Below are 56,019 nucleotides of genomic sequence, written 5' to 3' on the forward strand. Positions count from 1 at the left end.
CGGCTGGGGCTGGTGCCGGGCGGGGAGCGGCTTCCGCCCGAGCGGGAGCTGGCGGAGCGGATGGGGATCAGCCGGGTCACCCTGCGCGAGGTGCTGAAGGTGCTGCAGGACCAGGGTCTGGTCGAGGCCCGGCGCGGCCGGTACGGCGGAACGTTCGTGCTCCCCCGCCCCGACACCCCCGTCGGCGGCACCGAGGACGAGCTGCGCCGGCGCGTGGTGGGCGTGGACATCGAGGACGTCCTGCGGTTCCGCGAGGTCCTGGAGGTGGGCGCGGCCGGGCTGTGCGCCTCCCAGGGGCTGACCGAGGAGGGGGCGGAGCGGCTGCTCGGCGCGCTGACCGCCACCCATGACGCACCGCTGCCCGACTACCGCCGCCAGGACACCCTCTTCCACCTCACCCTGTGCGAGCTCGCCGGATCCGCCACCCTCACGGCCCAGTACGCCGCCGTCCGGGCCACCGTGAACGACCTGCTGGACTGCATCCCGCTGCTGGTGCGCAACCTGGAGCACTCGCAGCAGCAGCACTCCGCGCTCGTCGAGGCGGTGCTCGAGCGGAACGCCGACGCGGCGCGCGAGGTGATGCGCGAGCACTGCTGCGGAACGGCGGCGCTGCTGCGGGGCTTCCTCGCCTAGCCGGCGGGGCCGGTGCGGGGGTGGCCCGTGAGGCTTTCGTAACCCTTGTTTAACGCAGGGGTCTTGCGCTCTCCACTCCGCTACGGCAAAGGTACGCCCCACAACCATTGCCCTAGGCAGGAGCGCACATGGCCGACGACACCGAGGCACGGCTCGCAGCCGTACCCGAACCCACCACGTCCCCCGACGGCGGCGACGGCTATCTGGAACGCCGCACGCTCCGCCGCGGCAGCGCCGGCTGGCTGCTGCTGACCGGCCTCGGCGTCGCGTACGTCGTCTCCGGCGACTTCTCCGGCTGGAACGTCGGCCTCGCCCAGGGCGGCTTCGGCGGGCTCGCCATCGCCACCGCCCTGATGGGCGCGATGTACGCCTGCCTCGTCTTCTCCCTCGCGGAACTGTCCGCGATCCTGCCGACGGCCGGCGGCGGCTACGGCTTCGCCCGCCGGGCGCTCGGCACCTGGGGCGGCTTCCTCACCGGCACCGCGATCCTCATCGAGTACATCCTGGCCCCGGCCGCCATCGCCATCTTCATCGGCGACTACGTCGAATCCCTCGACCTCTTCGGCCTCACCTCGGGCTGGCCCGTCTACCTCGCCTGCTTCGCGATCTTCATCGGCATCCACCTGTGGGGCGTCGGCGAGGCGCTGCGCTTCTCCCTCGTCGTCACCGCGATCGCCGTGATCGCGCTGATCGTCTTCGCACTGGGCGCCTTCACCGGGTTCGACCCCTCGAACCTCGACGACATCGCCGTGGACACCACCGCCGCCGGCTCCAGTTCCTGGCTGCCGCTCGGCGTCCTCGGCATCTGGGCCGCGTTCCCCTTCGGCATGTGGTTCTTCCTCGGCGTCGAGGGCGTACCCCTGGCCGCCGAGGAGGCCAAGGACCCGGTGCGCTCCATGCCGCGGGCCCTGTCGATCTCCATGGGCATACTCGTCCTGCTCGCACTGGTCACCTTCCTCGCCTCGACCGGTGCGCGCGGCGCCGACGCCATCAAGGACGCCGGGAACCCGCTGGTCGTCGCCCTCGAAGGCAACCCGGGCCTGTCCTGGCTGAAGACCTTCGTCAACTACGCGGGCCTGGCCGGGCTCGTCGCGTCGTTCTTCTCCCTCATCTACGCCGGCTCGCGCCAGCTGTTCGCCCTCTCCCGCGCCGGCTACCTGCCGCGCTTCCTGTCCCTGACCTCGAAGCGCAAGGCCCCGTACCTCGGCCTGCTCATCCCCGGCGCGATCGGCTTCGCGCTCGCCGCGGCCACCGGGAACGGCCCGCGCATGCTCAACATCGCGGTGTTCGGCGCGACCATCTCGTACGCGCTGATGGCCCTCTCCCACATCGTGCTCCGCAGGCGGGAGCCGGGCCTGGAGCGCCCGTACCGCACGCCGGGCGGCATCGCGACCTCCTCGGTGGCCTTCGTCCTCGCCCTGTCGGCGCTCGTCGCCACCTTCCTGGTGGACAAGGACGCGGCGTTCATCGCACTGGGTGTGTACGCCGTCGCCCTCGCCTACTTCGCGCTCTACAGTCGGCACCACCTGGTGGCCTCCGCGCCGGAGGAGGAGTTCGCGGCGCTGGCGGAGGCCGAGGCCGAACTCACCCGAGACTGACCGTCGTTCATCGTCCCCTGGAGGTAGCAACAGTGGCCAGGCCGCTCATCGGCATCACGACCTACGTGGAGGAATCCACCCGCTACGGGGTGTGGGACGTCCCGACGTCCCTCGTGCCCACCGGGTACTACGAACTCGTCCAGGCGGCGGGCGGCGCGGCCGTGCTGCTCCCGCCGGACGAACCCGGATCGGCGGCAGAGGTGCTGAGCCGGCTGGACGGCCTGGTCGTCGCGGGCGGCCCCGACGTGGACCCGGTCCGCTACGGGGCGGAACGCGACCCGCGTACGGGGGCCGCCGCGACGCAGCGGGACGAGTGGGAACTCGCCCTGATCGAGGCGGCCTTGGCGGCGGGCATGCCGGTACTGGGCATCTGCCGGGGCATGCAGGCGCTGAACGTGGCCCTGGGCGGCACGCTGGTCCAGCACATCGACGGCCATGCGGTGGCTCCGGGCGTCATGTCCTGGCACCCGGTCCGGCCGGTCCCGGACACGCGGTACGCGGCGCTGGTGCCGGAGGAGGCGGAGGTCCCGACCTACCACCACCAGGCCGTCGACCGCCTGGGCCGCGGCCTGATCGCCTCGGCGCACGCGGTCGACGGCACGGTGGAGGCCATCGAACTCCCCGACCCCGCGCACTGGGTCCTGGGCGTCCAATGGCACCCGGAACGGGACAAGGACACCCGCGTGATGTCCGCCCTGATCGAAGCCGCCGCCCTCACCCCGGCGGTCCTGGCCTAGAAGACGCCACCCCCCACCCGCGGGCACGGGCCCGCGGGTGGGGGGACGGGGCCGCGTAGAGTACGGGGAGGCAGCCGTACGGAACGGGGGGCGGAGCCGCCGGATGAGTGCGTCTACACCGCAGACCGCGGTCCTGGTCGAGCCCGCGGCCGAATCCGGACCGGGCCGCCGAGGGTCCGCGCGGGGCATCGCCGCCGCGCTGTGCGCCCTGGTGGGAGTGGGACTGGTCGGCGGGGCCGGCATCAGCGGCTGGGTCGAACAGCGCGCCGCCCACAGCCCCCTGGCCCCCGACGCCGCCTACCGCAAGGCCGGCTCGCTCTGGCGTGCGACCCCCGTGGACACCCTGTTCCCGCCCGTCCTGGACGGGGCGGAGAGCGGCCCCGGCGGGGCCGACCGCACGTGGACCCGGGTCGCGCTCGCCCCCGACGCCGACTGCGGGCCCGCGCTCGCCCCCGACTGGCAGGAGGCCCTCGCCGCCACCGGCTGCACCCGGGTGCTCCGCGCCACCTACACCGACGCCACCCGCAGTTCCCTCGTCACCGTCGGCATGGTCTTCACCCCCGCCGACGCCCCGGCGATGGCGGCCCTGCGGGGACGGCTGCCCGCCCCGCCCGGCTACGGCTTCGCCGACAGCCAGCGCGCCGCATGGACCGCGTCCGTGCCGTCCGAGGCCCCCGTCGTCGTCTACACCGTCTCCGCCTTCACCGACGGCCGCACGCTCGACGCCCCCCGCCCCGCCGCGGACACGATGCGCAAGGACGCCACGGGAGCCGTCGCCCAGGCCGGCCTCGGCCACGCGGCCAAGGCCGTCGCCGACCGGATGGAACGGGCCGTACGCACCCTCGCCGCGCCGCCCGCCCCCGCCGGAACCGCCCGGTGAACCGGTCCCGGGCCGGCTCCGCCCTCGTACTCGGCGCCCTCCTCGTCGCCGCCGCCGCGCCCCCGGCAGCCGCCGACGCCATCCGCGACCGCCAGTGGGGCCTCACGGCCCTGCGCGCCGAGGAGGCCTGGGGCACCACCCGGGGCAACGGGGTCACCGTCGCCGTCCTCGACACCGGGGTCGACGCCACCCATCCCGACCTGGCCGGCCAGGTCCTCGACGGCACCGACCTGATCGGCATGGGCGCCGGCCGCGGCGACCGCGCCTGGGCCCGGCACGGCACCGCCATGGCCGGGATCATCGCCGGGCACGGTCACGGCGCCAACCGCCGCCAGGGCGTCCTCGGCATCGCCCCGCAGGCCAAGATCCTCCCGATCCGCGTGATCCTCGAAGAGGGCGACCCCGGCCGGGCCAAGGCCCGCGAGAACAAGGGCGGCGCCCTCGCCGAGGGCATCCGCTGGGCCGCCGACCACGGCGCGAACGTGATCAACCTCTCCCTCGGCGACGACAGCGACTCCGCGCACCACGAGGCCGCCGAGGACGAGGCCGTCCAGTACGCCCTCGCCAAGGGCGTGGTCGTCGTCGCCTCGGCGGGCAACGGCGGCCGCCAGGGCGACCACGCCTCCTACCCGGCCGCCTACCCCGGGGTCATCGCCGTCACCGCGGTCGACCGCGACGGGAAGAAGGCCGCCTTCTCCACCCGCAACTGGTACGCCACCGTCAGCGCGCCCGGCGTCGACGTCGTCATCGCAGACCCCGACCGCGCCTACTACGAAGGCTGGGGCACCAGCGCCGCCGCGGCCTTCGTCTCCGGCGTCGCGGCCCTCGTCAAGGCCGCGCACCCGGACCTGTCCCCGGCCCAGGTCAAGAAGCTCCTGGAGGACACCGCCTCCGACGCCCCGCCCGGCGGCCGGGACGACTCCCGCGGCCACGGACTGGTGGATCCCGCCGCCGCCCTCCAGGTCGCCGACACGGTGCGCGCCGAGCCGCCGCTCCCCGCGCCCGTCGCGGCCGGGCGGACGTACTTCGGCCCGGGCCCCGAGCCGGTCCGTGCGGCCGGGCGCGGCGCCCGCCTCGGCGCCCCGGCGGCCGCGGCCGCCGGGCTGGCGCTGCTCGTCCTGGCCGCCGTGCTGGCCCGGCGCCCGCGGGGCCCGCGGAGGGATCGGGATAGGGTCGGGTAACTGTGGCGAACAAAAACATTCCCGACCCCGGCTTCTCCGACGACGACGGCTCCGCCGACCCCCGGCTGAGCGCGGCCCTGGCCGCCTGGTCCGAGGACCGGGCGAAGGAGCCGGAGGTGCTGGCCGCCCTCAAGGGCGCCCGCCTGCTGGTCCCGGTCGTCGCCGTACTCGGCGAGGTGGAGACCGACCCGGAGACCGGGCTCAAGCGGGAGAAGACCAGCGACATGGCCGTCCCGACCCTGCGGGCGGGGGACCGGCGGGCGCTGCCCGCGTTCACCTCGATCGCCGCGCTGGCGCTGTGGGACCCGGCGGCCCGGCCGGTGGCCGTCCCGCTGCACCAGGCGCTGGCGGCCGCCGCGCACGAGAAGGCCGACACCGTGGTCCTGGACTTGGCCGGCCCCGTCACCTACCAGCTCACCGGCCCTGCGCTGCTCGCGCTGGCCGAGGGCCGCACCGACGCCGGCCCGCTGGCCGACCCCGCGGTGCGGGAGGCCGTACGGGCCGCCGTGTCCGCCGAGCAGGCCGTGCTCCGCGCCCACCTGGGCCCGGGCGGGGCCGACAGCGACGGCACCCTGGCGATCGTCCTGGCCCCCGGTGCGCAGGCGCACGCCGCGGCCCGCCGGGTCGCCGAGGCCCTGGCCGCCGACGAGACCCTGCGGGCCCGCCTGGTGCGCGGGCTGGACCTGGCCCTGCTCCCGCAGGAGGCCCCGGTCCCGCCCGGCGAGCCGCTCTTCACCCGCTGAGCGGCCAAAGGCGGAAAGGGTCCGGACGCGCGAAGGGCCGGGGCATCGCCCCGGCCCTTCCCCGTACGCTGGGGCGGCTCAGCCGAAGACCGGGCCCGTGAACTTCTCGCCCGGGCCCTGGCCCGGCTCGTCCGGCACGATCGAGGCCTCGCGGAAGGCGAGCTGCAGCGACTTCAGGCCGTCGCGCAGCGGAGCCGCGTGGAAGGAGCTGATCTCGGTGGCGCTCGCCGTGACCAGGCCGGCCAGGGCCGTGATCAGCTTGCGGGCCTCGTCGAGGTCCTTGTGCTCGGAGTCCGGCTTGTCCAGGCCCAGGTTGACCGCCGCGGCGCTCAGCAGGTGCACGGCCACCGTGGTGATCACCTCGACGGCGGGCACGTCCGCGATGTCGCGGGTCATGGCGTCGTAGTCGGGAGCGTCCGGCGTGCTGCCGGCCTCGGTGGCGGGGGCGGGGGTCGCGTCAGTCATGCCTCACACGATAAGCCGGGACGAGCGGCCTGCCGACCGGGCCCCGTGCGGACACCGTGCCGACACCCGGGAGACACCGGAGGGGCGGCCTCCGGGTGAGCGGACCCGGCGCGGAATGCTATATTGGGCTGACGACCGGCCGGAGACGCATGTCCCCGGCCCACAAGTGGAGGCTCCGCTCTCCCACCCGACCACCCTCCGGGGCGGCGGGTCACCGGTCAGGTGGCATCCATCGTTCCGTACGGACGATGGAAAGCTGCCCGAGTCTGCGCCCCGCGATCGCACGCGGCGGTGCTCCGGTTGTTTTGGAGCCCCTGCCTGTGCCCGGCGGGGCATTTTTCATTCTCCGCCGCGGTTGGTCTGACGACATTAGACGTCAGCGGCTGTCTGCCAGGCAGCCGTGTGGTGCTACCGAGGAGGATCCATCAGCACCGAGCCCCGCATCAACGATCGGATTCGTGTCCCTGAGGTGCGACTCGTCGGTCCCAGCGGCGAACAGGTGGGCATCGTCCCGCTTGCGAAGGCGCTTGAGCTCGCGCAGGAGTACGACCTGGACCTGGTCGAGGTCGCGGCGTCTGCACGCCCGCCGGTCTGCAAGCTCATGGACTACGGCAAGTTCAAGTACGAGTCGGCCATGAAGGCCCGTGAGGCGCGCAAGAACCAGGCGCACACGGTCATCAAGGAAATGAAGCTCCGGCCGAAGATCGACCCGCACGACTATGACACCAAGAAGGGTCACGTCGTTCGGTTCCTCAAGCAGGGCGACAAGGTCAAGATCACGATCATGTTCCGTGGTCGCGAGCAGTCCCGGCCGGAACTCGGCTACCGACTGCTGCAGCGTCTCGCTTCGGACGTCGAGGACCTCGGGTTCATCGAGTCGAACCCGAAGCAGGACGGCCGCAACATGATCATGGTCCTCGGTCCGCACAAGAAGAAGACCGAGGCGATGGCCGAAGCCCGCGAGGCGCAGGCCGCCCGTAAGGCCGAGCGCCAGGGTGTCGCCGCCGACGAGGCTCCTTCCGAGGAAGCCCCCGTCGAGGAAGGCACCGAGGTCGCCTCTGCCGAGGCCACCGAGGATGCCTCTCCCGAGGCACCGGCCGAGGCCTGATTCCGAGGCAGCCTGTCTCGGATCACCGACACAACATGACGCTCCCAGGCGCCGGTCCTTCAACCGGACCGGCGGGAGCGCCACCGACGAGGAGATAACGGCGCTATGCCGAAGAACAAGACGCACAGCGGTACCAAGAAGCGCTTCAAGATCACCGGCTCCGGCAAGGTGCTCCGTGAGCGCGCCGGTAAGCGCCACCTGCTCGAGCACAAGTCGTCCCGTGTCACCCGCCGCCTCACCGGCACCGCGGAGATGGCCCCCGGCGACGCCGCGAAGATCAAGAAGCTTCTCGGCAAGTGACGTTCTCCGCTCCCCCTGCCGGGAGCGGACGTCAAGACCGGGACCCCATCGAATTCGGGCCGTGTGAAGACACCCACGGCCCCGCTACAAGGAGTTAAAAAGTGGCACGCGTCAAGCGGGCAGTAAACGCCCACAAGAAGCGCCGGGCGATCCTCGAGGCGGCCTCCGGCTACCGCGGTCAGCGTTCGCGCCTGTACCGCAAGGCCAAGGAGCAGGTCACCCACTCGCTGGTCTACAACTTCAACGACCGCAAGAAGCGCAAGGGCGACTTCCGTCAGCTGTGGATCCAGCGCATCAACGCCGCTGCCCGCCAGAACGGCATGACGTACAACCGCCTCATCCAGGGTCTGAAGGCCGCCAACATCGAGGTGGACCGCAAGATCCTCGCGGAGCTGGCCGTCAACGACGCCAACGCTTTCGCCGCGCTCGTCGAGGTTGCGCAGAAGGCGCTTCCGGCCGACGTGAACGCCCCGAAGGCCGCTGCCGCCGCCTAAGCAGCGCGCAGCAAGCCCTTCACAGGCTTCAGCCCGGACCCGCAGGCCCTGTGCCTGCGGGTCCGGTGCGTTGTAGCCGATCCACCTGTTTCGACCCGCAGTACGTACGGAAGCGAGCCGACCGCCATGGGTACCCCCGCCCCCGCCGAGCTGATCTCCCCCCGATCCCCGCGGGTGGCCGCCGCCAGGCGACTGGCGCGCCGCAACTTCCGCACCAAGGAGCGCCGGTTCATCGCCGAGGGCCCGCAGGCCGTCCGCGAGGCCGTCGAGCACCGGGGCTCGGGCGGCGCGTCGACCCTGATCGAGCTGTTCGCGACCGTCGAGGCCGCCGAGCGCTACGCCGAGATCATCGACGCCGCGCTGGCCGCCGGCGCACGCGTCCACTACGCCTCCGACGAGGTGCTCGCCGAGGTCTCGCAGACCGTCACCCCGCAGGGGCTCGTCGGCGTCTGCCACTTCCTCGACTCGCCGTTCGAGGACGTCCTGAAGGCCGAGCCCAAGCTGGTCGCCGTCCTCGCCCACGTCCGCGACCCCGGGAACGCCGGCACGGTGCTGCGCTGCGCGGACGCCGCCGGAGCGGACGCGGTCGTCCTGACCGACGCCTCCGTGGACCTGTACAACCCGAAGTCCGTCCGGGCCTCCGTGGGCTCCCTCTTCCACCTGCCGGTGGCGGTCGGCGTCCCCGTCGAGCAGGCCGTCGCGGGGCTCCGGGCGGCCGGCGTGCGGATCCTCGCCGCCGACGGGGCCGGCGAGGACGACCTGGACGCCGAGCTCGACGCGGGCACCATGGGCGGTCCCTCGGCCTGGGTCTTCGGCAACGAGGCGTGGGGCCTGCCCGAGGAGACCCGGGCGCTCGCGGACGCCGTCGTACGCGTCCCGATCCACGGAAAGGCCGAGAGCCTGAACCTCGCCACGGCCGCCGCGGTGTGCCTCTACGCATCCGCGCGTGCACAGCGGGCTCCCGGAGGGTGCCGCTCCGTGACCCCCAGCTAGTAATGTGGCGGCCCGGGGGCCCACTGCGCTACTCGGAGATGTGGGGTACGGGGACATGACCGTCGGTACGAACAGCTCGCCCGGGGCCGTGAAGGCGTCCGGGACGCCGTCCCTGGCGGCCGTGCCCCCGCAGGCCGCGGGCCGCGCCGGACCTGCCGCGCCCGAACCCGGCGACCCCTGCGAGTTCGCGCAGCTCGGGGTCGACCCCGACGACCTGCCCGACGGGCTCGTCGTCGCCGACCACGCCGGCCGGGTGATCTGCTTCAACTCCGCCGCCGCCCGGATCACCGCCCTGGCCCCCGACGAGGCGCTCGGCGCACGCATCGACCGGGCGCTGCCGCTCGAGGACCTCGACGGCCGCCGCTGGTGGACGCTGACCGACCCGTACGGGGGCCTCGCCACCCGGCGCGGCCAGCCCGAGCGCAACCTCCTGCTCCCCGGCGGCCGCGAGGTGCTGGTCTCCGCCCGGTACGTACGCACCCACCCCACCGGCCCGCTGCGCCGCCTCGTCGTCACCCTGCGCGGCACCGAGGCCCGCCGCCGCACCGAGCGCAGCCACGCCGAGCTGATCGCCACCGTCGCGCACGAGCTGCGCTCGCCGCTGACCTCCGTCAAGGGGTTCACCGCGACGCTGCTCGCCAAGTGGGAGCGGTTCACCGACGACCAGAAGCGCCTGATGCTGGAGACCGTCGACGCCGACGCCAACCGCGTCACCCGGCTGATCGCCGAGCTCCTCGACATCTCCCGCATCGACTCGGGCCGCCTGGAGGTCCGGCGCCAGCCGGTGGACATCGCCACCGCCGTCGGCCGTCACGTCCAGGCGCTCACCGCGAACGGCCAGGCACCCGACCGGTTCCTCGTACGGGTCAGCCGCTCGCTCCCGGATCTGTGGGCAGATCCGGACAAGATCGACCAGATCCTCGGCAACCTCCTCGAAAATGCGGTGCGGCACGGCGAGGGAACGGTCACCATCGACGTATCGCCGACCAGCATGACGAACGCTGCGGGCAAGACCGAGAAGGGAACCGCCGTCACCGTGACCGACGAGGGCCCGGGGATCCCCGAGGAGTCGATGGGCCGTGTCTTCACCCGCTTCTGGCGGGGGAGCAAGCGCGGCGGCACCGGCCTGGGCCTGTACATCGTCAAGGGCATCGTCGAGGCCCACGGCGGCACCATCGCGGTCGGCCGCGGCCCCGGCGGCGGCGCCGAGTTCCGATTTATCCTGCCCGTGGGCGCGCCGGCCTACCTCACGCAGTAACCCTGCGGAGCGTCTCGCCAGGCGGCCCACGGGCTCCTTCACCCCCAGCGACCTTTAGACTCGTCCTTTGGCACCTTTGGGCCCATGTCCGAATCGGTCGATCGAACTGTCGAGCAGATCGCGCGGGGCTCCACCAGCCAGCCATCGGAAGTACGGGAAGAGATGTCGGCACCGAACAAGTCGTACGACCCTGTCGAGGTCGAGGCACTGAAACCGGAAGAGATCGAGCGCATGCGGGACGAGGCGCTCGCCGCCTTCGCGTCCGCCGGCGACCTCGACGCGCTGCGTGAGGCGAAGACCGCGCACATGGGCGACCGCTCGCCCCTGGCGCTCGCCAACCGCGAGATCGGCGCCCTGCCGCCGCAGGCCAAGGCCGAGGCGGGCAAGCGCGTGGGCCAGGCCCGCGGCGCCGTGAACAAGGCCTTCGGGGCCCGCACGGTCGAGCTCGAAGCGGAGCGCGACGAGCGGGTGCTGGTCGAGGAGGCGGTGGACGTCACGCTGCCGTACGACCGCGTCCCGTCCGGCGCCCGGCACCCCCTGACCACGCTGATGGACCGCATCGCGGACGTCTTCACGGCCATGGGCTACGAGGTGGCCGAGGGCCCCGAGGTCGAGGCGGAGTGGTTCAACTTCGACGCCCTCAACTTCACGCCCGACCACCCGGCGCGCCAGATGCAGGACACCTTCTTCGTCCAGGGGCCCGAGGGCACCGAGGGCGACGAGTCCGGCGTCGTGCTGCGCACCCACACCTCCCCGGTGCAGGCGCGCTCGCTGCTCGACCGGGAACCGCCCGTGTACGTGGTGTGCCCGGGCCGGGTGTTCCGCACCGACGAGCTCGACGCGACGCACACCCCGGTCTTCCACCAGGTCGAGCTGCTCGCCGTCGACGAGGGCCTGACCATGGCCGACCTCAAGGGCACCCTGGACCACATGGTCCAGGCGCTCTTCGGCAAGGACATGACCACCCGGCTGCGCCCGAACTTCTTCCCGTTCACCGAGCCGTCCGCCGAGATGGACATGCAGTGCTACGTGTGCCGCGGCGAGTCGGTGGGCAACCCCGACCGCCCGTGCCGCACCTGCTCCAGCGAGGGCTGGATCGAGCTCGGCGGCTGCGGAATGGTCAACCCCAAGGTACTCATCGCCTGCGGTGTGGACCCCGAGAAGTACAGCGGGTTCGCCTTCGGGTTCGGCATCGAGCGGATGCTGATGTTCCGCCACAACGTCGAAGACATGCGAGACATGGTCGAGGGTGACGTCCGGTTCACCCGGCCGTTCGGGATGGAGATCTGATGCGGGTCCCGCTTTCTTGGCTGCGGGAATACGTCGACCTGCCTGCGGGCACGACCGGTCGTGACGTACAGGCCAAGCTCGTAGACGCAGGCCTCGAGGTCGAGAGGGTCGAGCAGCTCGGCGCCGGCCTCAAGGGCCCCCTCGTCGTCGGCCAGGTGCTGACCATCGAGGAGCTCGAGGGCTTCCGCAAGCCGATCCGTTTCTGCACGGTCGACGTCGGCCGGGCCAACGGCACCGGCGAGCCGCAGGAGATCGTCTGCGGCGCCCGGAACTTCTCCGTCGGCGACAAGGTCGTCGTGGTCCTGCCCGGCGCCGTCCTGCCCGGCGACTTCGCGATCGCCTCGCGCAAGACGTACGGCCGCACCTCGCACGGCATGATCTGCTCCGGCGACGAGCTGGGCATGGGCGACGACGGCACCCACGGCATCATCGTGCTCCCCCCGGAGCACGAGGTCGGCACCGACGCGATCGAGCTGCTCCAGCTCGTCGACGAGGTCCTCGACATCGCCGTCACCCCGGACCGCGGCTACTGCCTGTCGATGCGCGGTGTGGCCCGTGAGACCGCCACCGCGTACGGCCTGCCGCTGCGCGACCCGGCGCTGCTCGACGTGCCCGCGCCGAACTCGTACGGCTACCTGGTCAAGATCGACGACCCGGCCGGCTGCGACCGCTTCACCGCCCGTACGGTGACCGGCCTCGACCCCGAGGCGAAGTCCCCGATCTGGCTGACGCGGCGCCTGCAGAAGGCCGGCATGCGCCCGATCTCGCTCGCCGTCGACGTCACCAACTACGTGATGCTCGAGCTCGGCCAGCCGCTGCACGCCTACGACCGCTCCCGCCTGGACGGCGCCATCGGCGTGCGCCGGGCCGAGCAGGGCGAGAAGTTCACCACCCTCGACGGGGTCAAGCGCACGCTCGACGCCGAGGACCTGGTGATCACCGACAACAGCGGGCCGATCGGCCTCGCCGGCGTCATGGGCGGTGCCAACACCGAGATCGCAGACTCCGTGACCGACCCCGAGACGGGCGCCGTCTCGGGCACCACGGACGTCGTCATCGAGGCGGCGCACTTCGACGCCCTCACGATCTCCCGCAGCGCCCGCCGCCACAAGCTCGCCTCCGAGGCCTCCAAGCGCTTCGAGCGCGGCGTCGACCCGCAGGCGGCCTCCGCGGCCGCGCAGCGGACCGTCGACCTGCTCGTGCTGCTCGCGGGCGGCACCGCCGAGGCAGGCGTCACCGAGCTCACCGCCCCGGGGGCCCCGCGCACCATCGCGATGCGCGCGGACCACCCGGACCGCGTCGCGGGCATGGACTACGGCCGCGAGACCGTCGTCCGCCGCCTCCAGGAGGTCGGCTGCGACGTCTACGGCCAGGACGAGCTCGTCGTCACCGTCCCGTCGTGGCGGCCCGACCTCGCCGAGCCCAACGACCTCGCCGAAGAGGTCATCCGGCTCGAGGGCTACGGGAACCTCCCGTCGACCCTGCCGCAGCTGCCCTCCGGCCGCGGCCTGACCGCCCGGCAGCAGCTGCACCGCCGGGTCGGCCGCGCCCTGGCCGGCGCGGGCTACGTCGAGGCGCTCAGCTACCCGTTCGTCGGCGAGGGCGTCTTCGACCAGCTCCAGCTGCCCGCGCACGACGCGGCCCGCCAGGTCGTCAAGCTGGTCAACCCGATCTCCGACGAGGAGCCGGCGCTGCGCACCACGCTGCTGCCGGGCCTGCTGGGCGCACTGCGCCGCAACGACAGCCGGGGCAGCCACGACCTCGCCCTCTTCGAGACGGGCTCGGTCTTCCGGGCCGGCCCGCAGCCGGGTGTCGCCGTACGGCTGCCCGTCGACCGGCGTCCCACGGCCGAGGAGATCGCCACGCTGAACGCCGCCCTGCCGGCCCAGCCGCGGTACGCCGCGGTCGTGCTGGCCGGTGCGCGCGAGCAGGCCGGCTGGTGGGGCAAGGGCCGCCCGGCCGACTGGGCGGACGCGGTCCAGGCCGCGCGCTCGCTGGCCGTCGAGGCCGGCGTGGAGCTCGTCGTGCGCCAGGGCCAGTACGGGCCGTGGCACCCGGGCCGGTGCGCCGAACTGCTCGTCACCCTGGACGGGGTGGAGACGGTCATCGGCCACGCCGGTGAGCTGCACCCGCGCGTCGTCAAGGCGATGGGCCTGCCGGCCCGCACCAGTGCCATGGAGCTCAACCTGGACCGCCTCGCGGCGGCCGGCGGCGGCGCCGTGCAGGCGCCCCGGATCTCCACCTTCCCGGTGGCGACCCAGGACGTCGCGCTGATCGTGGACGCGTCGGTCCCGGCCGCCACGGTCGAGGCCGCGCTGCGCAAGGGCGCGGGCGAACTGCTGGAGTCCCTGCGGCTGTTCGACGTGTTCACGGGTGAGCAGGTCGGCGAGGGCAAGAAGTCCCTGGCGTACGCGCTGCGCTTCCGCGCGGCCGACCGCACGCTGACGGCCGAGGAGTCCACGGCCGCCCGCGACGCGGCGGTGGCGCTGGCCACCGAGCGCACGGGCGCGGTGCTGCGCGGGGCGTAACCGCTGCGTGGCGTGAGGCCCGAGGGGGCGTATCCGGTGGTCCGGGTACGCCCCCTCCGCCTTTGCCGGGGGGCGCGGAGACCCTGATCACTCATTCGGGTGAGAACGCCGGTGACCCGTGTCCACGGCTGTGGGCGGTCGACACAATCGTTGCGGCCGAGGGGAGGCCGGAACGATGATCACGTGTGGGGAGATGCCCCAGGTGCGTCGGGTGTGCGTCCTCGCATGGGGCGGCGCCGCGGTGTCCTGGGAGCTGTCCACCTCGGGGCGGCTCGGGGCGAGCCTGGCCAGCTGCGCGGCGTTCCTGTTACTGGCCACCGGGTGTGCACTGCACATCCGGCGCGGGCTGATGGCCGAGCTGCGGCGCTCGCAGGAGATCGCCGGCGCGGCGCAGCGGGCGCTGCTGCGGCCGCTGCCGGGGCGGATCGACGGCCTGACGCTGTCGGCGGCGCAGCTGTCGGCGAGCCGGGGCGCGGCGGTGGGCGGCGACCTGTACGAGGCCGTGCCGACGGCGTACGGGGTCCGGGTGGTCATCGGAGACGCACGGGGGCACGGGCTGCCGGCGCTGGGCGCGGCTTCGGCGGTGCTCGGGGCGTTCCGGGAGGCTGCGTACGACGAGGCGGGGCTGGGCGGCGTGCTGGTGCGGATGGAACGGGCCCTGGCCCGGCACGTCCTGGCCCAGGACGCTGCGGAGGAATTCGTGACGGTGCTGCTCCTCCAGATCGCGGAGGACGGCTCCGTACTCGCCCTGAACTGCGGCCACCCGTGGCCGTACCTCCTGCGCCCGTCGCAGCCACTGGAGTCCTGCGGGGCCGTTCCCCGCCCCGCCCCTTCGCCGCCCGCCGGGGCGCAGGCGCGGGGTCCGGGGCGGAGCCCCGGTTCGGGAAGGGGCGGGGTGCGGAAAGGCCCCGCGCAGCGGGGCTTGGACGTACGGACCCTCGACGGGGGTGAGACGCTGCCGCCGCTCGGGGTGGTGCCGGTACCCGACGGGCTGGTCGGGGACGACTGCGGGCAACTGTGGCCCGGCGACGTGCTGTTCCTGCACACCGACGGCGCCGAAGACGCCCGCGACCGCGACGGTCGCTTCTTCCCCCTGCGCAGCGTGCTCGCAGAGCAGCCTGCGGACACTCCCGCGCGGCTGGTCGCGGGCGTGCACGCCGCACTGCTGCACCACACCGGCGGGCAACTCACGGACGACGTCGCTCTGCTGGTGCTGCGCAGCGACCGCGGCTGCTGAGCCGAAGGGAACCGCACACCGGGCCCGGTGGGAGGGCCCGGCGCGCGTTCCACGGCCCCCTGCCGGGGCCCGGCGACCAACCGGGCGCCGGCGGAGCCGGAGCGCGCCGCCCGCCTGCCATGGAGTGTCGGGCAGACAGCAGGGCGGGCGGCGCGGTGCGGGTCGTCGCACTGTACGAGGGGGAGCCGACGACCCGGGCTGCCTCTTTGGCGAGGCTCTTAAGTGAACCGCTCCCGGGGCTCCTTGCGGCAGGGTGCGTATCGCATTTATGCGCGTACTAGGTTCACACCCCGTGTGAACCGCGCACCCACTAGCCTGAGACCGAAGAGCCCTTGGAGCGGCCCATGCAGCCCAATGCCCTGCTCGACGCCCTCCTCGCCGAGGCGGGCATGTCCCACGCCGGACTCGCAGCACACGTCAACCAGGCAGGCCGGTCCCGCGGACTGGCCCTGCGCTACGAACACACCGCCGTCACCCGGTGGTTGAAGGGCCAGCGGCCGCGCGGCCAGGTGCCCGACCTGATCTGCGAGGTGCTCGGCGGCCGGCTCCGGCGCCCGGTGTCGCTGGACGACGTCGGGCTCGGGGTGCCGGGCCAGCCCGTGTCCGCGCACGGCTCCCCGCTCAGCGGCTTCGTCGACCGGGCCGCCGCCCTGTGGCGCTCCGACGAGCAGGGCCGGTTCCAGCTGCTCACCGCGGAGGCCGTCACGGGAACGCCCGCGGTGATCCCGGTCTGGGAGTGGGAGAACCCGCCCGAGGACGCCGACGTCTCCCGCGACGGGCCGAACCGGATCGGGCCGGAGCACATCGAGATCCTGCGGGCCGCCCGCGCGCACTACGAGCTGATGTACCGCCGGGCCGGCGGGGTGGCCACCCGGGCCCGGATCGTCCGCTTCCTCGGCAGCGAGACCGCGCCCATGCTGCGCGGGAGCTACCCGGACGGCCTCGGCCGCCAGCTGCACCGGGCCACCGGGTCCCTGGTGGCGGTGGCCGGCATCTGCGCGTACGACTCGGACGCCCACGGGCTCGCCCAGCGGTACTTCCACCAGGCACTGCGGCTCGCGAAGGCGAGCGGGGACCGGGGCCTCGGCGCCTACGTCATCGCGCTGATCGTCAACCAGTCGCTGCACCTGCGGGAGTACCGCCAGGCCGTCGCCTTCGCGGAGGCCGCGCTGCGCGCCGCAGGCCGGCACACCACCCCGGCCCTGACCGCCGACCTGTACGCCATGCAGGCCAAGGCGTACGCCCAACTCGGCGACACGGCCGCCGCGTTGGGCTGCATCCGGCACGCCGAGGCGGCCGCCGAGCGGATCCGGCCCGGCACGGAGCCCGACGAGACGGGGTACGTACAGCCCGGGCTGGTCAACGTACAGGTGGCCGAGGCGCTGCTCAGCCTCGGCGATCTCGATGCCGCGCACGAGCAGGCGGCCGCGGCCGTCGGGACGCCCGCGCACGACCGGGGGCGGGTCCACCGGCTGGCGATGCTGTGCGAGATCCAGCTGCGCCAGGGCGAGGCGGACCGGGCGGTGGCGGCCGCCGCGGAGATGGCCGAGCGGGCCAAGGGGATGGAGTCGCTGCGGCTGCGGGACCGGCTGCGGGCGGTCCGCGAACAGCTGCTGACCAGCGGATGTTCGGGCGCGGAGGAGACCGCGCAGCTCATCGACGGGGCGCTGCGCGTTCCCCTGTGAGGGCGTGAACTGCTGCCATGTTGCCACCTACTCGAACGGAAGGTGGCACAACCGTGCAGTGGACGAACCTGAGTGAGCAGACCGTGTACACGAACCGCTGGTTCGACGTGAACCTCGCCGATGTGGAACTTCCCGACGGCCGGCACCTGGACCACTTCGTGATCCGCCTGCGGCCGGTCGCCGTCGCCACGGCCGTCAACGAGGCCAACGAGGTGCTGCTGCTGTGGCGCCACCGGTTCATCACCGACAGCTGGGGCTGGGAGCTGCCCGCGGGCGTGGTCGAGGACGGCGAGGACATCGCGCAGGCCGCGGCACGGGAGATGGAGGAGGAGTCGGGCTGGCGGCCGGGGCCCCTGCACCACCTGATGACCGTCGAGCCGGCCAACGGGCTGACCGACGCCCGCCACCACCTCTACTGGGCGGACGGCGCCACGTACATCGGGCACCCCGAGGACGATTTCGAGTCCTCGCGCCGCGAGTGGGTGCCGCTCAAACTGGTGCCGGACATGATCGCGCGCGGCGAGATCCCGGCCGCCAACATGGCGGCCGGGCTGCTGCTCCTGCACCATCTGCGGCTCGGCTAGCGCCCGGCCGCAGGCCGCGGGGTCAGCCGTACGGGTAGAAGCCCGAGCCGGTCTTGCGGCCGAGGCGGCCCGCGTCGACCATCCGCTGGAGCAGCGGGGGAGCGGCGTACAGCGGCTCCTTGTACTCCGCGTACATCGAGTCGGCGATCGAGGCGATCGTGTCCAGGCCGATCAGGTCGGAGAGCTTGAGCGGACCCATCGGGTGGGCGCAGCCCAGCTCCATGCCGTTGTCGATGTCCTCGCGGCTGGCGATGCCGGACTCGAACATCCGGATGGCCGACAGCAGGTAGGGGACCAGGAGCGCGTTGACGACGAAGCCGGACCGGTCCTGGGCGCGGATCGCGTGCTTGCCCAGGACCTTGCCCACCAGGGCCTCGGCCCGCCTGATGGTCTCCTCGCTCGTGGTCAGCGCCGGGATCAGCTCGACGAGCTGCTGCACCGGGGCCGGGTTGAAGAAGTGGATGCCGATGACCTGGTCGGGCCGCGAGGTCGCGACGGCCAGCTTGACCAGCGGGATCGAGGAGGTGTTGGAGGCGAGGATCGCGTCCGGGCGGGTCATCACCTGGTCGAGGACCTGGAAGATCTCCGTCTTGACCTGCTCGTTCTCGACGACGGCCTCGATGACGAGGTCACGGTCGGCGAACTCGCCGAGATCGGTGGTGAAGGTGAGGCGGGCCAGGGTGGCGTCCCGCTCCTCCTCGCTGATCTTGCCGCGTTCGGCGGCCTTGGTCAGGGAGTTGTGCAGCCGGGTGCGCCCGATCTCCAGGGCCTCGCCCGTGGTCTCGGCGACCTTCACCTCGAGGCCGCTGCGCGCGCACACCTCGGCGATGCCCGCGCCCATCTGGCCACAGCCCACTACGCCGACTCGAGTGATGTCGGAAGGGAGGTCAGTCACTTCGTGCCTTTCGCTGCTCATCCGTCGGCGGGTCCCCCGTGCTTCGCAGTGGTAACTGCTTTCCGGCGCCCGCCACGCCCCACGACGTTACCCCCGACCTTGACCATGCCGGGGCGCCGGGGCGGGCATGCTGTCAGACGCAGGGCAATGTCACGCAACGGAACGGAGTCGTCACATGGCGTACATCGGACGGCGGGGGCTGCTGGCGGGGGCCACCGGGCTGCTGGCCGCGGCGGGTGCGACGGGCGGGGCGGGCCCGGCGCGGGCGGCCGAGGCGGCGCGGGGGCGCCGCGGACGGGGGAAGACGGCCGCCGAGTTCCGTGCGATGTGGATCGCCTCTGTGGAGAACGTCGACTGGCCCTCCGAGAGCGGGCTGGACGCCGAGGACCAGCGGGGCGAGCTGACCCGCCTCTTCGACACCGCCGTCGCCCGCCGCCTGAACGCGGTGATCCTCCAGGTCCGGCCGGCCGCCGATGCGATGTGGCCCGCCGCCCGGGAGCCCTGGTCGCAGTGGCTGACCGGGGAGCAGGGCGAGGACCCCGGCTGGGACCCGCTCGGTACCGCGGTCGCCGAAGCCCATGCCCGGGGGCTGGAGCTGCACGCCTGGTTCAACCCGTACCGGGTGGCCAACCACACCGACCCCGGGCGCCTGGCCGCGGACCACCCGGCCCGGCGCAACCCCGGCTGGACGGTCCCGTACAACGGGAAGCTGTACTACAACCCCGGTCTGCCCGAGGTGCGCGCCTTCGTGCAGGAGGCCATGCTCGACGCCGTCTCCCGCTACGCGGTGGACGGGGTGCACTGGGACGACTACTTCTACCCGTACCCCGCCGAGGGGCAGTACTTCGACGACGACGACGCGTACGAGCGCTACGGCGGCGCCTTCGCCTCCCGCGCGGACTGGCGCCGCGACAACACCGACACGCTGGTCCGCGAGATGTCCGGACGGATCCGGTCGATCCGCCCGGCGGCCCGGTTCGGCGTCAGCCCCTTCGCGGTGTGGCGCAACAGCGACCGCGACCCGCTGGGCTCGCCGACGCAGGCCGGCGTCGAAACGTACGACGACCTGTACGCGGACACCCGCAAGTGGGTCCGGGAGGGCTGGATCGACTACATCGTGCCGCAGGCGTACTGGCAGATCGGCCACCCGTCCGCCGACTACGCGAAGATCGTGCCCTGGTGGGCGGACACCGTCGCCGGCACCGGCGTGGCCCTGTACGTGGGCGAGGCGCTGTACCGCTGTGACCGCAACAGCACCACCGCGGCGTGGCGCGATCCGGCGGAGCTGTCGAGGCACCTGACGTTCGCCCGCCAATACCCCGAGGTCCGCGGCCACGTCTACTTCTCTGCGAAGCAGGTGGTCGCGGACCCCAATGGAGCGATGGCCAGGGTCGTTGCCGACCACTACCCGACGGCCGTGCCGCCGCGCTGAGGCCGCGTCGGCCGTGTCAGCCGCCCCGGCCGCGTCGCATCAGTGCGTGGGCTCCGTCGGGTGCTTCACGACGCAGTCGGGGCCCGGGGACATGACTGCCTCGTGACCGTCCGAGAAACGGACCCGGTAGGGCGGGGTGCCGTTCTCGCCGAGTACCTGAGTGATTTCACCGACCTTGTCGTGCTGCCCCACGATCCTGCCGTGCTGCACCAGCTGGTCGCCCTCGGTCGCGCGCATACTGACCTCCTCGGAGGCGGTCTGGATCCGGTGACAGCAGTTTACGGCGGATTGGGTGGATTGGGGGTGTCCGGCGGATCGGGGGCGGATAGGCCGGGTCGGCTGGTGCCGTGGATTGCAAGGCGGAGGAGGGAGTCAACGCGGAGCGTTGGCGAGTGACGACAACGCCGCAAGGCGCGGCGCCAGGCGGGCCGGGCCCGGCCCCGATCCGCCGGACACCCCCTAAGCTCGTTGGGTCACGGCGATGCAGACCAGGACCGCGCAGGCGGCGGCCGGGGCGGCGGGGGAGAGGTGCTCGCCCAGCAGCGCCACCGACCAGACCAGGGTCAGCAGCGGCTGGGCGAGCTGGAGCTGGCTGGCCCGCGGGGCGCCGATCTCCGCCATGCCGCGGTACCAGACGTACAGGCCGAGGAAGGTGGAGCCGGCGGCGGCCCACAGCAGCCCGGCCAGCCCGTGGCCGCCCAGGTGCACCGGCTCGTACGCGAGCCCCAGCGCGGAACCGGCCAGGCCGAGCGGCAGGCACAGCACCAGCGCCCAGCCGATGACCTGCCAGCCGGGCAGGACGCGGGCCAGGCGCCCGCCCTCGGTGTATCCGGCCGCGCAGACCACCAGGGCCCCGAAGAGGTAGCCGTCGCCGGCCGAGAGGGCGCCGCCGCTCTGGGCCAGGGTGAAGCCGAGCACGACGGCGGCTCCGGCGACGGCCGCCCCCCAGAACCGGCGCGAGGGGCGGGCGCCGGTGCGCAGCGCGGACAGGGTGGCCGTGGTGAGCGGGAGCAGGCCGACCACGACGGCGGCGTGCGAGGTGGTGGAGGTGGTCAGCGCCAGCGTGGTGAGCAGCGGGAAGCCGACGACCACCCCGGCGGCGACGACGGCGAGGCCCGCCCAGTGCTCGCGGGCGGGCAGCGGCACCCGGCCGGCCAGCAGGAAGGCGCCCGCGATCAGGGCCGCGAGCACGCTGCGCACGGCGACGAAGGACCAGGGGCCGAAGCTCTCCAGGCCCCAGGCCGTGGCGGGGAAGGTCAGCGAGAAGGCGACGACGCCGAGCGCGGCGAGCGCGGTGCCTCCGGTGACGCGGCCGGCGAGGGCGCCCCGGCCGGTGCCGCGGCCGCCGTCCGGACCCCGGCCGCCCCGGCCGAAGTGGCGGGCCGGATGCTCAACCGCTATCGCTGTTGGGAGAGTAGCGCTATTCTTTGCTGTCATGTATGAGCGTAGCAGTGTGGCCGAACTGGCAGAATCCCTGCGATCGGAACTCAACCGCTACTCGGTGGGTGGAAAGCTCCCGTCGAGCCGCGCGCTGGTGGAGCGCTTCCGGGTCAGCCCCGTCACCGTGTCCCGCGCCCTCGCGCAGCTGGCCGCCGAGGGCCTGGTCGTCACCCGGCCCGGCGCCGGGGTGTTCCGGGCCCGGCCCCGGACGGCGGAGCCCGCGCCCGGGGACACCTCCTGGCAGGAAGTCGCCCTCAGCGCGGAGGGCGACGGCGAGATCGTGCCGCGCTCGGTGGACGCCTCCGGGGTGCTGGCCTGTCTGGCCGCACCGCCGTCCGGGGTGATCGGGCTCAACAGCGGCTACCTGCACCCCTCCATCCAGCCCGAGCGGGCCATGGCCGCCGCCCTCGCCCGGGCCGGGCGGCGCCCCGGGGCCTGGGAACGGCCGCCCATGGAGGGGCTGCCCGAGCTGCGCGACTGGTTCGCCCGGGAGATCGGCGGAGCCGTCGCGGCTGCCGACGTGCTGGTCACCGCGGCCGGGCAGAGTGCGCTGACCACCGCCCTGCGGGCGCTGGCCCCGCCCGGGGCGCCGGTCCTGGTGGAGTCCCCGACCTACCCCGGGCTGCTGGCCATCGCCCGCGCCTCCGGATGCCGGCCGGTGCCCGTCCCGGTGGATGCCGAGGGGGTCCGGCCGGAGCTGCTGGCCGCCGCCTTCGAAGCGACCGGGGCGCGGGTGTTCGTGTGCCAGCCGCTGTTCCAGAACCCGACCGGCGCGGTGCTGGCTCCCGCGCGGCGGGCCGAGGTGCTGCGGATCGCGCGGGCCGCCGGGGCCTTCGTCGTGGAGGACGACTACGCCCGCGCCCTCGGCCACGACGACGCCGGCCCACTGCCCCCGACGCTGGCCGCAGAGGACCACGACGGGGTGGTCGTGCACGTCCGGTCCCTGACCAAGGCCACCTCGCCCAGCCTGCGGGTGGGCGCGCTCGCCGCCCGCGGCCCGGTGCTGGACCGGCTGCGGGCCATCCAGATCGTGGACAGCTTCTTCGTGCCCCGGCCGTTGCAGGAGGCCGCCCTGGAGCTGGTCGGGGCGCCCGCGTGGCCCCGCCACCTGCGGACCGTCGCCGCCGAGCTGCGCCACCGGCGGGACGTGCTCGCGGGTGCGCTGCGCCGGGAGCTGCCGGGGCTGACCCTGCCCCATCTGCCCTCGGGCGGCTACCAGTTGTGGGCGAGGATGGCCGAGGGCAGCGACGACGCGGGCTTCGCGGCGGCGGCCCTGCGCGCCGGGGTCGCGGTCGCCGCGGGCCGCCCGTACTTCTGTGCCGAGCCGCCGGGTCCGTACGTACGGCTCAGCTTCGCCGGGGTGTCCGGCGCGGGCGAGCTGAACGAAGCCGTCCGCCGGCTGCGCAGCGGGGCCGGCAACGCCGTCGGCCCAGGCGCTTGACCCCGTGCGGCATGCGGCTCACCATCGCCGCATGACTGTTCGGGTCTCGCTCGTCGCCGCAGCCCGTGGTTCCTCGCTGCTCGCCGAGCGCTTCGACGACGACCGCCCGCTGGACGGGGCGGGCTGGCGCGCGGTCGAATCCGCGGCCCGCGGGCTCGTGCCCCTGGGCGCCGCCGAGCTGCGCTACTGCTCGCCCAGCCCGCGCAGCCGGGCCACCGGGCAGGCCCTCGGGTACGCGCCGCTCGCCCAGCCGGCGCTGCGCGACTGCGACATGGGCCGCTGGCGCGGGCTGACCCTGGCCGAGGTGACGCAGCGCGAGCCCGGAGCGGTGGACCTCTGGCTCACCGACCCCCTCGCCGCCCCGCACGGGGGCGAGTCCCTGCTCGCGTTCATCTCCCGCATCGGCGGCTGGCTGGACACCAGGCCCGCCGACGACGGGGGCGCGATCGTGGCCGTGGCGGAGCCCTCGGTGGTCCGGGCGGCCCTGGTGTACGCACTGAGGGCGGCCCCGCTGACGTACTGGAACGTGGACGTCCGCCCGCTCTCGACGATCACCCTGACGGGCCGCTCGGGCCACTGGCACCTCTCCCTCCAGGCACCGGCCTAGGCACCCCCTAAAGGGGTGGAGCCGCAGCGGTCCACCGGCCTAGCCTGCCGCCATGACCGGCATACAGATCACCACCCTCGCGCACCGCCCCGAACTGGCCGAACGGCTCTGGGACATGAAGGATCCCTGGCCGGAGTTCGCCCAGCACGACTCCGTCGCCTGGCTCCTCTATCCGCGGATGACACGGGAGCTGGCGGACTACGTCCTGGTCGCCACCGACGGCGATGCGGTCGTCGCCCGCGGCTACAGCGTGCCGTTCGCGCTGCACGCGCCGGGCCGGGACGGGGCGCTGCCCGCGCGGGGCTGGGACCAGGTGCTGATGTGGGCCTTCTCCGACCTGCGGCGCGGTATCGCCCCCGACACGGTGAGCGCCATCGAGATCACCATCGCCGCCGACCGGCAGGGCGAGGGCCTGTCCGCGCGGATGCTGGCCGCGATGCGGGACAACGCCCGCTCCCGCGGGTTCACAGAGGTGGTGGCCCCCGTCCGGCCCAGCGGCAAACCGGCCGAGCCGGACACCCCGATCCAGGAGTACGCGTACCGCACGCGTGAGGACGGTCTCCCGTACGACCCGTGGCTGCGGGTCCACGCCCGCGCGGGCGCGGTGATCGACTCGGTGGCCCCGCTGTCGATGACGATCACCGGCTCGCTCGCGCAGTGGCGGGAGTGGACCGGGCTGCCCTTCGATACGACGGGCCCGGTCCGGGTCCCGGGAGCCCTGGCCCCGGTCCGCTGCGAGCTCGAACAGGGCTACGCGGTGTACGTGGAGCCGAACGTCTGGGTCCGCCATGCGCTGGAGCGGCCGGCGTAGCCCCGGTCAGGGCGTGACGATCGCGAAGTCCGGGTCGGGTTCGGTGAGGTGGCCGGTCAGCTCGGCGAGCCGGGCCGGGTCGCCGCTGACCCGTGCCCGGCCCTGGGCGACCAGGTCCGCGAGCGCGGCCCTGCCGAGCAGCAGGCCGCGCAGCGCCGGCTCGTCCAGGGTGATCTCGACGTCAGGTTCGCCGGCGGCCGGCCCGAGGCCCCGTACGTGGGTGAGCACGCCGTTCTTCAGGCGCAGGGTGCTGGGACCCCGGCCGTCGCCGAGATGCCAGCGGACGGTGACGTCGGCCTCCCAGCTGCGCGGCCCGTCGACACGGATCGCGAGGGAGTCGAAGAGCTGGTCGAGCGTCAGCGTGGCGATCAGGTCCTCGGAGACGGTGGTGGTGGGCGTGCCGACGGAGCCGTGGCGCAGTTCGAGCGCGCCCGTGAGGAAGAAGTTGCGCCAGGTGCCGTTCTCGCTGCCGTAGCCGAGCTGCTCCAGGGCATCCGCCTGGAGGGCGCGGGCCTCGGCGTTGCCGGGGTCGGTGAACAGGACGTGGTGGACGACCTCCGCGACCCAGCGGAAGTCGCCCTGCGCGTAGGACTGGCGGGCACGGCGCAGCACCTCCCCGGCGCCGCCCATGAAGTCGACGTAGCGGGTGGCGGCCTCGGCGGGCGGGTGGGCCCACAGGTGGGCCGGGTTGCCGTCGAACCAGCCCATGTACCGCTGGTAGACGGCCTTGGCGTTGTGGCTGACGGAGCCGTAGTAGCCGTGGGTGTGCCAGGCGCGCTCCAGCGCGGGTGGCAGTTGCATCCGCTCGGCGATCTCCGGCCCGGTGAGCCCCTGGTTGATCATGCGCAGCGTCTGGTCGTGGAGGTAGGCGTACAGGTCGCGCTGCTCGGAAAGGAAGGCGAGGGCCTCCTCCCGGCCCCAGACCGGCCAGTGGTGCGAGGCGAAGACGACGTCGGTGGCGGCGCCGAAGAGCTGGACGGTCTCGGTCAGGTAGTGGGCCCAGTCGTGCGGGTCGCGGACCTGGGCACCGCGCAGCGTGAGCAGGTTGTGCAGGGTGTGGGTGGCGTTCTCGGCGGTGCACAGGGCGGCGTGCTCGGGGAAGTGGATGTTGAGCTCGGCCGGGGCCTCGGTGCCCGGGGTCATCTGGAACACCATGCGGATGCCGTCGACGGTCTCGCTCTGCCCGGTGCGGGTGATGTGGACGGTCGGCGCGATGAGCGTGACCGTGCCCGTCGAGGTCGTGGGGCCCAGTCCCGAGCCGATCTGCCCGCGGGGGCCCTTGGGCAGGGCGGCGCCGTACATGTAGGTGGCCCGGCGGCTCATGGCGGTGCCGGCGTAGACGTTCTCGCTGACGGCGTGCTCCAGGAACCCCTCCGGGGCGAGTACCGGCACGCCGGCCGCGACCTCCTCGACGCCGATCACTCCCTTGACGCCGCCGAAGTGGTCGGCGTGGCTGTGCGTGTACAGGACGCCGGTGACGGGGCGCTCCCCGCGGTGGCGGCGGTACAGCGCGAGCGCGGCGGCCGCGGTCTGCGTCGAGATGAGCGGGTCGATGACCAGGACGCCGCGCTCGCCCTCCACGACGGTCATGTTCGACAGGTCGAACCCCCGCACCTGGTAGATCCCCGGGACCACCTCGAACAGCCCGTGTCCCCTGGCCAGCCTGCTCTGGCGCCACAGACTCGGATGGGCCGTGGGCGGACAGTCCCCGTCGAGGAACCCGTAGGCGTCCAGATCCCACACCACACGGCCGTCCGCGTCGCGGATCTCGCTCTGTTCGGCCGTTCCGAGGAATCCGCGGCGCTCGTTCTCCTGATCACGGGTGTCGTCGAACGCGAGGCGCCGCACCGCGGCATTGTTGGCCTCTGCGACGACGGCCTCGGCGTCCCCGGACGAAGCGTTCACGGTGCAGTCCTCCCTCTCGGCGGGCCGGGGCGCCGGCGGACGCCGGTGTCGGCGGGTCCTCACCCACCCTCGGCCCATGCGGCCGGGGGCACCACTGAGCCTGCTCCATTCAGATCCCGGCGGGCTTTGCATAAAACTGCGGCGGTACGTATAGTCATGCCATCAAGGAGGAGGGTCCGATGGTGGTACGTGTAGCGGTGGCCGGAGCGAGCGGGTACGCGGGCGGAGAGGTCCTGCGCCTGCTGCTCTCCCACCCCGAGGTGGAGATCGGCGCGCTGACCGGCAACTCCAACGCCGGACAGCTCTTCGGCACCCTCCAGCCGCACCTCGTGCCGCTCGCGGGCCGGACCCTCGAGGCGACCACCCCCGAGGTCCTCGCCGGTCAGGGCCGCCGGCATGACGTGGTCTTCCTGGCGCTGCCCCACGGGCAGTCCGCCGCCGTCGCCGCCCAGCTCGGCGAGGACGTCCTCGTCGTCGACATGGGCGCCGACCACCGGCTCAAGGACTCCGCCGACTGGGACGCGTTCTACGGAGCCCCGCACGCCGGCACCTGGCCCTACGGGCTCCCCGAGCTGCCCGGTGGCCGCGCCGCGCTGGAGGGGTCCAGGCGCATCGCGGTTCCCGGGTGCTTCCCGACCGCCGTCTCCCTCGCCCTGTTCCCGGCCTACGCCGCGCAGCTGGCCGAACCGGAGGCCGTGATCGTCGCCGCCACCGGCACCTCGGGCGCCGGCAAGGCGCTCAAGCCGCACCTGCTCGGCTCCGAGGTCATGGGCTCCGTGAGCCCGTACGGGGTGGGCGGCGGGCACCGGCACATCCCCGAGATGGTGCAGAACCTCAGCCCGATCGCCGGGCAGAAGGTCTCCGTCTCCTTCACGCCGACCCTCGTGCCGATGTCGCGCGGAATCCTGGCCACCTGCTCCGCCAAGGCCCTCCCCGGCACCACCGCCGACGCGGTGCGCGCCGCGTACGAGAAGGCGTACGCGGACGAGCCCTTCGTCCACCTGCTGCCCGCGGGGCAGTGGCCGGCGACCTCGTCCGTCCACGGTTCCAACGCCGTTCAGATCCAGGTCGCGTACGACGAGTCCGCACAGCGGATCATCGCGATCAGCGCCATCGACAACCTCACCAAGGGCACCGCCGGTGGCGCGGTGCAGAGCATGAACATCGCCCTCGGGCTCCCCGAGGGCCTGGGTCTTTCTTCGATCGGAGTGGCACCGTGAGCGTCACGGCAGCACAGGGGTTCACGGCCGCGGGCATCGCGGCCGGGATCAAGGAGAACGGCAACCCGGACCTGGCCCTCGTGGTCAACCACGGGCCGCGACTGGCCGCAGCGGGCGTCTTCACCTCCAACCGCGTCAAGGCCGCGCCCGTGCTCTGGTCCGAGCAGGTCCTGCGCGGCGCCTCCGTCAGCGCGGTCGTCCTCAACTCCGGCGGCGCCAACGCCTGCACCGGCCCCAAGGGCTTCCAGGACACCCACGCCACCGCCGAGAAGGTGGCCGAGGCGCTGGGCGGTGAGCACAACGCCGGCGAGGTCGCCGTCGCGTCCACCGGCCTGATCGGCGTCCTGCTCCCGATGGACAAGCTGCTCCCGGGCATCGACACCGCCGTCGCGGCGCTCTCCGAGGACGGCGGCGAGGCCGCCGCCATCGCCATCAAGACCACCGACACCGTGCACAAGACGGCGACCGTCACCCAGGGGGGCTGGACCGTCGGCGGCATGGCCAAGGGCGCGGGCATGCTCGCCCCGGGCCTGGCCACCATGCTCGTCGTCCTCACCACCGACGCCGACGTGGACAGCGGCACCCTCGACAAGGCGCTGCGCTCCGCCACCCGGACCACCTTCGACCGGGTCGACTCCGACGGCTGCATGTCCACCAACGACACGGTGCTGCTGCTCGCCTCCGGAGCCTCCGGCCAGGTGCCGGCGTACGAGGCCTTCGCGGAGGCCGTGCGGACCGTCTGCGACGACCTCGCCCGTCAGCTGATCGGCGACGCCGAGGGCGCCAGCAAGGACATCCGCATCGAGGTCGTCGGCGCGCTCACCGAGGGCGACGCGGTCGAGGTCGGCCGGTCCATCGCCCGCAACAACCTGCTCAAGTGCGCCATCCACGGCGAGGACCCCAACTGGGGCCGGGTGCTCTCCGCCATCGGCACCACCCGGGCCGCCTTCGACCCGGACCGGCTGAACGTGGCCATCAACGGCGTCTGGGTCTGCAAGAACGGCTCGGTCGGCGAGGACCGCGACCTGGTCTCCATGAAGGACCGCGAGGTCCGCATCACCGCCGACCTGGCGACCGGCTCCGAGTCCGCCGTGATCTGGGCCAACGACCTGACCGCCGAATACGTCCACGAGAACAGCGCCTACAGCTCATGAGCGACGAGAAGGCCGGCCAGCCCGGCACCGGAACCGCGCGCAAGCACACCGCGCTGCCCAAGGCGCAGATCCTCATCGAGGCCCTGCCCTGGCTCACCCGCCACAACGGCAAGGTCGTCGTCATCAAGTTCGGCGGCAACGCCATGATCGACGAGGACCTCAAGGCCGCCTTCGCCCAGGACGTGGTCTTCCTGCGCCAGGCCGGCCTCAAGCCGGTCGTGGTGCACGGCGGAGGCCCCCAGATCAACGCCCAGCTCGACAAGCAGGGCCTGGTCAGCGAGTTCAAGGCCGGCCTGCGCGTGACGACCCCCGAGGCCATGGACGTCGTACGGATGGTCCTGGCGGGGCAGGTCCAGCGCGAGCTGGTCGGGCTGCTCAACGAGCACGGGCCGCTCGCCGTCGGCATGACCGGCGAGGACGCCCACACCATCACCGCGAGCCGGCACACCCCGGAGATCGACGGCGAGCTCGTCGACATCGGCCGGGTCGGCGAGATCACCGCCATCGACACGGGCGCGATCGAGGCGCTGCTGGCGGACGGCCGGATCCCGGTCATCTCCTCCATCGCGCGCAGCGCCGACGACCACCACGTCTACAACGTCAACGCCGACACGGCGGCCGCGGCGCTCGCCGCCGCACTGGGCGCCGAGACGCTGATGGTGCTCACCGACGTCGAGGGCCTCTACGCGGACTGGCCCAACAGCGACGAGGTCATCAGCCGGCTCACCGTCAGCGAGCTGGAAAAGCTGCTGCCCGAGCTGTCCAGCGGCATGGTGCCCAAGATGGAGGGCTGCCTGCACGCCGTCCGCGGCGGCGTGAGCACGGCCCGCGTGATCGACGGGCGGGTCCCGCACTCGATCCTGCTGGAGATCTTCACCGACGAGGGAATCGGCACGATGGTCGTGCCCGACGCACAGGGAGGGGTGCGCACATGACGGGCGATCAGGAGAGCGGCGGCCAGGGGGCCGGCGACCGGGTGACCGGCAATCAGCGGTACGCCGCCCGCTGGCAGGAGACGCTGACCGACAACTACGGCACCCCCGCGCTCGCCCTCGTACGCGGCGAAGGCGCCCAGGTCTGGGACGCGGACGGCAGGCAGTACACCGACTTCGTCGGCGGAATCGCGGTCAACGCGCTCGGCCACGCCCATCCGGCGATCGTCGGAGCCGTGACCCGGCAGATCTCCACCCTCGGCCACGTCTCCAACCTCTACGCCTCCGAGCCGGTCCTCGCGCTCGGCGAGCGGCTGCTCCAGCTCTTCGGCCGCCCCGGCCGGATTTTCTTCTGCAACTCCGGAGCCGAGGCCGTCGAGGCAGCCTTCAAGATCGGCCGGCTGACCGGGCGGACCCACATGGTCGCCACCGACGGCGGCTTCCACGGCCGGACCATGGGCGCCCTCGCGCTCACCGGCCAGCCCAAGAAGCAGGACCCGTTCCTGCCGCTGCCCGGCGATGTCACGCACGTCCCGTACGGCGACGTGGAGGCCCTGCGGGCTGCCGTCACCGAAGAGACGGCGCTGGTCGTCATCGAGCCGATCCAGGGCGAGAACGGGGTCGTCGTGCCCCCGGCCGGCTATCTCACGGCCGCCCGGGAGATCACCCGGGCCACCGGCACCCTGCTCGTCCTCGACGAGGTGCAGACCGGCATCGGACGCTGCGGGCACTGGTTCGAGCACCAGGCCCACGAAGGTGTGGAGCCCGATCTCGTCGCGCTCGCGAAGGGGCTCGGCGGCGGCCTGCCGATCGGCGCCCTCGCCGCCTTCGGGCCCGCCGCGGACCTGCTCCGGCCCGGCCAGCACGGCACCACCTTCGGCGGGAACCCCGTCGCGTGCGCCGCCGGCCTCGCCGTCATCGACACCATCGCCGCCGACGGCCTGCTCGACCGGGTCAAGGCGCGCGGGGAGCGGCTGCGCTCCGGAATCGAGGCCGCCGGGCACCCGCTGGTCTCCCACGTCCGTGGTGAGGGCCTTCTCCTGGGTATCGTGCTGACCGGACCGCTCGCACCGCAGGTGCAGCAGGCGGCCCAAGATGCCGGCTTCCTGGTCAACGCGCCCGCCCCCGACGTCGTACGGCTCATGCCGCCGTACGTACTCTCCGAGGCCGAGGCGGACGCGTTCGTCCGGGCCCTGCCCGGCATCCTCGACGCAGCCAACGGGGACGGACACACCGGGGAATGAGACGACGATGAGTCAGGCGCAGGACCACGAGCAGAACGGCCCGTCCGTTCCGCAGACCCGCACCGCCCGCCACCGCCGGATCGTGGACATCCTCAACCGGCAGCCGGTCCGCTCCCAGAGCCAGCTGGCCAAACTGCTCGCCGACGACGGGCTGAGCGTCACCCAGGCGACGCTCTCCCGGGACCTCGACGAGCTGGGCGCGGTGAAGATCCGCAACACCGGCGGCGAGCTGATCTACGCGGTGCCCAGCGAGGGCGGTTTCCGCACCCCGCAGGCCCCGCTCGGCGAGTCGGCGAAGGAGGAGCGCATGCGGCGCCTCTCCGGTGAGCTGCTGATCTCGGCGGAGGCCTCCGCGAACCTCGTGGTCCTGCGCACCCCGCCGGGGGCTGCCCAGTTCCTCGCCTCGGCGATCGACCAGGCCGAACTCCGCGAGATCCTGGGCACGATCGCCGGTGACGACACGTTGATGCTGATCAGCCGCGACCCGTCCGGTGGCCAGGCCCTCGCGGACCACCTGCTGAGGCTGGCCCAGAAGGAGAGCTGACCGCCCCGGGCGGCTCCACGGTCCGTCAGGTCCCCTGCGGCGGGGCGGATATCCGGTGTACCCGCTCCGACCGGGCCGCTTAGGCTCGGCGTGTGCATGCCTACGCCCTCGCCAGTGTCGCCGTGCCCGTCACAGCCGCGCTGTACGGGGTGACGGGCGTGCTCCGGGTCCGGACCGCGGCGTTGCGCCGCAGCGCCCTCGACCGGTGGGCCGCCGTCCTGGCCGACCCGTACCAGGCCGCCCTGGGGCGCTGGTGGCCGAACGACCCGGTCCAGGCCGCCGCCGCCCGGCTGGTCCTGGACGGGCTCGTCACCGTCAACCACCGCGGCAACCTGAGCCCCGCCCCGGCCGCCACCGACCCCGCCCGCACCCCCGGCCACCCACTGCCCGAGGCGCTGCTGGCCGCCCTGCTGCGGCGGAGCGCCCCCGCCACCCTCGGCAACCTCGTGCTGCGGGACGCGGAGTTCGAGGCGGCCCGCCGGGAGTTCTGGGAGGCCCGCCCGGAGCTGCTCGCGGTCGGCGAGCCCGGCGGCCGGGCCAGAGTCGGACTGCTCCTGCTCTGCGCCGAGATGCTCTTCTACACGGCGGGCCTGATGTCGCTGCAGCCCGACGGCGACGCCGAATGGGCGGCCGCCTGGGCCGCCTGGGCCGGGCTGATCGCCCAGGTGGTCTGGTTCCGCGTCTACGACCGCTCCCGCGGGGCCGGCTGGACGGGCGACGCCGACGCAGTGGCGGCCGCACGCCACGGGACCCCGCATCCGGCGCTTCAGGCCCTGGACGTCCGTGATCCGGAGGCTTTCCGCCGGCTGCGCGTGAGCCGCCTGCGGACCCGGCGCGGCCGCAACCGGGGCCGCCCGCGCCGCCGGACACCCGCCGAGAACGGCGGGCCCCTCAGTAGCGGGTGACGGCGAGCCGTCCGTCCTGGGTCCCGATCGCGATGTGCGGGCGGCGGTTCGGGTCGGCCCAGCGCAGGATCTCCCGCATCGCCCGCTCCGGCACGGACACGCAACCGGCCGTCGCCCCCTTGCCGTTGACGTGCAGGAAGATGCCCGCGCCCCGGCCGTGCACCGGCCGCTCGTAGTTGAAGCCGATGACCAGCGCATGCGCGTACTGCTTGTCGTACGTGACCAGGTGCTCCGCCTCGCCCGGCGCGCAGTCCGCGGGCAGCGGCTCCACCCAGCGGTTGTAGCTGCCCGAGGCGTTGTCCTGGCACCACCAGGAGCGGTCGCCGACCCTCCGGTAGCGGAACTCCGTCCCGGCGGGCGCGTGCCGGATCCCGAAGGCGTACGGGAGGTCGTACAGGCCCGTCGGTGTCGTGTTCGTGCCCTGGGTGCGGGTCGCGCCCTCGGTCAGGCCGTTCGCGCCGAAGCGCGCCTCGGCGCTGCCGGCCTCGTACCAGCGCCCCGCCCGCCGGTCCCACCAGGTCAGCCGCCCGGTGGTGGATCCGGGCGCGGGTGCGACGGCGGTGATGAGCTGGCTGCCGCCGCCGGTTTCGGCGAGGCGGGCGGGCAGTGGCGCGGGCCCGTACGGGCCCTGCGCGAGCAGGCTGGTGACGATCAGTGAGCCGGTGGCGAGAGCGGTACGCAGCACATGTCAGACGGTACGGGGCGGAAGGGGCAGCGGCAGCGCAGGCAGGCCGTCGACGCTCGATCCGATGAACTCCTTCTTCTCGCAGTACGCCGCGAACTCCTCGTCGGTCTTGCGGCCGAAGTACTCCGCGTGGAGCGTGCGCTCGCCCTGGTACTCCATGAACGGGACGGCGTACCCGCACACATCGGCGATCCGGCGGGCGTGCACGACGATGATCGCCCGCGCCGACGGTCCGTCGGCCGCCTCGAACAGGCCGATCAGCTCACCCCAGCGGGGGTCGTCGCGGAAGACGGCCTCGCCCTCGCCGTGGATGCGCACGATGTTGGGCGGGCCGCTGAACGCGCACCACATCAGCGTGATCCGGCCGTTCTCGCGGACGTGGGCGATGGTCTCGGCGCCGCTGCCGCCGAAGTCGAGGTAGGCGAGGGTCTGCTCGTCGATGACGACGAGGGTCCCGGCGCGGCCCTTGGGGGAGAGGTTGACGTGGCCGTCACCGGCCAGTGGTGCGGTCGCGGTGAAGAAGAGCGGCTGCTCCTCGATGAACGTGCGCAGCCGGCTGTCGATGCGTTCGTGAAGTTTGCCCATGATCCGATTATCGGCCGGAATGGCCGGTTCAGGCCGGGGAATTTCATACCCGCAGACCTCGGCGGGCGCGCCACCACCGCAGCCGATTGACGAAACATACGGAGTACTGCATAGTTATGCCCACGAGGATGCACCGTGTCCCGGCGCGCCGCGGCCTCGCCCGACGGTCCGGCAGTACCCGACCGCCTCCCCGTTTCCTCCGCGGCGGGGAGGCAGTTTCACATCCGAAGCCCATGCACATGCAGTCTTGAGGAGCAGTAGCTGTGAGCAGCAACAACGGTGGTGACGTCCGGCTCTGGGGCGGCCGGTTCGCCGACGGTCCGGCCGAGGCCCTCGCCAAGCTGTCCGCGTCGGTCCACTTCGACTGGCGCCTCGCGCCGTACGACATCGCCGGATCCCGGGCCCACGCCCGGGTCCTCGCCAAGGCGGGCCTGCTCACGGCGGACGAGCTCGACCGCATGATCGCCGGCCTCGACGAGCTCGAAGCCGACGTCGCCGACGGCTCCTTCACGGGCACCATCGCCGACGAGGACGTGCACACCGCCCTGGAGCGGGGCCTGCTGGAGCGGCTCGGCGCCGACCTCGGCGGCAAGCTGCGCGCCGGCCGGTCCCGCAACGACCAGGTCGCCACCCTCTTCCGGATGTACCTGCGCGACCACGCCCGGATCGTCGGCGGCCTGATCGCGGAGCTGCAGGACGCGCTGGTCGGCCTCGCCGAGACGCACCACGACGTGGCCATGCCCGGCCGGACCCACCTCCAGCACGCGCAGCCGGTGCTCTTCGCGCACCACGTACTGGCGCACGTGCAGTCGCTGTCCCGGGACGCCGAGCGGCTGCGGCAGTGGGACACGCGCACCGCGGTCTCCCCGTACGGATCCGGGGCGCTGGCCGGCTCCTCGCTGGGGCTGGACCCGGAGGCGGTCGCCGCCGACCTGGGCTTCGAGCGCGGCTCGGTCGGCAACTCGATCGACGGCACGGCCTCCCGCGACTTCGTCGCCGAGTTCGCCTTCATCACCGCGATGATCGGGATCAACCTGTCCCGGATCGCCGAGGAGATCATCATCTGGAACACGAAGGAGTTCTCCTTCGTGACCCTGCACGACGCCTTCTCGACCGGGTCGTCGATCATGCCGCAGAAGAAGAACCCCGACATCGCGGAGCTGGCGCGCGGCAAGTCGGGCCGGCTCATCGGGAACCTGACGGGCCTGCTGGCCACCCTCAAGGCGCTGCCGCTCGCGTACAACCGCGACCTCCAGGAGGACAAGGAGCCGGTCTTCGACTCCTGCGACACCCTCGAGGTCCTGCTCCCGGCCTTCACCGGGATGATGGCCACCCTCACGGTCAACCGCGAGCGGATGGAGGAGCTCGCTCCCGCCGGGTTCTCGCTCGCCACGGACATCGCGGAGTGGCTGGTCAAGCAGGGCGTGCCGTTCCGGGTGGCGCACGAGGTGGCCGGCGAGTGCGTCAAGGAGTGCGAGGGGCTCGGCATCGAGCTGGACGAACTCACGGACGAGCAGTTCGCGAAGATCTCGGAGCACCTGACGCCGGAGGTCCGTACGGTCCTCAACGTGCCCGGCGCGCTGGCCTCCCGCAACGGCCGCGGCGGCACCGCCCCCTCGGCGGTCGCCAAGCAGCTTGCGGAGCTGAAGGCCGACCTGGTCATCCAGCACGCCTGGGCGACCCACAAGCAGTAGCCGAACGGCACTGCCCCGTACGTCCGCGGCCATGCGGCCCGCACGCCCGCGGCCCCTCCGGGGGCCCGGGCCCTGCACCCCCGCACGCCGCGGTTGCCGGAGGGGCGGTCGGAGCCCCGTGCTCCGACCGCCCCTCCGTCGTGTCCGCCGCCGCGCGCCCGCGCGCTCAGCGCACCGGGTGCTCCGGCTCGTAGTTGGTCAGGACGCAGCCCTCGACCTGGGCCTTCTCCAGCCGGTACCCGGACGGGGCGGAGAAGCCGGGCACGCAGTTCAAGTAGAGGAACTGCATCTGGTACAGGACGAAACGGGCCGAGGCGTTGTTGGTCTCCACTGCGACGTTCTCGCCGACGAGCAGCCGGCTGGCGGTCGCCCTCAGCTCGCCGTCGTCCTTCAGGTCGGCCTGCTGGGCGGCCTTCGCCTTCGTCTGGAGCTTCCTCATGTCGCCGACGGTGTCGAGCCAGCTCAGGTTGCGGGCGCGCTGCCCGTCGGCCGGCTGCCCGCACAGGGCCCGGCCGGTCACGCCCCAGTCCAGGGCGCTGCCCTTGATCACCGGCTGGAAGTCGATGGACTCGATCGCCACCGCCTCCGGATCGGTGGAGAAGTGCTCCTTGCAGGCCAGGGGGCTGTTGTTCACGAGCGTGCGGAGCTCGGCGATGCTGCCCGCGCGCGGGAGCCCCAGGCTGCCGGTCTTCGGCTGGCCGGGCTTCTCGCCGCCACCGCCCGCCGGGTCCTGCGGGGTCTCGAAGTTCGGGCTGCCCGAACCGTCTTCCGTGGCGAAGAAGTCGGTGAGGCCGCAGCCCTCCACCAGCGGCTTCTCCCGCTTGTATCCCTCGGGTACCCGGCCGCCCGGATTGCAGACCAGGACGCGGATGTTCGACCGGAGCAGCGCCATGGCGCTCTTCGACTTGGTGGGGAAGGCGACGAAGCCCTTGCCGACCAGGACGTTGCTGAAGAGCCCGTAGGCCCCGTCACCGCCGGCGATCTTGTCCATGACGTACTGCTGGTAGCCCGCCTGGAACGCCTTCATGTCCTTGGGGACGGCGATGGCGATGTCGCCCTCCCCGCGTCCGTCGCGGCAGACGCCGACCTCGGTGACCGACCACTGCCCGACCTTGGGGAAGTCGCCGCTCGGCAGCCTCGGGTCGTCGGGCTTCGTGCCCAGGTCCTCGCACCCGGTGAACTGGCGCATGTACTGCTGCGCCTCGACGAGCGAGCCCCCGGCGGCAGCGCCCGCGGGGGCCGCGGAGGAGGCCGGCGCGCCCGGCGGCGGGGCCGCCTGGCCGCCTCCCTTGCAGCCGGGGAGGGCGGCGAGACAGGTGAGGGCGGCGGTCGTGGCGAGGATCCGCTTGATGCGCATGGGTCGCTTTCGTCGGACGGCAAGATCGCGGGGGGTGGCGTGTGCATGCTAGATCGGGCCGGTGAGCATGATCAAAACCGCGATCCGGCCCCGGTCCGTCACGCCGCCCAGCCGGCGAGCCGCTCGAAGTCCCCCCGGGCCAGCCCGATCCGCTCGTCGATGCGCATCAGCAGCGCCCGCGCCGGGTGGCGCTGTTCCACGTACTCCCGGTCCATCGCCGTGATGTCGTCGTCGATCCACGCGAACTCCCGCCCGCCCGCGTACTCCAGGACGTACTGCGTCTTCCAGAAGGTGCCGCGCGGGGCCCGCCCGTGCATCTGCGGCCAGTCGATGTAAGGGAGCCGCGGCAGGCCCAGGTGCGGGCCTATCCAGTCGTTCGCCTCGTCCTTCCAGGTGGTGGCCCAGACCAGCTCGTACGAGCGCGCCAGCGCGAGCAGCTCCGTGCCGTGGGCGTGGTTCAGCCAGACCCGCAGGGGCCGCCGGCTCTCGGCCTCGGTCCAGCCGGTCGGGCGCATCCGATGGGTGGAGTACCCCTCGGGGCGGCGCTGGGCCTGGGCGGCGTAGGGGTTCAGCGGGCCGTCCACGTCGATCAGCAGCAAGGGCTTGGGCGTCATCTCGGCAGCCTTCCGTTCCGGGTGCCCGAGGGCATCCGATTTATTGAATGAGACGTGAACGTCTCATTCGGGGTACACTTGTCTCATGGCCATGGACCGTGACCAGGTGCTCCGCGACGCCGCAGCCCTGCTCTCCCGCAAATCGACCGCCACGATGGACGAGGTCGCCCGCGCCGCAGGCATCGGGCGCGCGACCCTCCACCGGCACTTCGCCGGGCGCGACGCCCTCGTACGGGCCCTCGAGGAACTCGGCATCCGCCAGTTCGAGACGGCTTTCGACAACGCCCGCCTGGACGAGGGCACGGCGGTCGAGGCGCTGCGCCGGCTGGTCGCCGAGGCCGAGCGCGACGCCCAGCTGCTGGCCTTCCTCGTCACCGAGAACCAGCTCTTCGAGGGCGACCAGGTCAACGAGGGATGGGCCCGGCTCGACGCCCGCGTCAGCGCGCTCTTCCGGCGCGGCCAGGAGGAGGGGGACATCCGGATCGACCTGAGCCCCGCCTGGCTCACCGAGGCCCTCTACGGCCTCATCGGCACCTGCGCCTGGGCCGTCATGGACGGCCGGGTCGCCGCGAAGGACTTCCAGTACATGATCATCGAGCTGCTGCTCGGTGGCGCACGACGGAGTGTGGAGAAATGAACCGCATGGAACAGCTGACCCGGGAGAAGGGGACGGAGGCGATCAGGGGCCGGGAGAGCAGGGGGCGCTGGCTGGCGCTCTGCGTGCTCGTCCTGGCTGTTCTGCTGGTCGCGGTCGACGCCACCGTACTCGGTCTCGCCACGCCCTCCCTCAGCGAGGACCTCAAGCCGTCCGGCACCCAGCTGCTGTGGATCGGCGACATCTACTCGTTCGTCATCGCCGGCCTGCTCGTCTCCATGGGCTCCCTCGGCGACCGAATAGGCCGAAAGAAGCTGCTCCTGGTCGGTGCGACCGCCTTCGGCGCCGTCTCCGTCCTCAACGCGTACGCCACCAGCCCCGAGATGATGATCGTGGCCCGGGCCCTGCTCGGCGTGGCCGGCGCGACGCTGATGCCGTCCACCCTCGCGCTGATCCGGAACATCTTCCACGACCCCAAGGAGCGCAGCCTCGCCATCGGCATCTGGGGTGCCACCGCCTCGGCCGGCGCGGCCATCGGACCCGTCGTCGGCGGAGCACTGCTCCAGCACTTCTGGTGGGGCTCGGTCTTCCTCATCAACCTGCCCGTGATGATCGCCCTGGTCCTCGTCGGCATCAAGCTGCTGCCCGAATCCAAGAACCCGGTCGCCGGCCCCTGGGACCTGGTCAGCGTCGCCCTCTCCCTCGTCGGCGTCATCGGTGTCGTCTACGCCGTCAAGGAAGTCGCCACCCACGGCGTCACCTGGGGCGTCGCGGCCGCCGCAGTCATCGGCGCGGCATGCCTGTACGCCTTCGTCCGGCGCCAGTTCAGCCTGCCGTCGCCGCTCCTGGACATGCGGCTCTTCCGGCACCGCGGTTTCTCCGGCGCGGTCCTGGCCGACCTGCTGACCGTCTTCGGCCTCTCCGGCCTCGTCTTCTTCCTCTCCCAGTTCCTGCAGCTGGTCCAGGGCCGAGACCCCCTGGAGGCGGGCCTGGCCGAACTGCCCGCCGCCATCGGCGCGGTGGTCACCGGCCTGGTCGCCGGCCGGTACGCCCGCCGGTACTCGGTACGGTCGATCGTGACCGGCGGCCTCGCGGCCATCGGACTCGCGCTCGGCGCGCTCACCCTGGTCCACAAGGAGAGCGGCTACCCGCTGCTCGGCGCGGCCCTGCTGGTCGTCGGTCTCGGCGCCGGCTTCTCCTTCACGGTCACCGCCGACGTGATCCTCTCCAGCGTCCCCAAGGAGCAGGCGGGTTCGGCCTCGGCCGTCTCCGAGACCGCGTACGAACTCGGCGCGGCCCTGGGCATCGCCCTGCTCGGCTCCATCGTCACCGGCGTCTACCAGGGCTTCACCGCCCCGGCGTCGGTCTCCGGGCCGGTCGCCGACGCCGCGCACGAATCGCTGGGCGGTGCCGTCGAGGCCGCCAGGGCAGTGGACCCCGCGACCGCGCAGACCATGGTCACCGCGGCCCAGGAGGCCTTCGTGGACGGCCTGCGGTACGCCTCCGGCGTGGGCGCGGCCGTGCTGCTGGCCACGGCGGTGGCGGCCTGGTTCCTGCTCAAGGGGCAGAAGCTCCAGGGCGGGACCGAGCACTGACGGACCGCCAGTGGATGGTGTCGCGACCGGAGTTGACAGTTGATCACGACCGCGACACCATCCCGGCGATGGAGATCACCGACCTGACCCCCGCGGAGCGCCGCGTCTGGGACGCCTTCCCGCGCGGCGAAGGCATCGACTTCCGGGAGAGCCCCGACGAGGATCCGGCCGACGGAGCCTCCTGGGGACCGGAGCGCACCGTACGCGCCGAGGTGCTCATGGCGCTGCTGCTGAGCGGACCCAGCGAGGCCGGCCAAGTCGCCGGCCTCAAGATCAAGGGCGCCAAGGTCACCGGGAAACTGGAGCTCAAGTACGCCGAGATCGACGCGCCGATGCGGATGCGCGGTTGCTGGTTCGAACGCAAACCGGGGCTCTACGGGGCACGGCTGCGCGCACTCGTCCTCACCGATTCGTGCCTGCCGGGCCTGACCGCGGCCACCGTCCGCGTCGAGGTCGTGCTGCGGCTGTCCTGCTGCCGGATCACAGGCCCGGTGCGCCTCGCGGGGGCCCGGATATCCGGCGGTCTCTTCCTCCAGGACGCCGTGATCGGCCCGGTCGAGGGCGAACTGGCCGGCGAAGCGGCGCTCCAGCTCAACCACGCCACCATCGGCACCGACGTCATCGCCTTCGGGCTGACCGTACACGGCCAGACGCGCATCAACGGCGCAGTCGTCGGAGGCCAGATCAACCTCGACGACGCCCGTCTGCGCACGCCCGGCGGCACGGCCCTGCACGCGGAGACCCTGACGGTCGGCACCGACCTGCGGGCGATGCGCGCGGAGCTGCTCGGCCGCGTCAACCTCACCGGATCCCGCATACCGGGCCAGCTGAACTTCGCCTACGCCCGGTTCGTCAATCCCGGGGGCGTGGCCCTGCGGGCCAGCAGCTGCACCGTCGGCGAGGTCTGGCTGCGGGAGTGCGACACCATCCAGGGCACGGTCAACCTGCGCCGTTCCCAGTTCGACCTGCTGCACATAGACCCCGGGACCTGGCCGGATACGGTGCGCATGGCCGGGCTCAGCTACCGGGCGATGAGTCCGCACCTGCCCCCCGAGCAGCGGCTGCCCGCGCTCGAGCGCGAGGAGTCGGGCTACCTCCCGTACGCCTACGAGCAGCTCGCCGCCGCCTACCGGACGGCCGGGGACGAGGCGGGGGCCCGTACGGTCCAGCTCGCCAAGCTGCGCCGGCACCGCCGCACCCTGCCCCGGCACGCGAGGGTCTGGGGGCTGCTCCAGGACGCCACCGTCGGCTACGGCTTCCGGCCGCTGCGCGCCGCGGGCTGGCTGCTGGCGCTGCTGCTGACGGGGACGATCGCATACGGCCTGCACCCGCCGAGGGAGCTCAAGGCGGGGGAGGCGCCGGAATTCAACCCGGCGTTCTACACGATCGACCTGATGCTGCCGATCATCGGCTTCGGGCAGGAAGGGGCCTTCGCGCCGGCAGGCTGGTACCAGTGGCTGTCGTACGTGCTGATCGTGACCGGCTGGGTCCTCGCCACGACGACCGCGGCGGGCGTCAGCCGGTCACTCCAGCGGCAGTAGCCGGACGGCGTCAGGCCGCCTTCGCCTTGGTGGCGTACATGTCCACGTACTCCTGGCCCGAGAGCCGCATGACCTCCGCCATCACCGAGTCGGTGACGGCGCGCAGCACGTAGCGGTCGCGGTCCATGCCCTCGTAGCGGGAGAACTCCATCGGCTCGCCGAAGCGGATGGTGACCCGGCCCGGGCGCGGCATGCCCGCGCCGCCCGGCTGGAGCTTGTCGGTGCCGATCACCGCGAAGGGGATCACGGGGGCGCCGGTCATCAGGGTCAGTCGGGCGATGCCGGTGCGGCCGCGGTAGAGGCGGCCGTCGGGGGAGCGGGTGCCCTCGGGGTAGATCCCGAAGATCTTGCCCTCCTCGAGGATCCGGCGGCCGGTCATCAGGGCGGCGACGCCGCCGTTCGCGCCGTCGCGGTCGACCGGGATCATGCCGGAGCCGGTGAAGAACCAGGCCATGGCGCGGCCCTTGATCCCCTTGCCCGTCACGTACTCGTCCTTGCCGATGAAGTGGACCGTACGGTCGCACACCAGCGGGAGGATCATGGAGTCGATGAACGTGAGGTGGTTGCCCGCCAGGATCACCGGCCCGGTGCCCGGGATGTTCTCGATGCCCTCCACACGGGTGCGGAACATCATGCGCATGACCGGTCCGACAGTGGCTTTGATGAGCGATGTACGGAACAACGTGAGCCCTCCGGCATCGAAAAGCGGGTTTCGCACCACACGGCGGTAGTGCAGGTGAGGACGATACTCGTGGGTCAGCTGCGAGTGCACATCGGGTTCACGAGGTGGATACGCAGTGTTGACGCACGTTTCCGCCATGTTCCCCGCGGGCCCACCCCCGCGCCACCGGCTGCTGCCTACGATCGCCACGCCGAATCGGGCCGCAGGAACCCGGAGACCCCGGGTGCCGCCGGCCCTTCCATACGACAGGAGTGGCACTCATGACGCAGGGTGGGGCAGCACGGCGCACGGTCCTGGGGGCGGCCGTCCTGGCGGCGGGCGGCGGCATGGCCGGACTCTCGGCCGGATCCGCCTCGGCGGCGCAGACGGCGGGAACGGCGGAATCGGCGGAAGCGGCCTTCGCGGACGGCGCGCGCCACGGCGGCGGCTACCGTGACCTCCCCGTCCCGCTGGTCATCGGCCACCGCGGAGCCTGCGGCTACCGGCCCGAGCACACCCTCGGGTCCTACCAGCTCGCCCTCGACCTGGGTGCGGACGTCGTCGAGCAGGACCTGGTGCCCACGAAGGACGGCCACCTGGTGTGCCGCCACGAGAACGAGATCGGCGGCACCACGGATGTCGCCGACCACCCCGGGTTCGCTTCCCGCCGTACGACCAAGTCGATCGACGGGGTCGCGGTCACGGGCTGGTTCACCGAGGACTTCACCCTCGCCGAGCTGAAGACCCTGCGGGCGAAGGAACGTATCCCCGCCGTCCGCCAGCGCAACACGCTCTACGACGGCCGGTGGGACGTGCCCACCTTCGAAGAGGTGCTGCGCTGGGCCGACCGCGAGGGCAAGCGGCGCGGCAAGCGCGTCTGGCTGCACGTCGAGACCAAGCACCCGACGTATTTCCGGTCCCTGGGCCTGGGCCTCGAGGAGCCCCTCGCCAAGCTGCTGCGGCGCTACGGCCGGGACGGCCGCACCGCACCGCTCTTCCTCCAGTCCTTCGAGCCCTCCAGCATCCAGCGGCTCTCCCGGCTGGTCTCCGCGCCGCGCGTGGTGCTGCTGTCCGCGGCGGGCACCCGGCCGTGGGACTTCGAGCAGGCCAAGGACCCGCGGACGGTGGCGGACCTGGTCAAGCCCGAGGGCCTGAAGTGGATCGCCGGATTCGCCCAGGGCATCGGCCCGACCATGGACCTGATCATCCCGCGCGACGCGGCCGGGAAGCTCGGTACCCCGACGACGCTGGTCAAGGACGCCCACGCCCGCGGGCTGGTGCTGCACCCCTATACCGCGCGCAACGAGAACAGCTTCCTGCCGGCCGAGTACCGCAAGGGCACCGACCCGGCCGCCTACGGGGACGCCTTCGGTGCCTTCAAGACGTACTTCGAGCAGGGCATCGACGGCATCTTCACGGACAACGCGGACACCGGACTGCTCGCGGCGGAGGCCTTCCGCCCGGGGCGTGGCCTCTAGAGGACTTCTTGAGGCGTCTTGGGGTGTCTTGGGACGTCTTTCGGACAACGCCGGGCCGCCGCACGTCAACAGACAAGCGGAACATCACGTACGGGTGGGCTGTGCCGGGCGGGGAAACCGCCGGGCACGACCCGCGCGTCCCGCCCGGCATGGACCTGCTGAAGGACTCCGACCTCCTGAAGGAACTGGGCCCGCTGCTCTCCGCCGAGGCGGCCGCGGAAGCCCCGGGCACCGGCGTGGAAGCGGCCGACCTGGAACAAGCCGTCTGGGTCAGGCTGCTGGAACACGACCCCGCCCCCGCCGAACCGGCGCGCTGGCTGCGCCGGGCGGTGCGCGCCGAAGCCCGCCTCGCCCGGCGCCGGGCCCGCCGCGAGATCCCGTACGGCTGCCGGCCCGGAAGCGCGGGCGCCGAACCCGAAGACGCCCTGCTGCACGGGGAGGAGAACCGCGCCCTGCGGTCGGCGGTCGCCCGATTGCCCGGACGGTGTCCGGAGCTCATGAGGGCACTTCTTTCGCCCAGAGACCTCACCTACCGTGAAATCGCAGGAGAGTTGGGTATCTCACAAGGAAGTTTGGGACCCGTCCGTTCCCGTTGCCTGGGATGTCTGCGCAGAATGCTCGCGTCAGAGGTTGCGGCTCCTCGCCTTCGGGGAAGGGAGCGGTAGACCAATGGGCTACCAGGTGAGCGGGAGGCATGCGCACATGGGCATGAGCGTGACCATTTCGGCGGCAGCTGCCGAGGACACTGAGCAGATCCTCAAACTGCAGTACCTGGCGTTCCAGCGCGAGGCCGAGCTGTACGGCAACTACCGCATCCAGCCGCTCACCCAGACCCTGGACTCCCTCAAGGCGGAGCTGGAGTCGGACACGGTACTGGTGGCCCGGCTCGGCGACGAAGTGGTCGGCACCGTGCGCGGCAAGGTCGACGAGGACGGCACCGGCAAGATCGCCAAGCTCTGCGTCCACCCGCGCCTGCAGGGCCACGGCCTCGGCGCCCGGCTGCTGCGCGCCGTCGAGGAGGCCCTCGCGGGCCGCGGCGACACCACCCGCTTCCGCCTGCACACCGGGCACAAGAGCGAGTCCAACCTGCGCCTCTACCGCAAGGCCGGCTACGTACAGGTCGGCGGCCGTACGGCTTCCGACGGCGTGCGCCTGGTGATCCTGGAGAAGGAGGCCACCGACGCGGCCGACTTCGCGGTCAGCGCCTGACGCTCGGCGTCGAACGCTCCGCGCACGGTCCTCAGCGCTTGGCGCGCAGCCAGAGCATCCCGGTGATCGGCAGGATCACCGGGATGAACAGGTAGCCCATCCCGAACTGCGACCACACCGTCGAGTCGGGGAAGGACTCGGGCCGCACCAGGGTCCAGGTGCCCACGACGAGAACCCCGGCCAGCTCGGCGGCGCAGCACGCGCGCGCCGCCCTGCGGGCCTTCTCCCCGCCGCGCACCAGTGAGTACGTGATGAAGCAGTAGACGAGTGCGGCCACGCCGGTCAGCGTGTAGGGCAGCGGGGCCCGGTCGAACTCGGTGGAGATCTGGTAGACCGAGCGCGAGACCGCGCCGACCGTGATCACCCCGTAGAGCCAGACCAGCAGCAGCCCGGGTCCGGAGACCAGCCGCCCCCGCTCGGCGGGGGTGGCGGCCGTGTCGTCCATCTGCGTGTCAGGCACCGGGGGTTCCCCAAATGTCATAGAGGCGTACTTCGAGCACGGCGAGGACGAGCGCGCCCGCGGCCACCGTCACCGAGCCCCACTTGGTCCGCTCGCTCAGCGACAGCAGCCCGGCGGCCGGGACCGCCGCGAGGGCGCCCACCAGGTAGGCCACGAAGATCACCGTGCCCTCGTCGGGCTCGCCGCCCTGCGCCAGCTTGACCACGCCGACCACCAGCTGGGCCAGGGCCAGCAGCGTCACCACGCCCATGCCGATGAAGTGCCAGTCCTTGGTGGGCTGGTCCCGCAGGGCGGCGTATCCGCACCAGGCGGCGAGGGCGAGTGCGGCCGCGCCGAGGGCGACGGTCAGGGCGTCGAGCATGCAGCGAGGGTATTACGGCCCGCCGGCCCGGCCGCGCCCACCCCTGCGGGCGGGCGGCCCCGAGGTCCCCGTCCGTCGTGGCCTTGGCCACAGCGGACGCCTCCGCCCGGCCCCGCGGGTACTGCCGCGCACGCACCTTCCGAGCCGTGTCCGCGCAGGTCAGCCCGGGGGGAGGGACATCGTCGCGGATGGCCGTTCCTGACCGCTGCTGTCCGGAATGTGACCGGATTGCGTCCGCTATGCGGACACCGTTGATCGGTGAAGGGAGAGGTCTGCTTTACTGGGGCCCATGACCACGACGAGCAGCCGCACCCTTGCGACCGAGGCGACGATGACGCCCGGTGCTCGTTGTATGTGTCGAATGTGCGCCTTCTGAGGGCCCCTCTCCTTGCAGTCTCGCGCCCCGAAGCGAGACCGGCCGAGCCCGTCCGCACCGCCGCCCCGAAGCAGCACCGGACCGCTCCTGCCCCGCGTACGCGCCGTCAGTGTCGTTTTCTGATGATCTGACCCGTATCGCGTCTCCAGATGTTTGCCCCGTGCGCGGCACCCGTCCCGCCGTGCACTCGACAGCGACGGAATTCCTGTGATCACCACATCGGGCCTCACGAAGGTCTACCAGTCCCGTGGCCGCGAGGTCACCGCCCTGGACGGCGTCGATCTGCACGTCCGCGAGGGCGAGGTCTACGGAGTCATCGGCCAGAGCGGCGCCGGCAAGTCCTCCCTGATCCGCTGCGTGAACCTGCTCGAGCGCCCCACCACCGGCACCGTGACCGTCGACGGCGTCGACCTCACGGCGCTGGCCGGCCGCGGTCGCCGCGCCGGCAAGGAGCTCCGCGAGGCCCGCAGCCGCATCGGCATGGTCTTCCAGCACTTCAACCTGCTGTCCTCGCGCACCGTGCAGGGCAACATCGAACTGCCCCTGGAGATCCTCGGCGTCTCCGGCCGCGAGCGCTCCCGCAAGGCCCTCGAACTCCTCGACCTCGTCGGCCTCGCCGACAAGGCCAAGGCCTACCCCGGCCAGCTCTCCGGCGGCCAGAAGCAGCGCGTCGGCATCGCCCGCGCCCTGGCCGGCGAGCCCAAGGTGCTGCTCTCCGACGAGGCCACCAGCGCCCTGGACCCCGAGACCACCCGCTCGATCCTCCAGCTGCTGCGCGACCTCAACCAGCAGCTCGGCCTGACCGTCCTGCTCATCACCCACGAGATGGACGTCGTCAAGAGCGTCTGCGACTCGGCCGCCCTGATGAAGCGCGGCCGGATCATCGAGTCCGGCACCGTCGCCGAACTGCTCGCCACCCCCGGCTCCGAGCTCGCCGGCGAACTCTTCCCCGTCAGCGGCGCCGCCACCGGCCCCGACCGCACGGTCATCGACGTCACCTTCCACGGCGACGCCGCCACCCAGCCGGTCATCTCCCAGCTGGCGCGGACGTACAACATCGACATATCGATCCTCGGCGCCGCGATGGACACCGTCGCGGGCCGCCAGATCGGCCGCATGCGCATCGAGCTGCCCGGCCGCTACGAGGACAACGTCGTGCCCGTCGGCTTCCTGCGCGAGCAGGGCCTGCAGGTCGACGTCGTCGACGAGATCGACAACGAACTGGCCGAACTGGTCAAGGATGGTGCCCGGTGACCTGGTCCGAGATGCAGCCCCTGCTCACCCAGGGCACGTACGACACCCTCTACATGGTGCTCTGGTCCACCCTGGTGACCGTCCTCGGCGGACTGCCCGTCGGCATCCTGCTCGTCCTCACCGACAAGGGCGGCCTCCTGCAGAACCGGCCGCTCAACAAGGTCCTCGGCGTGATCGTGAACCTGGGCCGCTCGCTGCCGTTCATCATCCTGCTGATCGCCCTGATCCCGGTCACCACCGCCGTCGTCGGAACCTTCATCGGCCCCACCGCCATGATCGTCCCGCTCGCCATCGGCGCCATCCCCTTCTTCGCCCGCCTCGTCGAGACGGCCGTCCGCGAGGTGGACCACGGCCTGATCGAGGCCGTCGAGTCCATGGGCGGCGGTGTCCCCACCCTCGTCGGCAAGGTGCTCCTCCCGCAGGCCCTGCCCTCGCTGGTCGCCGGCGTCACCACCACCCTGATCACACTGATCGGCTACTCCGCCATGGCGGGCGCGGTCGGCGGCGAGGGACTCGGCTCCAAGGCCATCACCTACGGCTTCCAGCGCTTCGAGACCGGCTTCATGCTCGCCACCGTCGTGGTCCTGGTCGCCATCGTCACGGTGATCCAGCTGATCGGCGACGGAGTGGTCCGCCTCCTCGCCCGCCGCGGCCGGACAGCCTGAACGGCGCGGACCGCACCACCGATTTCTCCACCCCAGAAAGCCCGCACTTGTCGTGCTTGGGCCGCCACCACCCGCAAGAACCGCGCACGACCTGCGCACTTGCACCGCAATGAAAGGCACTCTTCGTGCGTAAGAACATCAAGGCCACCGCCCTCACCGCCGCCTCCGCCGCGCTCGCCCTCGGCCTCACCGCCTGCGGCAGCTCCTCGGACCCGTCCTCCACCAAGGCCGACGGCGGCAAGGTCGACGAGAGCAAGCCCCTCGTCATCGCGGCATCCCCGAGCCCGCACGCCGACGTCCTGAACTTCGTCAAGGACAAGCTCGCGGCCAAGGAGGGCCTCAAGCTGGAGGTGAAGGAGTTCACGGACTACGTGCTCCCCAACACCGCCACCGAGCAGGGCCAGGTCGACGGCAACTACTTCCAGCACAAGCCGTACCTCGACGACTTCAACAAGAAGAACGGCACCCACATCGTGCCCGTCGTGAACGTGCACCTGGAGCCCCTCGGCCTCTACTCCAAGAAGGTCAAGGCCCTCGCGGACATCAAGGCCGGCCAGACCATAGCCGTCCCCAACGACACCACCAACGAGGGCCGCGCGCTCCAGCTGCTCGCCTCGAACAACCTGATCACCCTCAAGGAAGGCGTCGGCACCGCCGCCAAGCTGTCCGACATCACCGACAAGAAGGGCCTGGAGTTCAAGGAGCTGGAGGCCGCCACGGTCCCGCGCGCCCTGAACGACGTGGACGCCGCGGTCATCAACGGCAACTACGCCCTCGAGGCCAAGCTCTCGCCCGCCAAGGACGCGCTGGTCCTGGAGAAGGCCGAGGGCAACCCGTACGCCAACTTCCTCGCGGTGAAGGCCGGCAACGAGAAGGACCCGCGGATCGAGAAGCTCGCGAAGCTCCTGAACTCCGACGAGGTCAAGAAGTTCATCGAGGACAAGTACCAGGGCTCGGTCGTCCCCGCCTTCGGCGCCCCGAAGGCCTGATCGTCCCGGCCGTCCGGCCCCGTACGCCCCCGGTGGGTGTGCGGGGCCGAGCGCTGCCCGCTTCCGGGCAACCCGGCCGCCACAACCCGCCCCCGATGCTGCATGCTGTGCCTACGACCCGCACAAACGGTCCAGCAACGGCATGGAGCTGCGCATGACTACCACCTTCCCGGACGTCACCATCAGCACGGACCGGCTGGTGCTGCGCCCCTTCGACGGGGAGGACGTCACCGCGCTCGCCGAGATGATGAACGACGAGCACATCACCGCCTGGACCTCCGTACCGCACCCCTACACCCACGCCGACGCCCAGGCCTGGGCCACCCGGGACTCCCATGCGGAACGCACCGAGGGAAGGGGCATCGTCTTCGCCGTCGCCGAGTTCCTCACCCAGCGCCTCGTCGGCATCGTGCACCTGCAGAACACCAACTGGCGCACCCGCAGCGCCGAGGTCGGCTACGTCACCGCCCCCTGGGCCCGTGGCGAGGGCTACGCCAGCGAGTCCGTACTCGCCGTCGCCCAGTGGCTCTTCCGCGACCAGGGCTTCGAACGCCTCGAACTGCGCACCGCCGCCGACAACACCGCCTCGCAGCAGGTGGCCCAGAAGATCGGCTGCATCAGCGAAGGCGTCCTGCGCAACGCATGGATGGTGCGCACCCAGAACCCCGAGGGCTCCTGGGCGGACACCCGCACCGACCTCATCGTCTGGAGCCTGCTCCCCGAGGACCTCGACGACATCGACGACGCGGACGGCTACAGCAGCCACGACGACTACGGATACGGCCGCGGCGCGCAGGCCGGCGCGAGCGGCTACGCCGTCGGCGCCGACTGGAGCTGACCCGATGACCAGGTAGTCTCACCGTGCGCGCCCCTGCCGACGAAACCTCGCCCGCCCCCACCCCAGGAGACTGACGACGATGGCCGACCGGGTCACGGTGATCGGCTGGGACGGCTCGCCCCTGACCGCGGCCGCCCGGTCCGCGCTCTCCGCAGCCACCCTCGTGGCGGGCGCCGCGCACCACCTCGCACTCCCCGAGGTCCCGCCCACCGCCGAACGCATCCGGCTGGGCAGCCTCGGCCTCGCCGCCCGCCGCATCGCCGGCCACCGCGGCACCGCCGTCGTCTTCGCCGACGGCGACCCCGGTTTCTTCGGCGCCGTACGCACCCTGCGCGCCCCGGAGCACGGCCTCGAGGTCGAGGTCGTCCCCGCCGTGTCCTCCGTCGCCGCCGCCTTCGCCCGCGCCGGCATGCCCTGGGACGACGCCCAGGTCGTCGTCGCCCACCCCCGCACCCTGCGCCGCGCCGTCAACGTCTGCCGCGCCCACGCCAAGGTCGCCGTCCTCACCTCGCCCGGCGCCGGCCCCGCCGAACTCGCCCTCCTGCTCGGCGGGGTCCACCGCACCTTCGTCATCTGCGAGGAGCTCGGCACCGCCAGGGAACAGGTGACCGTCCTGACCTCCGACCGGGCCGCCGACCACAGCTGGCGCGACCCCAACGTCGTCATCGTCATCGGCGGACAGGCCTCCTCCCTCTCCTCCGCCACCGCCGAACCGGCATGGCTGCTCGGCCAGAGCCCCGCCCAGACCGGCGCCCGCGGCTGGGCCCGCCCCCCGGCCGACGCCGGGGAAGGCGAGTCGGCCCTGCTGCGCGCCGCCCAGCTCGCCCGCCTCGGCCCGCGCACCGGAGACCTCGTCTGGGACATCGGCACCGGCTCCGGCGCCTTCGCCGTGGAGGCCGCCGCGTTCGGCGCCGCCGTCATCGCGGTGGACACCGACCCGCGCGCCTGCGAACGCGCAACTGCCGCCGCCCGCAAGCGGGGCGTACAGCTCCAGGTCGTCTCCGGCCGCGCACCGCACGTACTGGAAGACCTCCCCGAACCCGACGTCGTCCGCATCGGCGGCGGGGGAGCGGAGGTGGTCGCGGCCGTCGCCGACCGCCGACCCGAACGGATCGTCAGCCACGCCTCCACCCGTGACGAGGCGGAGGCGATCGGCCGCGCGCTCACCGAGGGCGGCTACACCGTCGAGTGCGCGCTCCTCCAGTCCGTGGGCCTGGACACCCGTACGTGGGGTGAACAGGACCGTTCCGTCGTGTTCCTCCTGGCAGCCGAACGCCCCGTGAACCGGTAGGTCAGAGCCCGCGGTAGGCTGGCCGATCGTCGTACCGCCCTGCTGTGTCCGGGGGTGACGGCACCGCCCGATGCGCGACGTGGCGCAGTCCACAGCGGACCATGGCAGTTATGGCTGCCGTGGTGGCTAACGGGCGCGACAATGCTTACTGGTTGTCGCGCAGGGTGTGCGGGAGACGAAACGCATCGCACGGCAACCCCGCACGGCAACGCCGCCCGGAGGCCTCATGGGCGACCGGGCGATCGAAGAGGCACAATCGATGGGCGAGGGGTACGCATGACTGACACCGGCCAGGTACCGGGCGAGGGTCTCCCGGACAACGCGGGCATGGTGGATCAGCAGGGCATTCCCGCTCCGGTCCAGAACCAGGGCCCCGTCCCCGCTCCCGTCCAGGGCGGCTACGCCTTCCAGGACCTCGTGGACAACCCGGCCGAGCCGGAGGACGAGGAACTGCTGCTGATGCCGAGCGGCCAGGGTGCGTGGAGCGACCCGCAGGTCGTCCCGCCGGCGCCCGTCTTCCCCGTCGAGACCTCCTACGGCGACGCGCCCTACGCCGAGTACCCCGAGGCGCCGGCCGCGTACGCGGAGCCCGCCTTCCCCGCACAGCCCTCCTTCCCCGACCCCTCCTACGGCGACGCCTCGTACAGCGCGGGTGCGCACGAGGCCGGCGGCCGTGACTCCGGCGCGCTCGACCTCGGCGGCCTCGTGGTCCCGCCGCAGGCGGCCGCCCCGACGGCCCCGGCCGCGCCCGTCGCCCCGGCCGTGCCCCCCCGTCGGCCGCTGCACATGGGCCCGCCCGTGCCCGAGGCCACCGGCGGAGTCGTACGCTCGCTCGCCGACCGGGGTCCGGCGGCGGCCCCCGTGGCTGCCGCGGTGCCCGTCGCCCCGGCCGTGCCCGTCGTGGCCGCTGCCGTGAGCGCCCCGGTGGCGCCGATTCCGGTGCAGGTGGCCGGGCCGCCGACCCTCGGTCCCGAGTACCTGGACGTGCCGCGCCCCGAGGCCGCCGCCGTACCGGCCGCGCCGCAGCCGGGCGAGACCCCGCCGCAGGCCGGCGAGCCGTGGACCGCCGAGCCGGCGCCCGTGGCGGCTCCGGAGCCGGTGGCGGAGCCCGTGGTGGCTGCCGAGCCGGTCATGGCCCCTGAGCCGGTCATGGCCCCTGAGCCGGTGGTGAACGCCGAGCCCGTCGTGGCACCCGTGGCTGCCGAAATCCCCGAGGCACCGCAGCCGGAGCCGGTCGCCGTGCCGGAGCCCGCCCCGGTCCCGGAGGCCGCGGCGGAGCCCGTCGCCGAGGCGCCCGCGCCCGCTGCCGCGGAGCCCGCCGAGGTCCCGGCGGCGCCCGCCGCCGAGCCGGATCCGGAGCCCGTCGTGGCCGAGGCCGCGCCGGTGGACGTACCGGCGGCGGACGCAGCCGTGGTGGAGGCACCGGCCGCCGCGCCGGAGCCGGAGGCCGTGCCCGCAGAAACGGTGGCCCCGGCCCCCGAAGGCGTCGAGCCCGTCGCGGTCGAGCCCATCGCGGTCGAGCCCGTCGCAGTCGAGCCCGTCGGCGGGGAGCCCGTCGCCGCCCAGCCCGTCGCTCCCGAGGCCCCGGCCGCCCCCGTCGCGCCGGAAGCCGCAGCGCAGAGCGCGCCGGAGGCCATGGCGGTGCAGCCCGAAGCCGCTCCCGAGACCACCCCCGCACCGGTTGCCGAGCCGGAGGCCGAAGCACCCGCCGAGCCGGTCGCCGAGGCCGCGCCCGAGCCCGTCGTGGAGCCCTCCGCCGGCGAGGCGGCCCCCGCGTACGCCGACGCCGAGCGCGAGGCCGTCCTGCGCGTCATGCGCGAACGCCGCGACATCCGCAACGGCTTCCGCACCGACCCGATCCCGCACGAGGTGCTGCTCCGCGTCCTGGAGGCCGCGCACCACGCGCCCAGCGTGGGCCACTCCCAGCCCTGGGACTTCGTCGTCATCCGTTCGGCCGAGACCCGCCGGGCGATGCACGAGCTCGCCCAGCGCCAGCGCGAGGCCTACGCGAAGTCGCTGCCCAAGGGCCGGGCGAAGCAGTTCAAGCAACTCAAGATCGAGGCCATCCTCGACACCCCGGTGAACATCGTCGTCACCGCCGACCCCACCCGCGGCGGCCGCCACACCCTCGGCCGGCACACCCAGCCGCAGATGGCCCCGTACTCCTCGGCCCTCGCCGTCGAGAACCTCTGGCTCGCCGCGCGCGCCGAGGGCCTCGGCGTCGGCTGGGTCAGCTTCTTCGACGAGCGGGAGATGGTCCGCGAGCTCGGCCTGCCGGAGCACCTCGAGGTCGTCGCGTACCTGTGCGTCGGCTACGTCGACGAGTTCCCGGAGGAGCCGGAGCTGGCGCAGGCCGGCTGGTCGCAGCGCCGTCCGCTGGCCTGGGTCGTGCACGAGGAGACGTACGGCCGCCGCGCGCTGCCCGGCGAGGAGCCGCACGACCTGCTCTCGGAGACGGTCGCCAGCATCCGCCCGCTCGACGCGAAGGCGCTGGGCGAGGCCTGGGAGCGCCAGAAGCGCATGACCAAGCCCGCCGGGGCCCTGGGCATGCTCGAGATCATCTCCGCGCAGCTGTCCGGCCTCTCCCGGGTCTGCCCGCCGCCGATCCCGGAGCCGGCCGCGGTCGCGATCTTCGCGGGCGACCACGGGGTCCACGCCCAGGGCGTCACCCCGTGGCCGCAGGAGGTCACCACGCAGATGGTCGCCAACTTCCTCGGCGGCGGCGCGGTCTGCAACGCATTCGCGAACCAGGTGGGCGCCGAGGTCTGCGTCATCGACGTCGGTGTCGCCGGTGACCTCCCCGCCACCCCGGGCCTGCTCCCGCGCAAGGTCCGCCCGGGTACGGCCGACCTCTCCACGGGCCCGGCGATGACCCGCGAGGAGGCGATCGCAGCCATCGAGGTCGGCATCGAGACGGCCCGCGACCTCGTCGCAGCGGGCAACAAGGCCCTCCTGACCGGCGAGATGGGCATCGCGAACACGACGGTCTCCGCCGCCCTGATCTCGGTCTTCACCGGGGTCGACCCGGCGGAGGTGACGGGCCGCGGCACGGGCATCAACGACGAGACGCACGCCCGCAAGGTCGAGGTCGTACGCCGCGCCCTGGAACTCCACCAGCCGGACCCGGCGGACCCGATCGGCGTCCTGGCCGCCATCGGCGGCCTGGAGCACGCGGCCATCGTCGGCATGCTCCTCGGCGGGGCGTCCCTGCGCACTCCCGTCATCCTGGACGGTGTGAGCGCGGGCGCGGCAGCCCTGGTGGCCCGGGCCATCGCCCCCGAGGCCCTCTCGGCGTGCATCGCGGGCCACCGCAGTGCGGAGCCGGGGCACGTGGCGGCCCTGAACAAGCTCGGCCTGCGCCCGCTGGTGGACCTGGACCTCCGCCTCGGCGAGGGCACGGGCGCCCTGCTGGCCCTCCCGCTGGTGCAGAGCGCGGCCCGCGCGATGCACGAGGTCGCCACCTTCGACTCCGCGGGCGTGACGGAGAAGTAGCCCCCGCGGCGCCGCTGCCGGGGGCGCAGCCCCCGGCTCGGAAAGGGGCGGGCAGGGGAGAGCTGCCCGCAGGGCCCGCCCCGAGCCTCCGCCCCTGCCGGGCCGTATCGTGGACCCGCACGAGAAACCCCACGTCAGCACCGCATACGCACCCCGCCGCTCCAACGTCGCAGCGGCACGCAAGACACCGCCGCCCTCAGGAGCCGCACCGCCATGGCCGAACACCCCGCCTACCCCGTAGGACTCCGCCTCGCCGGCCGCCGCGTCGTCGTCATCGGCGGCGGCCAGGTCGCCCAGCGCAGGCTGCCCGCGCTCGTCGCGGCCGGTGCCGACGTCCTGCTGGTCTCCCCCTCCGCCACGCCCTCCGTGGACGCCATGGCGGAGACCGGCGAGATCCGCTGGGAGCGCCGCCGCTACCAGGACGGCGACCTCGACGGCGCCTGGTACGCGCTGATCGCGACCCGGGACCGGGCCGCCAACGACGCGGCCTCCGCCGAGGCCGAGCGCCGCCGGGTCTGGTGCGTGCGGGCCGACGACGCCGGGGCGGCCACCGCCTGGACCCCGGCCACCGGCCGCGTCGAGGGCGTGACCGTCGCCGTCCTGAGCGGCAACGACCCCCGCCGCTCCGCCGCCGTCCGCGACGCCGTCGTCGAGGGGCTGCGCGACGGCTCGCTCGCCACGGCCCGCACCCGCACCCCCGGCGTCTCCCTGGTCGGCGGCGGCCCCGGCGACCCCGACCTGATCACCGTCCGCGGGCGTCGCCTCCTCGCCGAGGCCGACGTCGTCATCGCCGACCGGCTCGGCCCCCGCGACCTGCTCGACGAACTCCCGCCGCACGTGGAGGTCATCGACGCCGCGAAGATCCCGTACGGCCGCTTCATGGCCCAGGAGGCCATCAACAACGCCCTGATCGAGCACGCCAAGGCCGGCAAGGCCGTGGTCCGGCTCAAGGGCGGGGACCCGTACGTCTTCGGCCGCGGCATGGAGGAGCTCCAGGCCCTCGCCGAGGCCGGCATCCCGTGCACCGTCGTCCCGGGCATCTCCAGCTCCATCTCGGTGCCGGGCGCCGTCGGCATCCCGGTCACCCACCGCGGCGTGGCGCACGAGTTCACCGTGGTCAGCGGCCACGTCGGCCCCGACGACCCGCGTTCCCTGGTGGACTGGGCCTCGCTCGCCAAGCTCACCGGCACCCTGGTGATCCTGATGGGCGTCGACAAGATCGGCCTGATCGCCGAGGCCCTGGTCCGGCACGGCCGCCCGGCCGACACCCCGGTCGCGGTCGTCCAGGAGGGCACCACCGCCACCCAGCGCCGCGTCGACGCCACCCTCGCCACCGTCGGCGAGACCGTACGGGCGCAGGAGGTCCGTCCGCCCGCGGTCATCGTGATCGGCGAGGTCGTCAACGTAGGTACCCCGACCGCCTGAAGCGCCCGTGCCCGGCAGGGCCGTTGGCACCACACCCCGGACAAGGCAGTATCACCCTGTGGCTGATCTCATCACCGTCGAAGACCCCGACGACCCGCGACTGCGCGACTACACGGGCCTGACCGACGTCGAACTGCGGCGCCGGCGCGAGCCCGAAGAAGGCCTGTTCATCGCCGAGGGCGAGAAGGTCATCAGACGCGCCAAGGACGCCGGGTACGAGATGCGCTCGATGCTGCTCTCCGCGAAGTGGGTCGACGTCATGCGCGACGTCATCGACGAGCTCCCGGCGCCGGTCTACGCCGTCACCCCCGAGCTCGCCGAACGCGTCACCGGCTATCACGTGCACCGCGGCGCCCTCGCCTCGATGCAGCGCAAGCCGCTCCCGACCGCCGACGAGCTGCTCGCCGGGGACGGTGCGGGCAGCCGGATCGCCGTCTTCGAGGGCTTCGTCGACCACGCCAACCTGGGGGCCGCCTTCCGCAGCGCAGCCGCCCTCGGCATCAGCGCGATACTGCTCTCCCCGGACTGCGCGGACCCGCTCTACCGGCGCGCCATCAAGGTCTCGATGGGGTCCGTGTTCTCCGTACCGTACGGGCGCCTCGACAAGTGG

Annotated in this window: 53 protein-coding genes (2 of these 53 cut by a window edge); 41 read left to right on the plus strand and 12 right to left on the minus strand. The window is 72.9% G+C overall.

What is annotated here, in order from left to right; all coding sequences use genetic code 11:
- The 6 genes from ACFYXK_RS16145 to ACFYXK_RS16170 form a co-directional block, all read left to right on the plus strand.
- A protein-coding gene (locus ACFYXK_RS16145; RefSeq protein ID WP_053785984.1) for a FadR/GntR family transcriptional regulator crosses the window boundary here: on the plus strand, nt 1-633 show its 3' portion. Its footprint begins 114 nt before the window's first position; the window shows 633 of its 747 coding nt (coding positions 115-747); the start codon falls outside the window, past its left edge; the stop codon is at nt 631-633.
- A 128-nt stretch (nt 634-761) separates the two neighbouring features.
- A complete protein-coding gene (gene eat / locus ACFYXK_RS16150; RefSeq protein WP_389411701.1) occupies nt 762-2,231 on the plus strand; it encodes an ethanolamine permease in 1,470 nt (489 codons plus the stop codon).
- A 32-nt stretch (nt 2,232-2,263) separates the two neighbouring features.
- Nucleotides 2,264-2,968 carry a gamma-glutamyl-gamma-aminobutyrate hydrolase family protein gene (locus tag ACFYXK_RS16155; protein WP_389411702.1) on the plus strand — a complete coding sequence of 235 codons (705 nt, stop codon included), beginning with the start codon at nt 2,264-2,266 and terminating at the stop codon, nt 2,966-2,968.
- A 103-nt stretch (nt 2,969-3,071) separates the two neighbouring features.
- Nucleotides 3,072-3,848 (plus strand): hypothetical protein, encoded by a 777-nt coding sequence (locus ACFYXK_RS16160; RefSeq protein WP_389411703.1) that lies wholly within the window; start codon nt 3,072-3,074, stop codon nt 3,846-3,848.
- Complete coding sequence (gene mycP, locus ACFYXK_RS16165) at nt 3,845-5,029, plus strand: type VII secretion-associated serine protease mycosin (RefSeq protein ID WP_389411704.1); 1,185 nt, start codon at nt 3,845-3,847, stop codon at nt 5,027-5,029. The genes ACFYXK_RS16160 and mycP overlap by 4 nt, the downstream gene beginning before the upstream one ends.
- 2 nt (nt 5,030-5,031) lie before the next feature.
- A complete protein-coding gene (locus tag ACFYXK_RS16170; RefSeq protein WP_389411705.1) occupies nt 5,032-5,772 on the plus strand; it encodes an SseB family protein in 741 nt (246 codons plus the stop codon).
- A 78-nt stretch (nt 5,773-5,850) separates the two neighbouring features.
- Here the strand turns inward: ACFYXK_RS16170 and ACFYXK_RS16175 are convergent, their stop codons facing one another.
- Complete coding sequence (locus tag ACFYXK_RS16175; protein ID WP_266668679.1) at nt 5,851-6,237, minus strand: DUF1844 domain-containing protein; 387 nt, start codon at nt 6,235-6,237, stop codon at nt 5,851-5,853.
- A gap of 400 nt (nt 6,238-6,637) precedes the next feature.
- On the opposite strand from ACFYXK_RS16175, the gene infC reads away from it, so the two are divergent.
- The 10 genes from infC (at nt 6,638) to ACFYXK_RS16225 (ending at nt 17,714) form a co-directional block, all read left to right on the plus strand.
- Nucleotides 6,638-7,345, plus strand: coding sequence for a translation initiation factor IF-3 (gene infC, locus ACFYXK_RS16180; protein WP_356869668.1), 708 nt, complete (start codon nt 6,638-6,640; stop codon nt 7,343-7,345).
- Nucleotides 7,346-7,450: 105 nt separating this feature from the next.
- On the plus strand, nt 7,451-7,645 hold the full coding sequence (rpmI, locus tag ACFYXK_RS16185) for a 50S ribosomal protein L35 (RefSeq protein WP_030157249.1): 195 nt from the start codon (nt 7,451-7,453) through the stop codon (nt 7,643-7,645).
- 101 nt (nt 7,646-7,746) lie between these two features.
- Entirely contained in the window at nt 7,747-8,139 is a 393-nt protein-coding gene (gene rplT, locus ACFYXK_RS16190; protein WP_030860181.1) for a 50S ribosomal protein L20, read from the plus strand.
- Between the two features lie 126 nt (nt 8,140-8,265).
- The gene (locus tag ACFYXK_RS16195; RefSeq protein ID WP_389411706.1) at nt 8,266-9,132 is read left to right on the plus strand and encodes a TrmH family RNA methyltransferase; all 867 of its coding nucleotides are present in this window, start codon (nt 8,266-8,268) and stop codon (nt 9,130-9,132) included.
- Nucleotides 9,133-9,187: 55 nt separating this feature from the next.
- A complete protein-coding gene (locus tag ACFYXK_RS16200) occupies nt 9,188-10,390 on the plus strand; it encodes an ATP-binding protein (RefSeq protein WP_389411707.1) in 1,203 nt (400 codons plus the stop codon).
- A 162-nt stretch (nt 10,391-10,552) separates the two neighbouring features.
- Complete coding sequence (gene pheS, locus ACFYXK_RS16205) at nt 10,553-11,680, plus strand: phenylalanine--tRNA ligase subunit alpha (protein WP_383512217.1); 1,128 nt, start codon at nt 10,553-10,555, stop codon at nt 11,678-11,680.
- Complete coding sequence (gene pheT / locus ACFYXK_RS16210) at nt 11,680-14,208, plus strand: phenylalanine--tRNA ligase subunit beta (protein WP_389411708.1); 2,529 nt, start codon at nt 11,680-11,682, stop codon at nt 14,206-14,208. Before pheS ends, pheT begins: the two co-directional genes overlap by 1 nt.
- Nucleotides 14,209-14,401: 193 nt before the next feature.
- Nucleotides 14,402-15,445: a PP2C family protein-serine/threonine phosphatase gene (locus ACFYXK_RS16215; protein WP_389411709.1), complete on the plus strand. Its 1,044-nt coding sequence runs from the start codon at nt 14,402-14,404 to the stop codon at nt 15,443-15,445.
- 344 nt (nt 15,446-15,789) lie between these two features.
- Entirely contained in the window at nt 15,790-17,130 is a 1,341-nt protein-coding gene (locus ACFYXK_RS16220; protein WP_383512144.1) for a transcriptional regulator, read from the plus strand.
- Nucleotides 17,131-17,183: 53 nt separating this feature from the next.
- On the plus strand, nt 17,184-17,714 hold the full coding sequence (locus ACFYXK_RS16225; RefSeq protein WP_383512143.1) for an NUDIX hydrolase: 531 nt from the start codon (nt 17,184-17,186) through the stop codon (nt 17,712-17,714).
- A gap of 22 nt (nt 17,715-17,736) precedes the next feature.
- Here the strand turns inward: ACFYXK_RS16225 and ACFYXK_RS16230 are convergent, their stop codons facing one another.
- Complete coding sequence (locus tag ACFYXK_RS16230; RefSeq protein WP_389411710.1) at nt 17,737-18,630, minus strand: 3-hydroxybutyryl-CoA dehydrogenase; 894 nt, start codon at nt 18,628-18,630, stop codon at nt 17,737-17,739.
- A gap of 154 nt (nt 18,631-18,784) precedes the next feature.
- Here ACFYXK_RS16230 and ACFYXK_RS16235 point away from each other — a divergent pair, with 154 nt between their 5' ends.
- Complete coding sequence (locus ACFYXK_RS16235; RefSeq protein WP_389411711.1) at nt 18,785-20,041, plus strand: glycoside hydrolase family 10 protein; 1,257 nt, start codon at nt 18,785-18,787, stop codon at nt 20,039-20,041.
- A gap of 39 nt (nt 20,042-20,080) precedes the next feature.
- On the opposite strand, the gene ACFYXK_RS16240 is transcribed toward ACFYXK_RS16235, so the two are convergent.
- Together ACFYXK_RS16240 and ACFYXK_RS16245 are read right to left on the minus strand one after the other, a co-directional pair.
- The gene (locus ACFYXK_RS16240) at nt 20,081-20,278 is read right to left on the minus strand and encodes a DUF1918 domain-containing protein (protein ID WP_030294415.1); all 198 of its coding nucleotides are present in this window, start codon (nt 20,276-20,278) and stop codon (nt 20,081-20,083) included.
- A gap of 222 nt (nt 20,279-20,500) precedes the next feature.
- Entirely contained in the window at nt 20,501-21,478 is a 978-nt protein-coding gene (locus tag ACFYXK_RS16245; RefSeq protein ID WP_389411712.1) for a DMT family transporter, read from the minus strand.
- On the opposite strand from ACFYXK_RS16245, the gene ACFYXK_RS16250 reads away from it, so the two are divergent.
- From ACFYXK_RS16250 to ACFYXK_RS16260, 3 genes are read left to right on the plus strand one after another with little or no spacing between them, the layout of a single operon-like run.
- Nucleotides 21,477-22,922 carry a PLP-dependent aminotransferase family protein gene (locus ACFYXK_RS16250; RefSeq protein WP_389411713.1) on the plus strand — a complete coding sequence of 482 codons (1,446 nt, stop codon included), beginning with the start codon at nt 21,477-21,479 and terminating at the stop codon, nt 22,920-22,922. The genes ACFYXK_RS16245 and ACFYXK_RS16250 overlap by 2 nt on opposite strands.
- 31 nt (nt 22,923-22,953) lie before the next feature.
- Nucleotides 22,954-23,529, plus strand: a complete 576-nt coding sequence (locus tag ACFYXK_RS16255; protein ID WP_383512138.1) for a histidine phosphatase family protein — start codon at nt 22,954-22,956, stop codon at nt 23,527-23,529.
- Nucleotides 23,530-23,581: 52 nt separating this feature from the next.
- Nucleotides 23,582-24,340: an N-acetyltransferase gene (locus ACFYXK_RS16260; protein WP_389411714.1), complete on the plus strand. Its 759-nt coding sequence runs from the start codon at nt 23,582-23,584 to the stop codon at nt 24,338-24,340.
- A gap of 6 nt (nt 24,341-24,346) precedes the next feature.
- On the opposite strand, the gene ACFYXK_RS16265 is transcribed toward ACFYXK_RS16260, so the two are convergent.
- Complete coding sequence (locus ACFYXK_RS16265) at nt 24,347-26,245, minus strand: alkyl/aryl-sulfatase (RefSeq protein ID WP_389411715.1); 1,899 nt, start codon at nt 26,243-26,245, stop codon at nt 24,347-24,349.
- 179 nt (nt 26,246-26,424) lie between these two features.
- Here ACFYXK_RS16265 and argC point away from each other — a divergent pair, with 179 nt between their 5' ends.
- From argC to ACFYXK_RS16295, 6 genes are all read left to right on the plus strand, one after another.
- On the plus strand, nt 26,425-27,465 hold the full coding sequence (gene argC, locus ACFYXK_RS16270; protein ID WP_389411716.1) for an N-acetyl-gamma-glutamyl-phosphate reductase: 1,041 nt from the start codon (nt 26,425-26,427) through the stop codon (nt 27,463-27,465).
- Nucleotides 27,462-28,619, plus strand: a complete 1,158-nt coding sequence (gene argJ / locus ACFYXK_RS16275; RefSeq protein WP_389411717.1) for a bifunctional glutamate N-acetyltransferase/amino-acid acetyltransferase ArgJ — start codon at nt 27,462-27,464, stop codon at nt 28,617-28,619. Before argC ends, argJ begins: the two co-directional genes overlap by 4 nt.
- On the plus strand, nt 28,616-29,554 hold the full coding sequence (gene argB / locus ACFYXK_RS16280) for an acetylglutamate kinase (RefSeq protein ID WP_389411718.1): 939 nt from the start codon (nt 28,616-28,618) through the stop codon (nt 29,552-29,554). The genes argJ and argB overlap by 4 nt, the downstream gene beginning before the upstream one ends.
- Nucleotides 29,551-30,795, plus strand: coding sequence for an acetylornithine transaminase (locus tag ACFYXK_RS16285; RefSeq protein ID WP_389411719.1), 1,245 nt, complete (start codon nt 29,551-29,553; stop codon nt 30,793-30,795). Before argB ends, ACFYXK_RS16285 begins: the two co-directional genes overlap by 4 nt.
- Before the next feature lie 7 nt (nt 30,796-30,802).
- Nucleotides 30,803-31,339, plus strand: a complete 537-nt coding sequence (locus ACFYXK_RS16290; protein WP_383512131.1) for an arginine repressor — start codon at nt 30,803-30,805, stop codon at nt 31,337-31,339.
- A gap of 92 nt (nt 31,340-31,431) precedes the next feature.
- Nucleotides 31,432-32,244 (plus strand): hypothetical protein, encoded by an 813-nt coding sequence (locus tag ACFYXK_RS16295; RefSeq protein ID WP_389411720.1) that lies wholly within the window; start codon nt 31,432-31,434, stop codon nt 32,242-32,244.
- Here ACFYXK_RS16295 and ACFYXK_RS16300 read toward each other — a convergent pair.
- Together ACFYXK_RS16300 and ACFYXK_RS16305 are read right to left on the minus strand one after the other, a co-directional pair.
- Complete coding sequence (locus ACFYXK_RS16300; protein WP_389411883.1) at nt 32,231-32,926, minus strand: L,D-transpeptidase; 696 nt, start codon at nt 32,924-32,926, stop codon at nt 32,231-32,233. The two genes, ACFYXK_RS16295 and ACFYXK_RS16300, sit on opposite strands and share 14 nt — an antisense overlap.
- Nucleotides 32,927-32,932: 6 nt before the next feature.
- Complete coding sequence (locus tag ACFYXK_RS16305) at nt 32,933-33,514, minus strand: pyridoxamine 5'-phosphate oxidase family protein (protein WP_389411721.1); 582 nt, start codon at nt 33,512-33,514, stop codon at nt 32,933-32,935.
- Nucleotides 33,515-33,777: 263 nt separating this feature from the next.
- On the opposite strand from ACFYXK_RS16305, the gene argH reads away from it, so the two are divergent.
- Nucleotides 33,778-35,208, plus strand: a complete 1,431-nt coding sequence (gene argH, locus ACFYXK_RS16310) for an argininosuccinate lyase (RefSeq protein WP_389411722.1) — start codon at nt 33,778-33,780, stop codon at nt 35,206-35,208.
- Nucleotides 35,209-35,374: 166 nt separating this feature from the next.
- Here the strand turns inward: argH and ACFYXK_RS16315 are convergent, their stop codons facing one another.
- Together ACFYXK_RS16315 and ACFYXK_RS16320 are read right to left on the minus strand one after the other, a co-directional pair.
- Entirely contained in the window at nt 35,375-36,565 is a 1,191-nt protein-coding gene (locus tag ACFYXK_RS16315) for a hypothetical protein (RefSeq protein WP_389411723.1), read from the minus strand.
- 98 nt (nt 36,566-36,663) lie between these two features.
- Entirely contained in the window at nt 36,664-37,179 is a 516-nt protein-coding gene (locus tag ACFYXK_RS16320) for an HAD domain-containing protein (protein WP_389411724.1), read from the minus strand.
- A gap of 85 nt (nt 37,180-37,264) precedes the next feature.
- Between ACFYXK_RS16320 and ACFYXK_RS16325 the strand changes: the two genes are divergently transcribed.
- The 3 genes from ACFYXK_RS16325 to ACFYXK_RS16335 all read left to right on the plus strand — a co-directional run bounded on the left by ACFYXK_RS16325 (nt 37,265) and on the right by ACFYXK_RS16335 (nt 40,910).
- Nucleotides 37,265-37,816: a TetR/AcrR family transcriptional regulator gene (locus ACFYXK_RS16325; protein WP_053786012.1), complete on the plus strand. Its 552-nt coding sequence runs from the start codon at nt 37,265-37,267 to the stop codon at nt 37,814-37,816.
- A 5-nt stretch (nt 37,817-37,821) separates the two neighbouring features.
- On the plus strand, nt 37,822-39,369 hold the full coding sequence (locus tag ACFYXK_RS16330) for an MFS transporter (protein ID WP_389411884.1): 1,548 nt from the start codon (nt 37,822-37,824) through the stop codon (nt 39,367-39,369).
- Between the two features lie 68 nt (nt 39,370-39,437).
- Complete coding sequence (locus tag ACFYXK_RS16335; RefSeq protein WP_389411725.1) at nt 39,438-40,910, plus strand: membrane-associated oxidoreductase; 1,473 nt, start codon at nt 39,438-39,440, stop codon at nt 40,908-40,910.
- 10 nt (nt 40,911-40,920) lie between these two features.
- Here ACFYXK_RS16335 and ACFYXK_RS16340 read toward each other — a convergent pair whose 3' ends face one another.
- A complete protein-coding gene (locus ACFYXK_RS16340) occupies nt 40,921-41,550 on the minus strand; it encodes a lysophospholipid acyltransferase family protein (protein ID WP_389411726.1) in 630 nt (209 codons plus the stop codon).
- 302 nt (nt 41,551-41,852) lie between these two features.
- Here ACFYXK_RS16340 and ACFYXK_RS16345 point away from each other — a divergent pair, with 302 nt between their 5' ends.
- From ACFYXK_RS16345 to ACFYXK_RS16355, 3 genes are all read left to right on the plus strand, one after another.
- Nucleotides 41,853-43,049: a glycerophosphodiester phosphodiesterase gene (locus tag ACFYXK_RS16345; protein WP_389411727.1), complete on the plus strand. Its 1,197-nt coding sequence runs from the start codon at nt 41,853-41,855 to the stop codon at nt 43,047-43,049.
- Nucleotides 43,050-43,198: 149 nt separating this feature from the next.
- A complete protein-coding gene (locus tag ACFYXK_RS16350; protein ID WP_383512121.1) occupies nt 43,199-43,714 on the plus strand; it encodes an RNA polymerase sigma factor in 516 nt (171 codons plus the stop codon).
- A gap of 37 nt (nt 43,715-43,751) precedes the next feature.
- A complete protein-coding gene (locus ACFYXK_RS16355) occupies nt 43,752-44,258 on the plus strand; it encodes a GNAT family N-acetyltransferase (protein WP_383512213.1) in 507 nt (168 codons plus the stop codon).
- Between the two features lie 31 nt (nt 44,259-44,289).
- Here ACFYXK_RS16355 and ACFYXK_RS16360 read toward each other — a convergent pair whose 3' ends face one another.
- Both ACFYXK_RS16360 and ACFYXK_RS16365 read right to left on the minus strand, forming a co-directional pair.
- Nucleotides 44,290-44,703: a hypothetical protein gene (locus ACFYXK_RS16360; protein ID WP_389411885.1), complete on the minus strand. Its 414-nt coding sequence runs from the start codon at nt 44,701-44,703 to the stop codon at nt 44,290-44,292.
- Nucleotides 44,704-44,710: 7 nt separating this feature from the next.
- Nucleotides 44,711-45,079, minus strand: coding sequence for a hypothetical protein (locus ACFYXK_RS16365; protein WP_383512120.1), 369 nt, complete (start codon nt 45,077-45,079; stop codon nt 44,711-44,713).
- A gap of 583 nt (nt 45,080-45,662) precedes the next feature.
- On the opposite strand from ACFYXK_RS16365, the gene ACFYXK_RS16370 reads away from it, so the two are divergent.
- The 8 genes from ACFYXK_RS16370 to ACFYXK_RS16405 all read left to right on the plus strand — a co-directional run.
- Nucleotides 45,663-46,709, plus strand: coding sequence for a methionine ABC transporter ATP-binding protein (locus tag ACFYXK_RS16370; protein ID WP_389411728.1), 1,047 nt, complete (start codon nt 45,663-45,665; stop codon nt 46,707-46,709).
- A complete protein-coding gene (locus tag ACFYXK_RS16375) occupies nt 46,706-47,374 on the plus strand; it encodes a methionine ABC transporter permease (RefSeq protein WP_389411729.1) in 669 nt (222 codons plus the stop codon). The genes ACFYXK_RS16370 and ACFYXK_RS16375 overlap by 4 nt, the downstream gene beginning before the upstream one ends.
- Before the next feature lie 125 nt (nt 47,375-47,499).
- Nucleotides 47,500-48,363 (plus strand): MetQ/NlpA family ABC transporter substrate-binding protein, encoded by an 864-nt coding sequence (locus tag ACFYXK_RS16380; protein WP_389411730.1) that lies wholly within the window; start codon nt 47,500-47,502, stop codon nt 48,361-48,363.
- Nucleotides 48,364-48,517: 154 nt separating this feature from the next.
- Complete coding sequence (locus ACFYXK_RS16385; protein ID WP_389411731.1) at nt 48,518-49,201, plus strand: GNAT family N-acetyltransferase; 684 nt, start codon at nt 48,518-48,520, stop codon at nt 49,199-49,201.
- 79 nt (nt 49,202-49,280) lie between these two features.
- Nucleotides 49,281-50,492, plus strand: a complete 1,212-nt coding sequence (cbiE, locus tag ACFYXK_RS16390) for a precorrin-6y C5,15-methyltransferase (decarboxylating) subunit CbiE (protein ID WP_389411732.1) — start codon at nt 49,281-49,283, stop codon at nt 50,490-50,492.
- Nucleotides 50,493-50,768: 276 nt separating this feature from the next.
- The gene (cobT, locus tag ACFYXK_RS16395; RefSeq protein ID WP_389411733.1) at nt 50,769-53,984 is read left to right on the plus strand and encodes a nicotinate-nucleotide--dimethylbenzimidazole phosphoribosyltransferase; all 3,216 of its coding nucleotides are present in this window, start codon (nt 50,769-50,771) and stop codon (nt 53,982-53,984) included.
- Between the two features lie 213 nt (nt 53,985-54,197).
- Nucleotides 54,198-55,409 (plus strand): uroporphyrinogen-III C-methyltransferase, encoded by a 1,212-nt coding sequence (gene cobA, locus ACFYXK_RS16400; RefSeq protein ID WP_389411734.1) that lies wholly within the window; start codon nt 54,198-54,200, stop codon nt 55,407-55,409.
- A 58-nt stretch (nt 55,410-55,467) separates the two neighbouring features.
- A protein-coding gene (locus tag ACFYXK_RS16405) for a TrmH family RNA methyltransferase (RefSeq protein WP_389411735.1) crosses the window boundary here: on the plus strand, nt 55,468-56,019 show its 5' portion. Its footprint extends 294 nt past the window's final position; 552 of the gene's 846 nt are visible here — the first part of the coding sequence; it begins with the start codon at nt 55,468-55,470; its stop codon lies off the right edge, out of view.

The sequence above is a fragment of the Streptomyces sp. NPDC002209 genome (genome assembly GCF_042890265.1).
Classification (GTDB): Bacteria; Actinomycetota; Actinomycetes; order Streptomycetales; family Streptomycetaceae; genus Streptomyces.

What these genes read in the sequence shown, in the direction of transcription:
- ACFYXK_RS16195 (WP_389411706.1), top strand. Translation starts at nt 8,266, where the DNA reads ATGGGTACCCCCGCCCCCGCCGAGCTGATCTCCCCCCGATCCCCGCGG.
- ACFYXK_RS16335 (WP_389411725.1), top strand. Translation starts at nt 39,438, where the DNA reads ATGGAGATCACCGACCTGACCCCCGCGGAGCGCCGCGTCTGGGACGCC.
- ACFYXK_RS16200 (WP_389411707.1), top strand. Translation starts at nt 9,188, where the DNA reads ATGACCGTCGGTACGAACAGCTCGCCCGGGGCCGTGAAGGCGTCCGGG.
- ACFYXK_RS16260 (WP_389411714.1), top strand. Translation starts at nt 23,582, where the DNA reads ATGACCGGCATACAGATCACCACCCTCGCGCACCGCCCCGAACTGGCC.
- ACFYXK_RS16340 (WP_389411726.1), bottom strand. Translation starts at nt 41,550, where the DNA reads ATGCGCATGATGTTCCGCACCCGTGTGGAGGGCATCGAGAACATCCCG.
- ACFYXK_RS16250 (WP_389411713.1), top strand. Translation starts at nt 21,477, where the DNA reads ATGTATGAGCGTAGCAGTGTGGCCGAACTGGCAGAATCCCTGCGATCG.
- ACFYXK_RS16240 (WP_030294415.1), bottom strand. Translation starts at nt 20,278, where the DNA reads ATGCGCGCGACCGAGGGCGACCAGCTGGTGCAGCACGGCAGGATCGTG.
- eat (WP_389411701.1), top strand. Translation starts at nt 762, where the DNA reads ATGGCCGACGACACCGAGGCACGGCTCGCAGCCGTACCCGAACCCACC.
- argB (WP_389411718.1), top strand. Translation starts at nt 28,616, where the DNA reads ATGAGCGACGAGAAGGCCGGCCAGCCCGGCACCGGAACCGCGCGCAAG.
- argC (WP_389411716.1), top strand. Translation starts at nt 26,425, where the DNA reads ATGGTGGTACGTGTAGCGGTGGCCGGAGCGAGCGGGTACGCGGGCGGA.
- ACFYXK_RS16160 (WP_389411703.1), top strand. Translation starts at nt 3,072, where the DNA reads ATGAGTGCGTCTACACCGCAGACCGCGGTCCTGGTCGAGCCCGCGGCC.
- ACFYXK_RS16230 (WP_389411710.1), bottom strand. Translation starts at nt 18,630, where the DNA reads ATGAGCAGCGAAAGGCACGAAGTGACTGACCTCCCTTCCGACATCACT.
- cobA (WP_389411734.1), top strand. Translation starts at nt 54,198, where the DNA reads ATGGCCGAACACCCCGCCTACCCCGTAGGACTCCGCCTCGCCGGCCGC.
- rpmI (WP_030157249.1), top strand. Translation starts at nt 7,451, where the DNA reads ATGCCGAAGAACAAGACGCACAGCGGTACCAAGAAGCGCTTCAAGATC.
- ACFYXK_RS16360 (WP_389411885.1), bottom strand. Translation starts at nt 44,703, where the DNA reads ATGGACGACACGGCCGCCACCCCCGCCGAGCGGGGGCGGCTGGTCTCC.
- pheS (WP_383512217.1), top strand. Translation starts at nt 10,553, where the DNA reads ATGTCGGCACCGAACAAGTCGTACGACCCTGTCGAGGTCGAGGCACTG.
- ACFYXK_RS16325 (WP_053786012.1), top strand. Translation starts at nt 37,265, where the DNA reads ATGGCCATGGACCGTGACCAGGTGCTCCGCGACGCCGCAGCCCTGCTC.
- ACFYXK_RS16365 (WP_383512120.1), bottom strand. Translation starts at nt 45,079, where the DNA reads ATGCTCGACGCCCTGACCGTCGCCCTCGGCGCGGCCGCACTCGCCCTC.
- ACFYXK_RS16315 (WP_389411723.1), bottom strand. Translation starts at nt 36,565, where the DNA reads ATGCGCATCAAGCGGATCCTCGCCACGACCGCCGCCCTCACCTGTCTC.
- cbiE (WP_389411732.1), top strand. Translation starts at nt 49,281, where the DNA reads ATGGCCGACCGGGTCACGGTGATCGGCTGGGACGGCTCGCCCCTGACC.
- ACFYXK_RS16285 (WP_389411719.1), top strand. Translation starts at nt 29,551, where the DNA reads ATGACGGGCGATCAGGAGAGCGGCGGCCAGGGGGCCGGCGACCGGGTG.
- ACFYXK_RS16290 (WP_383512131.1), top strand. Translation starts at nt 30,803, where the DNA reads ATGAGTCAGGCGCAGGACCACGAGCAGAACGGCCCGTCCGTTCCGCAG.
- ACFYXK_RS16215 (WP_389411709.1), top strand. Translation starts at nt 14,402, where the DNA reads ATGCCCCAGGTGCGTCGGGTGTGCGTCCTCGCATGGGGCGGCGCCGCG.
- ACFYXK_RS16255 (WP_383512138.1), top strand. Translation starts at nt 22,954, where the DNA reads ATGACTGTTCGGGTCTCGCTCGTCGCCGCAGCCCGTGGTTCCTCGCTG.
- ACFYXK_RS16355 (WP_383512213.1), top strand. Translation starts at nt 43,752, where the DNA reads ATGGGCATGAGCGTGACCATTTCGGCGGCAGCTGCCGAGGACACTGAG.
- ACFYXK_RS16175 (WP_266668679.1), bottom strand. Translation starts at nt 6,237, where the DNA reads ATGACTGACGCGACCCCCGCCCCCGCCACCGAGGCCGGCAGCACGCCG.
- ACFYXK_RS16245 (WP_389411712.1), bottom strand. Translation starts at nt 21,478, where the DNA reads ATGACAGCAAAGAATAGCGCTACTCTCCCAACAGCGATAGCGGTTGAG.
- ACFYXK_RS16235 (WP_389411711.1), top strand. Translation starts at nt 18,785, where the DNA reads ATGGCGTACATCGGACGGCGGGGGCTGCTGGCGGGGGCCACCGGGCTG.
- ACFYXK_RS16345 (WP_389411727.1), top strand. Translation starts at nt 41,853, where the DNA reads ATGACGCAGGGTGGGGCAGCACGGCGCACGGTCCTGGGGGCGGCCGTC.
- cobT (WP_389411733.1), top strand. Translation starts at nt 50,769, where the DNA reads ATGACTGACACCGGCCAGGTACCGGGCGAGGGTCTCCCGGACAACGCG.
- ACFYXK_RS16320 (WP_389411724.1), bottom strand. Translation starts at nt 37,179, where the DNA reads ATGACGCCCAAGCCCTTGCTGCTGATCGACGTGGACGGCCCGCTGAAC.
- pheT (WP_389411708.1), top strand. Translation starts at nt 11,680, where the DNA reads ATGCGGGTCCCGCTTTCTTGGCTGCGGGAATACGTCGACCTGCCTGCG.
- ACFYXK_RS16220 (WP_383512144.1), top strand. Translation starts at nt 15,790, where the DNA reads ATGCAGCCCAATGCCCTGCTCGACGCCCTCCTCGCCGAGGCGGGCATG.
- ACFYXK_RS16385 (WP_389411731.1), top strand. Translation starts at nt 48,518, where the DNA reads ATGACTACCACCTTCCCGGACGTCACCATCAGCACGGACCGGCTGGTG.
- ACFYXK_RS16350 (WP_383512121.1), top strand. Translation starts at nt 43,199, where the DNA reads ATGGACCTGCTGAAGGACTCCGACCTCCTGAAGGAACTGGGCCCGCTG.
- ACFYXK_RS16305 (WP_389411721.1), bottom strand. Translation starts at nt 33,514, where the DNA reads ATGGGCAAACTTCACGAACGCATCGACAGCCGGCTGCGCACGTTCATC.
- ACFYXK_RS16330 (WP_389411884.1), top strand. Translation starts at nt 37,822, where the DNA reads ATGGAACAGCTGACCCGGGAGAAGGGGACGGAGGCGATCAGGGGCCGG.